This window comes from Chryseobacterium salviniae (assembly GCF_035819015.1).
GTDB lineage: Bacteria > Bacteroidota > Bacteroidia > Flavobacteriales > Weeksellaceae > Chryseobacterium > Chryseobacterium salviniae.
In genome coordinates, this window is the sequence record NZ_JAYLAA010000020.1 from 1 (window position 1) to 57,671 (window position 57,671).

Annotated in this window: 51 protein-coding genes (1 of these 51 running past the window's edge); 19 read left to right on the plus strand and 32 right to left on the minus strand. The window is 39.1% G+C overall.

Annotated features, from left to right (window positions below; all coding sequences use genetic code 11):
* Window positions 1-196 precede the first annotated feature (196 nt).
* The 5 genes from SOP96_RS05525 to SOP96_RS05545 form a co-directional block, all read right to left on the minus strand.
* Window positions 197-784 (minus strand): glycoside hydrolase family 19 protein, encoded by a 588-nt coding sequence (locus SOP96_RS05525; protein ID WP_326320048.1) that lies wholly within the window; start codon window positions 782-784, stop codon window positions 197-199.
* Between the two features lie 97 nt (window positions 785-881).
* Complete coding sequence (locus tag SOP96_RS05530) at window positions 882-1,559, minus strand: RluA family pseudouridine synthase (RefSeq protein ID WP_326320049.1); 678 nt, start codon at window positions 1,557-1,559, stop codon at window positions 882-884.
* 3 nt (window positions 1,560-1,562) lie between these two features.
* Window positions 1,563-1,886 carry a hypothetical protein gene (locus SOP96_RS05535; RefSeq protein WP_326320050.1) on the minus strand — a complete coding sequence of 108 codons (324 nt, stop codon included), beginning with the start codon at window positions 1,884-1,886 and terminating at the stop codon, window positions 1,563-1,565.
* Between the two features lie 3 nt (window positions 1,887-1,889).
* A complete protein-coding gene (panB, locus tag SOP96_RS05540; protein ID WP_326320051.1) occupies window positions 1,890-2,705 on the minus strand; it encodes a 3-methyl-2-oxobutanoate hydroxymethyltransferase in 816 nt (271 codons plus the stop codon).
* Window positions 2,706-2,764: 59 nt separating this feature from the next.
* The gene (locus SOP96_RS05545; protein WP_326320052.1) at window positions 2,765-3,478 is read right to left on the minus strand and encodes a Crp/Fnr family transcriptional regulator; all 714 of its coding nucleotides are present in this window, start codon (window positions 3,476-3,478) and stop codon (window positions 2,765-2,767) included.
* Between the two features lie 89 nt (window positions 3,479-3,567).
* Between SOP96_RS05545 and SOP96_RS05550 the strand changes: the two genes are divergently transcribed.
* The 9 genes from SOP96_RS05550 to SOP96_RS05590 all read left to right on the plus strand — a co-directional run bounded on the left by SOP96_RS05550 (window position 3,568) and on the right by SOP96_RS05590 (window position 13,595).
* The gene (locus SOP96_RS05550) at window positions 3,568-5,946 is read left to right on the plus strand and encodes a heavy metal translocating P-type ATPase (RefSeq protein ID WP_326320053.1); all 2,379 of its coding nucleotides are present in this window, start codon (window positions 3,568-3,570) and stop codon (window positions 5,944-5,946) included.
* Between the two features lie 109 nt (window positions 5,947-6,055).
* Entirely contained in the window at window positions 6,056-6,280 is a 225-nt protein-coding gene (gene ccoS / locus SOP96_RS05555) for a cbb3-type cytochrome oxidase assembly protein CcoS (protein ID WP_326320054.1), read from the plus strand.
* 5 nt (window positions 6,281-6,285) lie between these two features.
* A complete protein-coding gene (gene ccoN, locus SOP96_RS05560; RefSeq protein ID WP_326320055.1) occupies window positions 6,286-8,544 on the plus strand; it encodes a cytochrome-c oxidase, cbb3-type subunit I in 2,259 nt (752 codons plus the stop codon).
* 17 nt (window positions 8,545-8,561) lie between these two features.
* Window positions 8,562-8,762, plus strand: coding sequence for a cbb3-type cytochrome oxidase subunit 3 (locus SOP96_RS05565; protein WP_326320056.1), 201 nt, complete (start codon window positions 8,562-8,564; stop codon window positions 8,760-8,762).
* 9 nt (window positions 8,763-8,771) lie between these two features.
* The gene (locus tag SOP96_RS05570; RefSeq protein ID WP_326320057.1) at window positions 8,772-9,653 is read left to right on the plus strand and encodes a cbb3-type cytochrome c oxidase N-terminal domain-containing protein; all 882 of its coding nucleotides are present in this window, start codon (window positions 8,772-8,774) and stop codon (window positions 9,651-9,653) included.
* Between the two features lie 96 nt (window positions 9,654-9,749).
* A complete protein-coding gene (gene ccoG, locus SOP96_RS05575) occupies window positions 9,750-11,204 on the plus strand; it encodes a cytochrome c oxidase accessory protein CcoG (RefSeq protein ID WP_326320058.1) in 1,455 nt (484 codons plus the stop codon).
* A gap of 69 nt (window positions 11,205-11,273) precedes the next feature.
* Window positions 11,274-11,726 (plus strand): FixH family protein, encoded by a 453-nt coding sequence (locus SOP96_RS05580; protein WP_326320059.1) that lies wholly within the window; start codon window positions 11,274-11,276, stop codon window positions 11,724-11,726.
* Window positions 11,717-12,484: a sulfite exporter TauE/SafE family protein gene (locus SOP96_RS05585; RefSeq protein WP_326320060.1), complete on the plus strand. Its 768-nt coding sequence runs from the start codon at window positions 11,717-11,719 to the stop codon at window positions 12,482-12,484. The genes SOP96_RS05580 and SOP96_RS05585 overlap by 10 nt, the downstream gene beginning before the upstream one ends.
* 175 nt (window positions 12,485-12,659) lie before the next feature.
* Complete coding sequence (locus tag SOP96_RS05590) at window positions 12,660-13,595, plus strand: T9SS type A sorting domain-containing protein (RefSeq protein WP_326320061.1); 936 nt, start codon at window positions 12,660-12,662, stop codon at window positions 13,593-13,595.
* Between the two features lie 79 nt (window positions 13,596-13,674).
* On the opposite strand, the gene serS is transcribed toward SOP96_RS05590, so the two are convergent.
* From serS to SOP96_RS05640, 10 genes are all read right to left on the minus strand, one after another.
* A complete protein-coding gene (serS, locus tag SOP96_RS05595; protein ID WP_326320062.1) occupies window positions 13,675-14,943 on the minus strand; it encodes a serine--tRNA ligase in 1,269 nt (422 codons plus the stop codon).
* Window positions 14,944-15,010: 67 nt separating this feature from the next.
* Window positions 15,011-15,514: a hypothetical protein gene (locus SOP96_RS05600; protein WP_326320063.1), complete on the minus strand. Its 504-nt coding sequence runs from the start codon at window positions 15,512-15,514 to the stop codon at window positions 15,011-15,013.
* Window positions 15,515-15,637: 123 nt separating this feature from the next.
* The gene (locus SOP96_RS05605) at window positions 15,638-16,894 is read right to left on the minus strand and encodes a lipopolysaccharide biosynthesis protein (protein WP_326320064.1); all 1,257 of its coding nucleotides are present in this window, start codon (window positions 16,892-16,894) and stop codon (window positions 15,638-15,640) included.
* A 1-nt stretch (window position 16,895) separates the two neighbouring features.
* Window positions 16,896-18,032 (minus strand): glycosyltransferase, encoded by a 1,137-nt coding sequence (locus tag SOP96_RS05610; protein ID WP_326320065.1) that lies wholly within the window; start codon window positions 18,030-18,032, stop codon window positions 16,896-16,898.
* 104 nt (window positions 18,033-18,136) lie between these two features.
* The gene (locus SOP96_RS05615; RefSeq protein ID WP_326320066.1) at window positions 18,137-18,625 is read right to left on the minus strand and encodes a hypothetical protein; all 489 of its coding nucleotides are present in this window, start codon (window positions 18,623-18,625) and stop codon (window positions 18,137-18,139) included.
* Window positions 18,626-18,650: 25 nt separating this feature from the next.
* The gene (locus tag SOP96_RS05620; protein ID WP_326320067.1) at window positions 18,651-19,787 is read right to left on the minus strand and encodes a hypothetical protein; all 1,137 of its coding nucleotides are present in this window, start codon (window positions 19,785-19,787) and stop codon (window positions 18,651-18,653) included.
* 24 nt (window positions 19,788-19,811) lie between these two features.
* The gene (locus SOP96_RS05625; RefSeq protein ID WP_326320068.1) at window positions 19,812-20,597 is read right to left on the minus strand and encodes a (Fe-S)-binding protein; all 786 of its coding nucleotides are present in this window, start codon (window positions 20,595-20,597) and stop codon (window positions 19,812-19,814) included.
* 90 nt (window positions 20,598-20,687) lie between these two features.
* Window positions 20,688-22,025, minus strand: coding sequence for a 4Fe-4S dicluster domain-containing protein (locus SOP96_RS05630; RefSeq protein ID WP_326320069.1), 1,338 nt, complete (start codon window positions 22,023-22,025; stop codon window positions 20,688-20,690).
* Window positions 22,026-22,035: 10 nt separating this feature from the next.
* Window positions 22,036-22,986 (minus strand): MlaD family protein, encoded by a 951-nt coding sequence (locus SOP96_RS05635; protein WP_326320070.1) that lies wholly within the window; start codon window positions 22,984-22,986, stop codon window positions 22,036-22,038.
* Window positions 22,987-23,109: 123 nt separating this feature from the next.
* Window positions 23,110-25,257, minus strand: a complete 2,148-nt coding sequence (locus tag SOP96_RS05640; RefSeq protein WP_326320071.1) for a peptidylprolyl isomerase — start codon at window positions 25,255-25,257, stop codon at window positions 23,110-23,112.
* Window positions 25,258-25,515: 258 nt separating this feature from the next.
* Between SOP96_RS05640 and lon the strand changes: the two genes are divergently transcribed.
* The 8 genes from lon (at window position 25,516) to SOP96_RS05680 (ending at window position 35,245) form a co-directional block, all read left to right on the plus strand.
* Complete coding sequence (gene lon, locus SOP96_RS05645; RefSeq protein WP_326320072.1) at window positions 25,516-27,921, plus strand: endopeptidase La; 2,406 nt, start codon at window positions 25,516-25,518, stop codon at window positions 27,919-27,921.
* Window positions 27,922-28,086: 165 nt separating this feature from the next.
* On the plus strand, window positions 28,087-28,644 hold the full coding sequence (locus SOP96_RS05650; protein WP_326320073.1) for an AI-2E family transporter: 558 nt from the start codon (window positions 28,087-28,089) through the stop codon (window positions 28,642-28,644).
* Window positions 28,645-28,970: 326 nt separating this feature from the next.
* Window positions 28,971-29,816 carry an RteC domain-containing protein gene (locus SOP96_RS05655; protein ID WP_066434899.1) on the plus strand — a complete coding sequence of 282 codons (846 nt, stop codon included), beginning with the start codon at window positions 28,971-28,973 and terminating at the stop codon, window positions 29,814-29,816.
* A 249-nt stretch (window positions 29,817-30,065) separates the two neighbouring features.
* A complete protein-coding gene (locus tag SOP96_RS05660; RefSeq protein ID WP_024566644.1) occupies window positions 30,066-30,419 on the plus strand; it encodes a helix-turn-helix domain-containing protein in 354 nt (117 codons plus the stop codon).
* Between the two features lie 12 nt (window positions 30,420-30,431).
* Window positions 30,432-30,740, plus strand: a complete 309-nt coding sequence (locus tag SOP96_RS05665) for a helix-turn-helix domain-containing protein (RefSeq protein WP_002978404.1) — start codon at window positions 30,432-30,434, stop codon at window positions 30,738-30,740.
* Between the two features lie 85 nt (window positions 30,741-30,825).
* Window positions 30,826-32,277: a DUF3945 domain-containing protein gene (locus SOP96_RS05670; protein ID WP_276285187.1), complete on the plus strand. Its 1,452-nt coding sequence runs from the start codon at window positions 30,826-30,828 to the stop codon at window positions 32,275-32,277.
* Between the two features lie 6 nt (window positions 32,278-32,283).
* On the plus strand, window positions 32,284-34,377 hold the full coding sequence (locus tag SOP96_RS05675; protein ID WP_326320074.1) for a type IA DNA topoisomerase: 2,094 nt from the start codon (window positions 32,284-32,286) through the stop codon (window positions 34,375-34,377).
* Window positions 34,367-35,245 carry an ORF6N domain-containing protein gene (locus tag SOP96_RS05680; RefSeq protein WP_326320075.1) on the plus strand — a complete coding sequence of 293 codons (879 nt, stop codon included), beginning with the start codon at window positions 34,367-34,369 and terminating at the stop codon, window positions 35,243-35,245. The genes SOP96_RS05675 and SOP96_RS05680 overlap by 11 nt, the downstream gene beginning before the upstream one ends.
* Window positions 35,246-35,288: 43 nt before the next feature.
* Here SOP96_RS05680 and SOP96_RS05685 read toward each other — a convergent pair whose 3' ends face one another.
* From SOP96_RS05685 to SOP96_RS05725, 9 genes are all read right to left on the minus strand, one after another.
* A complete protein-coding gene (locus SOP96_RS05685) occupies window positions 35,289-37,559 on the minus strand; it encodes a multicopper oxidase family protein (RefSeq protein WP_013632652.1) in 2,271 nt (756 codons plus the stop codon).
* A 21-nt stretch (window positions 37,560-37,580) separates the two neighbouring features.
* Window positions 37,581-38,030, minus strand: a complete 450-nt coding sequence (locus SOP96_RS05690) for a heme-binding domain-containing protein (protein WP_013632651.1) — start codon at window positions 38,028-38,030, stop codon at window positions 37,581-37,583.
* 1 nt (window position 38,031) lies between these two features.
* Entirely contained in the window at window positions 38,032-38,694 is a 663-nt protein-coding gene (locus tag SOP96_RS05695) for a DUF3347 domain-containing protein (protein WP_100075714.1), read from the minus strand.
* A gap of 39 nt (window positions 38,695-38,733) precedes the next feature.
* Window positions 38,734-39,255: a DUF305 domain-containing protein gene (locus tag SOP96_RS05700; protein ID WP_100075713.1), complete on the minus strand. Its 522-nt coding sequence runs from the start codon at window positions 39,253-39,255 to the stop codon at window positions 38,734-38,736.
* Between the two features lie 8 nt (window positions 39,256-39,263).
* Complete coding sequence (locus SOP96_RS05705) at window positions 39,264-40,148, minus strand: DUF3347 domain-containing protein (RefSeq protein ID WP_100077568.1); 885 nt, start codon at window positions 40,146-40,148, stop codon at window positions 39,264-39,266.
* 94 nt (window positions 40,149-40,242) lie between these two features.
* A complete protein-coding gene (locus tag SOP96_RS05710) occupies window positions 40,243-40,713 on the minus strand; it encodes a hypothetical protein (RefSeq protein WP_326320076.1) in 471 nt (156 codons plus the stop codon).
* A gap of 100 nt (window positions 40,714-40,813) precedes the next feature.
* Window positions 40,814-41,035: a heavy-metal-associated domain-containing protein gene (locus tag SOP96_RS05715; protein ID WP_100075711.1), complete on the minus strand. Its 222-nt coding sequence runs from the start codon at window positions 41,033-41,035 to the stop codon at window positions 40,814-40,816.
* Between the two features lie 100 nt (window positions 41,036-41,135).
* Window positions 41,136-43,550: a heavy metal translocating P-type ATPase gene (locus SOP96_RS05720; RefSeq protein ID WP_326320077.1), complete on the minus strand. Its 2,415-nt coding sequence runs from the start codon at window positions 43,548-43,550 to the stop codon at window positions 41,136-41,138.
* Window positions 43,551-43,634: 84 nt separating this feature from the next.
* Entirely contained in the window at window positions 43,635-44,198 is a 564-nt protein-coding gene (locus tag SOP96_RS05725) for a helix-turn-helix domain-containing protein (protein WP_002978432.1), read from the minus strand.
* Window positions 44,199-44,360: 162 nt separating this feature from the next.
* Here SOP96_RS05725 and SOP96_RS05730 point away from each other — a divergent pair, with 162 nt between their 5' ends.
* The gene (locus SOP96_RS05730; protein WP_002978435.1) at window positions 44,361-44,798 is read left to right on the plus strand and encodes a DUF1896 domain-containing protein; all 438 of its coding nucleotides are present in this window, start codon (window positions 44,361-44,363) and stop codon (window positions 44,796-44,798) included.
* Window positions 44,785-50,226 carry an N-6 DNA methylase gene (locus SOP96_RS05735; RefSeq protein ID WP_326320078.1) on the plus strand — a complete coding sequence of 1,814 codons (5,442 nt, stop codon included), beginning with the start codon at window positions 44,785-44,787 and terminating at the stop codon, window positions 50,224-50,226. The genes SOP96_RS05730 and SOP96_RS05735 overlap by 14 nt, the downstream gene beginning before the upstream one ends.
* A 7-nt stretch (window positions 50,227-50,233) precedes the next feature.
* Here the strand turns inward: SOP96_RS05735 and SOP96_RS05740 are convergent, their stop codons facing one another.
* From SOP96_RS05740 to SOP96_RS05775, 8 genes are all read right to left on the minus strand, one after another.
* Window positions 50,234-51,055, minus strand: a complete 822-nt coding sequence (locus SOP96_RS05740) for an RteC domain-containing protein (RefSeq protein WP_002978441.1) — start codon at window positions 51,053-51,055, stop codon at window positions 50,234-50,236.
* 99 nt (window positions 51,056-51,154) lie between these two features.
* Window positions 51,155-52,276: an ABC transporter permease gene (locus SOP96_RS05745; RefSeq protein WP_326320079.1), complete on the minus strand. Its 1,122-nt coding sequence runs from the start codon at window positions 52,274-52,276 to the stop codon at window positions 51,155-51,157.
* Complete coding sequence (locus SOP96_RS05750) at window positions 52,273-53,379, minus strand: ABC transporter permease (protein ID WP_326320080.1); 1,107 nt, start codon at window positions 53,377-53,379, stop codon at window positions 52,273-52,275. Before SOP96_RS05750 ends, SOP96_RS05745 begins: the two co-directional genes overlap by 4 nt.
* Window positions 53,380-53,381: 2 nt before the next feature.
* Entirely contained in the window at window positions 53,382-54,128 is a 747-nt protein-coding gene (locus SOP96_RS05755; protein ID WP_326320081.1) for an ABC transporter ATP-binding protein, read from the minus strand.
* A 1-nt stretch (window position 54,129) separates the two neighbouring features.
* On the minus strand, window positions 54,130-55,044 hold the full coding sequence (locus SOP96_RS05760) for an ABC transporter ATP-binding protein (protein WP_002978450.1): 915 nt from the start codon (window positions 55,042-55,044) through the stop codon (window positions 54,130-54,132).
* Window positions 55,045-55,046: 2 nt separating this feature from the next.
* Window positions 55,047-55,949: an HlyD family secretion protein gene (locus tag SOP96_RS05765; RefSeq protein WP_002978452.1), complete on the minus strand. Its 903-nt coding sequence runs from the start codon at window positions 55,947-55,949 to the stop codon at window positions 55,047-55,049.
* A gap of 22 nt (window positions 55,950-55,971) precedes the next feature.
* The gene (locus tag SOP96_RS05770; RefSeq protein WP_002978454.1) at window positions 55,972-57,255 is read right to left on the minus strand and encodes a TolC family protein; all 1,284 of its coding nucleotides are present in this window, start codon (window positions 57,253-57,255) and stop codon (window positions 55,972-55,974) included.
* 51 nt (window positions 57,256-57,306) lie between these two features.
* Window positions 57,307-57,671: the 3' portion of a TetR/AcrR family transcriptional regulator gene (locus SOP96_RS05775; protein WP_002978457.1), read on the minus strand. The gene runs 268 nt beyond the window's last position; only the last 365 of its 633 coding nucleotides appear in the window; its start codon lies beyond the right edge, outside the window; it ends in the stop codon at window positions 57,307-57,309.

Here is a 57,671-nt window from a genome sequence, read left to right on the forward strand (position 1 = left end):
CCCCCCCCCCCCCCCCCCCCCCCCCCCGAAACTACAAAAAAGCGAGTAGCGAAAGCGGGAAAAAGCTTCAAATAAAAATAAAATATTACTTTTCAATGTAATCAAACTGTTTCTTAAAATTATAAATGCATTTTGACGCAGTCAAAATTCCTAAAAAATGAAGACTATCTCCGGTCTGAAAAATAGTCTCATACAATTAAAGAAAATACTGCAATCCGGATTTGTACCGGTTCAGCCTGTCCGGCAAACCGTTGTAGCCGCCGTTGATTGTTTTCGTGATTTTTTTGAAAACGACCAGATTGGTTCCGGAATCTATATTTTTGGTAATGTCTATCTGATCTGCCAAAGCATTCAGGTTTCTGCTGCTCCAGAACCAACCGGCACTTTCCGCAGCATTTTTTAACTGGATATCATTACATTTTGTAACATTTTTCCCGCCTAACAATATAGGATTTGTAATAAAATCGGTTCCCAAAGCAAGTGATACGGATTTATAGTTGGCTCTTCCTGTAATCTGGATCAAGCCTCTTCCTTTAAATCTTACACCATCTCCTTTTTGGGTATTTCCCAGGTCTTTTCTGCCTTCGTAAGCACTGCCGCTCGCAAGCTCTTCCGTGTAGAAAAGACCTCCGCTTTCGTGGCCTACCTGTGCCAGAAAGTTGAGCATTCTAGAAGGCGTATTGATGGAAAACCTGTCGAAAGTTGCTATTACATACGGTAAGAATTTGGAGGCATAGGCAGATTTGGCGCAGGTTGCTTCTTTGAGTTGTCCAAGTGTAAGCATGATTATTGTTCTTTAGTTGATGGTGTAAAACTATCTCTAAAAAACAAAACAAATAACAGGGGTTTTACGATTTTTCAGTACGTATTTTTACGGGATTTTATTCTTCACATGCCTTCCACACTGCATCATTTTGAGGTACTGGTGCGGTAATTTCAACTTTTTCTTTGGTTACGGGATGAATGAATTCCAGTTTTCGGGCATGAAGGTTTATTCCGCCGTCCGGATTTGAACGTGCTGCCCCATATTTGAGATCGCCCTTAATCGGAACACCGATTTTAGAAAGCTGGGCTCTGATCTGATGGTGGCGTCCTGTTTCAAGATCTATTTCCAGAAGGAGATAATTATCAAGGCTTTTGATAACGTGATAAGTAAGAATCGCTTCTTTTGCGCCGTCTGTTGCTTTCGGGAAGACAATCGCTTTATTATTTTTTTCGTTTTTTTTTAAAAAATGAATTAATCGCTGGGTTTCTGGAATCATTTCCTTAGCTACAACTGCCCAATACGTTTTTTTGATTTCACGGTTTTTCACCATTTGCGTGAGCCTGGACAACGCTTTGGAAGTTTTAGCATAAATTACCAGTCCGGAAGTTGGCCTGTCTATACGATGAACCAAACCAAGAAATACATTTCCCGGCTTGTCATCTCTTTTTTTGATAAAATTTTTTATTAATTCAAGCAAAGACTCATCTCCGGTTTTGTCACCCTGTACCAATTGGCCGACCTTTTTGTTAATCACCAGAAGATGGTTGTCTTCATACACAATTTGTTCCTGCATTTTTTACTGACGATAATTGGGCCTGTTTGCAAATGAAAGGATAATTCCACCGAGAAGACCTAACGTTTTAATTCCTGATATTTTCCAGTCTAAAGGGAAAAGTGCTCCCACGATACATAATCCTGCTGCAGCATACATGCCGTACATGAAATTCTTTGTCGTCATCATCGGGGCCTGAAGAAAAAAGCTTATTCCGATAAGCACATAGAAGACTTTTCTGGAAAGCAATACATTGATTTCCGGAGAAAACAGATTAAACCAGCCTGCTAAAAGACATAATACTGCTGCAATTGAAAGTATTCCCTGAGTTGTTTGTTGGTTATTCATAAATTAATAGCTTTCATTTTCGTTAGGGAAATTCTGATTTTTAACATCTTTCACGTATTGTTCTACAGCGCCGGTAATTTCTGTGTAAAGATCAAGATATCTTCTTAAAAATTTCGGGCTGAAACCTTTGTTCATCCCAACCATATCATGATACACAAGGACCTGCCCATCGCAATGCGCTCCTGCCCCGATTCCGATGGTCGGAATGGAGATTGATTCCGTTACTTTTTGGGCTAAATCTGCAGGAATTTTTTCTAAAACCACTGCGAAACATCCTAATTCTTCGAGCAACTGTGCATCTGCAATTAATTTTTCGGCTTCAGCTTCTTCTTTAGCCCTTACTTTATAGGTTCCGAATTTATAAATGGATTGTGGCGTTAAACCTAAATGTCCCATTACAGGAATTCCTGCATTGATAATTTTCTTGATGGATTTTGAGATTTCTTTTCCTCCTTCAATTTTCACGGCATGCGCTCCGCCTTCTTTCATCATTCTCACGGCAGACTCCAAAGCTTTTTCCGGATTGCTCTGATACGTTCCGAAAGGCAGATCGGCAACCACCAATGCCCTGTCTGTTCCTCTTACTACACTTTGAGAGTGATAAATCATCTGATCCAGCGTTATGGGAAGCGTGGTTTCAAATCCCGCCATTACATTGGCTGCAGAATCTCCTATCAGCACTGCATCAATTCCTCCGGCATCCACCATTTTTGCGGTAGTATAATCGTATGCGGTAAGCATGGTTATTTTTTCCTTGTCAAATTTCATTTTGCGCAAGGTTTCCGTCGTAACTTTCTTAATTTCAGAATGAACAGACATATTGTATCTATTTAAAAGTTAAAAAGTCGGCCCTGAGCCGACTTAAAGTTTGTATGATTTTATAAAACTACGTGACCGAGTTTCATTAATTTGTCGTGATTGAGAATTTTTATATTTCGCCCGTCTACTTCAATGAGATTGTCTCCTTTAAATTCGGAGATAAGACGAATGGCACTTTCGGTAGCCGTCCCTATGATGTTGGCAATTTCTTCTCTTGTTAACGATATTTTGATAAAGCCTTCCGGGTCTACCCCAAGCTTTTGTTCCAGAAGAAGCAGTATTTCTGCGAGTCTTTCCCTAACGGTTTTCTGCGCGAGGAAAGTAATGGTATTGGAAGATTCTCCCAACTCATAGGAAATCTTCTGAAGCATAACGAAAGACAACTGAGGATCTATTTCAAGAAGATACATAAACACATCTGCAGGCAGAAAAGTAGCTTCAATATCGGTCATGGCTTCCGCTTTTGCCTGGAAATTTTCTCCACACAGCAAAGAACGATAACCGATGATATCACCTTCTTTAATAAATCTTAAGATCTGGTCTTTTCCGAATGCTCCTGATTTTGATAATTTCGCTGCTCCTTTTTCTAAAACGAATACTCCTTTAGGAGTTTCTCCATCCTCAAAAATCGTTTCATGTTTCTGGAAAGTAAACTTCTTCTTGGCGTTGACATATTTTTCAAAATCAGCGCTGGAAAGTCTCTCTTTAAATGATTTATCATTAAAAACTCTGGCGAACCTTTCTTCGATGGCAATCTGTTGTTCCTGCGACATTTTATATGACATTTATCACAAAAATAGAACTTTTTAACACGATAAACAAAAAAAATTGTTATAATTTTGTAGTTCAATAATTTATGAAGGTGAGCGAGAACTGTTTTCATTGTGGCCAAGGTATCGAAAAGGAAAGAATTTTATTTGATGAGAAGGCTTTCTGCTGTAACGGTTGTAAATCGGTCTATGAAATTCTAAATGCTAATAATTTAAATAATTTTTACGAGCTTAATAAAAGAGCGGGAATTCGTCCCGGTGATGAAAATTCCGGGCAATTTGACTATCTGGATACACCGGAAATATTTGAAAAAGTTACCGATTTTTCGGAAGGAAATACCAGTCTCGTCACTTTCAAGATTCCCGTGATCCACTGTTCTTCATGCATATGGCTATTGGAAAGCCTTCATACATTGAACAAAAACATTAAATATTCACAGGTTAATTTCACGAGAAAGACACTACAGATTTCATTTAACCATAACGAATTAAAACTAAGTGAATTAGCCAACTTCCTTACCAACTTGGGCTATAAGCCCGTCATCAGTCTTGAAACCGCGGATAAAAATGTTGAGCACCTCGATAAATCGCTTCTGGTGAAGTTTGTGATTGCTGCTTTTGCTTTTGGAAACGGAATGTTTCTGGCCTTCCCCGAATATATCGGCGGTGAAGATTACTGGATGGAGCATTACAAAGGACTTTTCCGTGCGCTGATGTGTTTGCTGGCAATTCCCGTAGTAGTTTACTCAGCTTCAGATTATTACAAATCAGCCTGGTACGGTTTGAAAAATAAAATTGTAAACATAGACGTTCCCATCGTCTTGGGAATTATCGTACTCTTCGGAAGAAGCCTCTATGAAGTAGCCACCGATTACGGTCCGGGATATTTTGACACGTTGTGCGGATTACTGTTTTTCATGCTTTTAGGGAAAATTTTCCAGAAACGGACTTACAATGCGCTTTCTTACGACCGGGATTATAAATCATTTTACCCTATCGCCGTTACAAAAGTAGATTTTGAAGGAAAACAGGATAATATTCTTCTTTCGGAAATTAAAATAGGAGACAGAATTTTAGTAAGAAACCAGGAAATTATTCCGGTTGACGCAATTCTGATTAACGGTGAAGGGAATATAGACAACAGTTTTATCACAGGTGAAAGTGCCACTATCAGCAAACAGCCCGGAGATAAAATTTATGCCGGCGGAAAACAGATCGGATCTTCACTCGAACTGGAGGTAATCAAAAATGTAGACCAGAGCTACCTTACCCAGCTTTGGAATAAAGAAGCTTTCAAAAAACATGAAACCGGACTTGATACACTGACGAATAACGTCAGCAAATATTTCACATTCATTATTTTAGGTATTGCTTTAATCTCAGGAGTTTACTGGTATTTTATTGATCTTGATAAAATGTTCCAAGTGATTTCCGCCATCCTGATTATCGCCTGCCCTTGTGCTCTTGCATTGTCTGCACCCTTTACTTTCGGACACATTATGAGGATTTTAGGCCGAAATAAGTTTTATGTAAAAGACACTATCACCATTGAAAAAATTGCTAAACTCGATACGATTGTTTTTGATAAAACAGGAACCATTACCCACAGAAAAAAATCCAATATCACCTACGAAGGAGCAGAGATTAAAGAATTTGACCTCCTGAATATCAAAACGCTTCTAAAGAACTCCAATCATCCATTATCAAAATCCTTATATGATTTTATTGAAGTGAATGATGATTACTACCAGGTAGAACATTTCAGGGAAATTTCAGGGAAAGGCTATGAAGCAATGGTGAGAGGAAATCTATATAAAATTGGCTCGGCAAAATATAATAACCAGGATTCAAAAAATCTTGAAACTGCTGTTTATATCAGCAAAAATAATGAGTTTATCGGTAAATTCATTTTTAAAAATGAGTACCGCGAAAATCTGAAAAATCTATTTAAAAAACTTACAGGCTACCACATTTTCATTCTTAGCGGTGACAATTCTTCGGAAGAAAACCAGCTTAAAGAACTGATTCCTTCATACAAAGGAATGGCATTTAACCAAAGCCCTGAAGACAAGCTGAATTATATTAAAAACCTTCAGGATCAAAACTTTAAAGTAGCCATGCTGGGTGACGGATTAAATGATGCCGGAGCTTTAAAGCAAAGTAATGTAGGAATAGCAATTGCGGACGATACCAATAGTTTCACCCCGTCTTCCGATGTTATTATGAATGGTGAGAAAGTGGTACATCTCGACAAATACCTGAATGTATGCAAAGGATCCATGACAATTGTGAAGATGACATTCATAATCAGTTTTCTTTATAATGTTGTTGGTTTAAGTTACGCAGTTACAGGACATATGCATCCTCTTTTTGCCGCTTTGATTATGCCGGCAAGTTCCATAACGGTTGTTTCTTTCACTACACTTTCCACCTGGATACTGGGCAGGAAATATTTTAAAAACCCCGCTTAAACGCCCTTATTTAGACTGGTTTTAAATTAGCCAAAACCCATATTTCGTGACGAATATCATTATTTTTCACTAAATTTGAACCCCGAAAATAGGTTAATTTTGTTGTCTAATGGATATTCTATATTTAATGATCCTATGCAGTGTTTCTTTGGCTGCAGTTTTCCTGGTCGTGTTTATAGTATACGCCAGAAAAGGACAGTTTGAGGATGATGAATCCCCGGCTGTTAGAATTCTTTTCGACTCTGATGAAATCAGGGAAAAACAAGAAACTGGCAACAAAGAAAACGATGATGAAAAGGGAGAAAGTAAAAAAATTGAAGAAAAAAGTGAATAGTTGATATGGAAACACAAAAGTTTAGTTATGACAACAGTATTGTCCGGGCATTCCTTTATGCGACCGTCGTTTTCGGGATCATAGGGTTTTTGTTTGGGCTTACGGCTGCATTAATGCTTTTCTACCCAGAGCTTCCGGAGTTTTTATTTGGAACAGATGATACAACCATTAAGAGTTTAGGTGGCGGCATCGATGGGTTGATAAACACGAATGGCGCTTTCGGATTCGGAAGAATCAGAATGCTGCACACGACTACTGTTATTTTTGCATTCGTAATGAATGTCGTTTATGTAGGAGTATATTATTCTTTACAGCGATTATTGAAAACAAGAATGTACAGTGATACGCTGTCATGGATCCACTTCTGGACATGGCAGATCATGATCCTTGTAACGTATGTTACTTTCTTTATGGGGATCAACACCTCTAAGGAATATGCAGAACACGAATGGCCGATCGATATTTTAATTACCATTTCATGGTTGATTTTCGGGGCTAATATGTTCTTAACGATAGCTAAAAGAAGGGTAAGACATTTATACGTTGCTATCTGGTTCTACATCGGAACATGGATTGCCGTAGCGATGCTTCACATCTTTAATAACCTTGAGGTTCCGTTATCTTTCACAGGATGGAAATCTTATTCAGCTTATGCCGGGGTAAAAGATGCTATCGTACAATGGTGGTATGGTCACAACGCGGTTGCGTTCGTACTGACCACTCCTGTTTTAGGTTTGATGTATTATTTCCTGCCTAAAGCTGCAGACAGACCGGTATTCTCTTATAAATTATCGATTATTCACTTTTGGTCTTTAATCTTCGTTTATATCTGGGCCGGGCCTCACCACCTTCAGTATACAGCTCTGCCGGCTTGGGCACAAGCGGTGGGAACAGGTTTCTCAATTATGCTTATTGCTCCGTCATGGGGAGGTATGCTTAACGGGCTTCTTACTTTAAGAGGAGCGTGGGATAAAGTAAGAGAGAATCCTATTCTTAAATTCTTCGTTGTAGCGGTAACGTGTTACGGTATGGCAACGTTTGAAGGGCCATTATTGGCAACTAAAAATATTAACAAAATCGGGCACTTTACAGACTGGGTAATCGGGCACGTACACTTAGGTGCATTGGGATGGAATGGTTTCATGGCATTCGGTGTAATCTATTACCTGATCCCAATCTTATGGAGAACGAAATTATATTCAACAAGACTTGCTAACTGGCATTTCTGGTTGGGAACTTTAGGGATTATTTTCTACGCAGTTCCAATGTATATCTCTGGTTTCACACAAGGATTAATGTGGAAGCAGTTCAACCCGGACGGAACCTTAGTTTGGAAAAACTGGCTGGATACGGTAACTGCGGTTATCCCATATTTTAAAATGAGATTCTTTGGAGGGTTCTTATATCTTTCAGGAGCTGTCTTAATGGTAGTAAACCTTATTGCTACGGTAAGAAAAGGATCTTTCCAGAAAGATGTACCTGCTGAAGCCCCTGCATTGGCAAACATCAGCGGAAAGCGTAAAGAAGGAGAAGGAACTCACCTTTGGCTGGAAAGAACTCCTGTACTTATGGGTATCCTTTCTTTACTGACGATTTCTATCGGTAGTATGGTTGAAATTATCCCAACCCTATCCCTTAAGAAAAGTGTACCTACGATTTCTGCAGTGAAGCCTTATTCACCGCTTGAATTAGAAGGTAGAGATATTTATATCAGAGAAGGATGTAATGCATGTCACTCTCAGATGGTAAGACCATTCAGAGATGAAATCGTAAGATTCAACGGTAAAAACGGACAGTATTCCAAAGCCGGAGAATTCGTTTATGACAGACCGTTCCTTTGGGGATCTAAGAGAACCGGGCCTGATTTACACAGAGAGGGTGGTAAAAACCCAAGTTCGTGGCATTACAAGCACATGTATAACCCAAGATCAACCTCAGCGGGTTCTATCATGCCTCGTTATCCTTGGTTAATTGCTAACGACCTGGACAGATCTAAAATGGTTGACAAAATGAAGCTTATGAAGAGCGCATTTGAAGTGCCTTATACAAAAGCTGAAATTGATTCTGCAAACTCTTGGGCAAACAACCAGGCTACGAAGATTGTAAGAGATATATTCTCTGAAGCATCCGACCTCAAAGATGCGTATGCAAAAAGACCAAAAGGTGAATTGGAGAAAAAAGAGATTGTGGCTCTTATTTCTTACCTTCAGAGATTAGGAACCGATATCAAAACAACGGAAATTAAAACAGCAAGTAATAACTAACATTAAAAAGTTCCATCATGATACCTCAGAACTTTAAAGATATATTATCCAATACCGACAATGCTGGCTTTTACCAGACCTTGGCTCTGATTTTCTTTATGCTGTTCTTCATAGCGCTGGTAGTATATGTTTTTAGCAGACCTAAAAAATATTATAAAGAAGAAGAAGAAGCTCCTCTGAGTGACGATCAGGATGATGATTTTAATTTAAAAAATTAACAACTTATTATGAAACAAAGAACACCGGTTTTTGTAAACATCTTAATAATAATCGGACTTTTAATAGTTTTTTATTATCTGTTTGTACAGAGTTATGAGTTTCTGGGCTCGCCTTACTTCTGGGGAACTGTAGTAATTGCCGGTATATTGGCATACATCCACAGTGCTATCGGAGACCTTATTGAGAACAATAAATTTAAAAAATTATCTCCTGAAGAAAAGGCAGCTTATCTTGCAGAAAAGAAAGTGCCTTATTTCACAAGATTATATAATGCGGCATTTAAAAAGCAATCTGCTGCTGAAGAAAAAGACATACTTATCGACCACGGTTTCGACGGAATTATGGAGCTTGACAACCAGTTGCCGAAATGGTGGGTAGGTTTGTTCTACTTTGGGACCGCTTTTTGTATTGTTTATGTTGCAGCATACTCTTTTACAGATTTTGCGCATCCTTTAACGGAATATGAACAAGAATATAAAGAGCAGCTTGCAAGTATTGAAGAATACCAGAAATCTCAGCCTCCTGTAACTATTGAAACTGCTAAATATTCGGCGGATAATATTGCAGAAGGTAAAGAGCTCTTTAAGACAAACTGCGCATCTTGTCACAAGGAAGACGGTAGTGGAGGTATTGGCCCGAACCTTACGGATAACTATTGGATCAACCAACCGGAGAAAACGTTATTTAAAAACGTATTCCATATGGACTGGAACGGATCTCCTACCAATCCTTCGATGAGAGCGTTCGGTAAAAACGGAGAAGTTTCCGGTGCTGAAATTGAAAAGATTGCAGCGTATGTATATCACATCAACCAGGAATTGCCTCCGGTAACACCAGCTCAGGGCGGTGCTGCTCCGCAGGGAACTGAAGCACATTGGGAGAAAGAATAATTTTAACAAAAAATTAAAACATATGAAAAACATAATTTGTTATTACCTTAAAAATAGTAACGAATTATGTTTTTTCTTTTTTAAATACCAGTACATATGTCAGACATAGAAGAAATAGAAGTACGCGGCGGACAGGGACAGGTTCTGGACCCTGAGACTTACAGAGATTCTATAGGCACCATGGATCAGTCCGGGAAAAGGAAATGGGTGTATCCCAGGAAGCCTAAAGGGAAATATACCAATTACAGGTATCTTGTAAGCTTTATTTTATTATTGATTTATTTCTCGGTACCATTCATTAAAATCAATGGGAACCCGATGCTCTTATTTAATGTGATTGACAGGGAGTTCTTCATTTTCGGACAACCTTTCTATCCTCAGGATTTTTTCATTCTTACGCTTGGTGCAATTGCATCTCTTATTTTTATTATTGTATTTACGATTGCTTTCGGTAGAATTTTCTGCGGGTGGATATGTCCTCAGACAATTTTCCTAGAAATGATTTTCCGTAAAATAGAATATGCTATTGAAGGAGACAGAAACAAACAGATGAAACTCGACAGGCAAGAATGGAACAGCGAGAAGATATGGAAAAGAGGACTGAAATGGACCATTTACCTTATTATCTCATTAATTATCACCCATTTTATGTTCATGTATATCGTTGGATATAAAGAAGTTTTCAGGATTGTTTCGGAAGGCCCGTTTGCCAACCCTACCAATTTCATAGTGATGATTTTGCTTACGGCTGCGTTTTACTTTGTATTTGCGTGGTTCAGGGAGCAGGTTTGTACATTGGTTTGTCCTTATGGAAGATTACAGGGTGTACTGATCGATAAAGATACCGTAAATGTTTTCTATGATTTTAAAAGAGGTGAAAACAGAGCGAAATGGAGAAAAGGTGAAGACCGGAGGGCTGCCGGAAAAGGAGATTGTATCGACTGCCATCAGTGTGTGGTAGTGTGCCCTACCGGAATTGATATCAGAGACGGACAGCAGCTGGAATGTGTAAACTGTACAGCATGTATCGATGCCTGTGATGAGGTAATGGAAAAAGTAGGACTTCCTAAAGGACTTATCCGTTATGCAACAGAAAACGAGATTGAAAAAGAAACCAAATTCAAATTTACAGGGAGAATGAAAGGCTTTGCCTTAATTCTTGTATTGCTGACCGGCTTCCTTGGATATCTTCTTTATAACCGTGGCGAGATGGAAGCTAAGTTCATCAAGCCTGCAGGAAGTACATTTTTCGTAAGGGATGGAAAAATTACCAATACCTACAATTATACTTTCCTCAATAAAACGAATGAGAAGAAAATCGTAACCATCAAGGTTATTGAGCCGAAACACGGAGAGGTTATCTACAGTGCATCCAGCAAGATTATTGTTGAACGTGACAAGATTGCCAAAGGAACCGTAAATATCAGCTTCCCGGAAAATGAAATGAACCTTTCCAAACAGAATATCACCATTGGTGTTTATGATATGAAAGGAAATCTGGTAGATTCTTACGAAACGTATTTTGAGGGACCTTTTAAATTACAATTCTAATATCAGAAAACCTCAATAGTGTCCATTGATTCGGGAATATTGAGGTTTTAAAAAATATCAATTTCAAAAATGAAAAAATTCACTTGGGGGCACGGTGTAGTAATCGCATTATTGTCATTCATGGCATTCATACTATCCATGTTATTTCTTTTTCCTAACGGGCAGAAAAATTCTGAAATGGTAACCGATAACTATTATGAAGAAGAACTGAAATACCAGGATGTTATCGATGCTAAAAACAGAGCCGATAATTTACAGGAAAAACCGGTTTACAGACAGGATAAAACAGGTATAACCATTACCTTTCCACAAGATTATAACAACTCCAACACAACGGTAAAATTTGTTTTAAACAGAACCGACGATCAGAATTTAGATATACACAAATCTGTACAGCTTGACGCCAACAAATCATTTTTAATTCCTGCTCAAGTACTAAAACTGGGGAATTATACTTTAAGATTGAACTGGACTAAAGATAAAACAGACTACAGAATGGATTATGATGTGATATGGAAATAGCACTTTTTATATCGGCTATAGCATTGGGATTCGCTTCCGGCTTTCACTGTATCGGAATGTGCGGACCTATTGCCTTGTCGATGGGATTAACAAAAAAACAGGCGACCAACTATTATCTCCAGAATCTTACCTATCAGTTCGGAAGAATTTTTACCTATTCTCTGTTGGGAGCAATTCTGGGAATTATCGGCGAAGGTTTTGAAATGGCAGGAATCCAGAAATATCTTACCATTGCAGTGGGAATATTATTAATTGTAATGGCGGTATTTTCTTTTGGAGGTAAAGATTTTGCTTCAAAAATTCCATTTTTTTCTAAATTTTTATTTAAAGTAAAATCGAATTTGGGAAGGTTGCTTCAAAAGGCAGATTACCGCTCAAGATTTACGACAGGTATTCTGAATGGCTTCCTACCCTGCGGAATGGTTTATATGGCCTTAACGGCAAGTCTTGCAGGCGGAGGAATATGGCAGGGCGCTTTATATATGGCTCTATTTGGTCTGGGCACTCTTCCGTTCATGTTTGCAGTAGTTCTTGCCGGAAATCTCATGAATCAGGCATTCCGGTTAAAAGTACTGAAAGCAATTCCGGTGGTGATGATTATTTTGGGAGGATTATTTATTGTAAGAGGGCTTGAACTTGGAATTCCTTACCTATCACCAAGAGCTGAAGCAATGACTATTTCGAAAGACAATCAGGGTGACTGTCATTTGCCGGGAGATCACAGTACACACAACCATACCGGTACAAATTGTCATTAATTTTTTTTAATATATTAATTGAAACCTCCGGCAAACCGGAGGTTTTTTTACTTTATGAATTCACTGCTATCATTGAATAATATTTAAAAACGATATATATTCATTATTAAATTCAAATAATTACTCGATAAATAATAATATTTTCATATTTTTATAAGTATCTAAAATTTATAATATGCTTATAAAACTACATTTTTCAAAATCCAGAAACTATCTGGTATCAGATTATTTTCGTAAAGTTGCGTTTAAAGGTTTTACGTTGTGCATGTTTTTGCTCCTTTTTATTGCAAAAGCACAAACTACAGTAACAGTCCCCAATCTAACAACAGCAGTTACATTTACAGGACCTTTCGCCAACAGTACCAGAACATACCAGATGATTATTGATGATTCACAACTTACAGCTCTCAACGGCCAGTATCTGACATCAATATCTTTCAGGCTTCCATCTACAGCCTCTAATCCATGGCCTGCTGCAAATACCACCTATCCTGATTATCAGATTTATCTTAGTGATGGTGTAGAGCCTGCAAACCGACAGCTTAATTTTGCAGCAAATATAGTCGGAACACAAACACAGGTTCGCTCGGGTAGTCTTTTAATCCCTGCCGGTTCAGTAAGTAATAACGGTAACTTCACCTTTGAAATTACCTTTACCACTCCATATCTGTATACAGGCACCAATCTTGTGATAGAAGTTCGCCATACCGGAAGCGATGGTACTTCTACGTCGATTGCTGCTGTAGGAACAAGCGCTTCAGGATATGGTACCCTTTTTACTGGATGTTGGGCCAGCACAGGTAGCGTTATGCAGGGAAATTTCACTTATGTAAAAATAAATTCTACCAGTTCACTTTCTGTAAAATCAGTGGAAATAAATGGCGGAGCATCTGTTTATCCTAATCCTGCAAAAGATCAACTTAATGTAAAATCTCCTAACGAGATTATAGAACTTCATATTTACAACATGGCTGGTCAAAAAGTACTTTCTCAAAAAAATTCAGTTAAAAATCCGCAGATAAATATCTCAGTTTTAACTACAGGAAATTACATTCTTCAGACCATTGATAAAAACGGAAATTCAACATCAACCCGATTCATTAAAGAATAAAATGACTTAACTGAATAGCTGTAAAGCAAAATAAAAACCACTGTCGCCAGTGGTTTTTTGCAATATGTTTTATTTAATTTTAATTAATCACATCAAATCGCGCATATTCCGCAACTTTCTTCGGAAGCTTAATTCCTTCTTCCGTCTGATTATTTTCCAGCAAAGCAGCCATGATTCTCGGTAATGCCATTGCCGATCCGTTTAAGGTATGTACCAGCTGAGACTTGCCTTCTGTTTTGTAGCGGCACTTCAATCTGTTTGCCTGGAATGTTTCAAAATTAGAAACAGAACTTACCTCAAGCCATTTTTCCTGTGCCGCACTCCAAACCTCGAAATCATAAGTCATGGCAGAAGCAAAACCAGTGTCTCCGCCACAAAGTCTTAACACTCTGTAAGGAAGTTCAAGATCACTCAGAATTTCTTTAATATGTTCCACCATTTCTTCTAAAACGGCATAAGAATTTTCAGGTTTTTCAATTCTTACTATTTCTACTTTTTCAAACTGGTGGAGACGGTTTAAACCTCTCACATGGGCACCGTAACTTCCCGCTTCTCTTCTGTAACACTGAGAAAAAGCCGTATTTTTTACCGGTAGATCCTTTTCTTCGAATAATACATCCCTGTACAAATTGGTTACGGGAACTTCTGCGGTTGGAATTAAATACAGATTATCCTCATTAATGAAATACATCTGCCCTTCTTTATCCGGAAGCTGCCCTGTCCCATATCCCGAAGCTTCGTTTACTACATGAGGCGGATTAACCTCCATATATCCTTTTTCAATATTTTTATCTAAAAAATACTGAACCAAAGCTCTTTGTAAACGCGCACCTTTTCCCAGATACACCGGAAATCCTGCACCGGCAATCTTCACACCCAGCTCAAAATCGATCAGGTTGTATTTTTTTGCGAGTTCCCAGTGAGGAATTGCCCCTTCACCAAGACCCTCTACATCATGAGACTGGTAAATAATCTCATTGTCATCTGCGGAAGCTCCGCTTTTCACTTTTTCATGGGGAATATTAGGAAGCTGGTATAAAATATTGATGAGTTCCTTTTCTTTGACATCTAATTGCGATTTCAATTCGGCCGTCGACTCTTTAAGCTGTGCTGTTTTAGATTTTGCAGATTCGGCTTCTTGTTTTTTCCCTTCTTTCATTAAAAGCCCGATCTCTTTGGAGATTTTGTTGCTTTCAGCAAGCTGGGAATCCAGTTCAAACTGAATTTTTCTTCTTTCATCATCGGTAGCAATAGCTTCATCTACCAACTCAAGATTCCTGAATTGTCTTTTTTTGAGACCTTCTAAAACGCGCTCTTTGCTGTCGCGCAAAAAATTGACTTGTAACATTTTATTTAGATGTTAGTTATTAGAATGTTGAACACAACAATGCCAACAGTTTTGCAAATGTATAAAATTATTTTACGATTGTAACAACATTCGGGGAACCCTGCTGTTTTGTAAATCTTAAGGTATCGTTATAATAGACTTTCGAGACCTCAAACACGGAGGGTCTCATACTGTATTCGATTCTGAGCTCATCTTCAATAGTATCTAAAACTGTGTTGTTAAGTCTTTTTATAAGCGAAACAGTAATCCTGGACTGATAGATTTTGTTATCAGGATTCAGCGTATCTATCCCAATTCTTCTTGCTCCCGCAATATATTCAATAAAAAGCGTGGAGTCTGCTGTTGCCCGAAGACTGCTGCTCACAGGAGCAATATCTGCACCGCCGTCAATATCATTAAGAGAATAGGTGAAATAAGTAGAATCTTTCTTATTATTAAAAAGATCTCTTCCTGATTTATTTTTCATATAAATATTCAGGATCTGGTCGATATTCTGCAATTCGTCATCATCTGTCCTGCAGCTGAGGAAAGCAAAAAAAATAACCAGAATTCCGAAAAAAATATTCTTCATGTACAGCAAAGATAAAAACTTATTTTCAATTATTATCCTGATTTTATTTGGGGTTTCAGGATATTTAACAGCAATACAATATAAGAATTCACTTTTCAAAGTTTAAATTTTTGACAAAGTTTTTTATTCCTTATTTTTAAGCATTTTCCTTATCAGAATATCCATCTCTTTTTTAGAAAGAATAAAATCCCGAATACGGAATTCAGTGATCTGGTAAAACCTCCAGAATAGCACTCCGGACGAAAGACAATAGGAGGCAGAATTTATCAAACATGCTCCCTTCATTCCCCATTCAGGAACGATATAAAAAGATGAGACGAGGGTAAATATAAGTCCGGCGAGTGATTTTACATTCAAAATTCTTAATTTGTTGACTCCTGCAAAATAATATCCTATAACATTGCTTACGGCTATGGCTAAAATACCGGGTGAAAGCAACAATACAATTTCTTTAGTCTGTCTGAAATCTTTACCGAAAACCATGGCGTACCATTCTGCCGGAATCATCAGCATGATAAAAATAAAAAAAAGCGTGACGAGAAAGCTTATACGCACAGAAATTTTTGTTTTTTCAATTGCATCCTTTGAATCCGTACTGTTTACAACATCTGAATAGAGCACTACCGAAAGACTCCGGCTTACCGTCCAGACGGCCTCGGAAAAGGCAATTCCCACGGAAAATATACCTACGCTTACAATTCCTTTAAAATATTCAAGAAAATAAAATGACAGCCTGTTATTTAAAAATTGGAGAAAAGCGCTAGACTGGGTTTTCCATCCATAGTTTAACAGCTTTGATCCTGTTCCTTTGGTAAAAGATATTTTCTTAAAATCTGCAGATTTTGTTATCTGGAAAGCACTTGTGATGAATAAAATTGTAAAACAGCTTATCTGTGCGGCAAAATAGGCCTTAACTGAAGTGAATTTTATTACATAAATAATAATGATAATAAATAGAATATGAACAACCTGCTGCAGAACCGTATATAGATTGAACAGTTTAATATTCTGCTGCCCTACGAAAAGGTTGATATTGGCCGTTAGTAGAGAAGACGTTACAGAAAGCCCAACAAGAAAGTAGAAATACTCAGCAGCACGGCTAAAACTGAATATTAGCGGAATAAGAATACCTATCAGAATGGCCCAGACGTAAGCGAATGGCAGTATTTCCTCCGTCCTGAATTTCCTTGCAAAATAGCTCATGCTGCTGCCTACAAAAATATTGGCAAAAAAACTGATGATCGTAAGATCTGCAATGACTATGGATATCACTCCTTTTCCGCTGCTGCCCCACATGTTTGTGGAATAAATTACCAATCCGAAATTCAGGAGCAGAATCAAAAACCGGGAAACAAAAGTTTTAAAAAGAGCCTCCTTCATTTTATGCTAATGATTTTTTGATGAAGGTGATAAAATTATCTTTAATGCCATTCCAGCTATACTTTTTCTCATACTCATTCCTGGCGTTTCGGGCATGTTCCGAATAGAACTGTGGATTATTCACATATTTTAAAATACATTCTGAAATTACATCCGGATTTTCAGGATCAACCAAAAAACCAAATTTTGAAACATCAACATGCTGCCGTGTAGCTTTTAAATTGGTGTAAATGACAGGTTTTCCGGAGGCTGCATAATAAAAAATCTTAATCGGCAGGCAATGATGGTTTTCGTAATTCAGCGTTCTTAGATCAAAACAGATATCGGCTTCGGCATACGCTTGCGTAAAGGTTTCAAAAGAAGTCGGTTTTTCGATTTTGATATTTTCAAATTGATATTTTTTTATCTGTTCGGAAAAATATTTTCCGTCTCTTTCTTTTCTTGAACCACCAATTAGAAGAATTGAGATTGTAAGGTGTGGTGCTTTTTTTCTTAAACGGTCTGCTGCTGCAAAAAAATTACCGATCCCTTTTTCTTCAGAAAACTGTCCGGTGTAGCAGAGTGTTATTTTATTTTGATGTAATTTATTAATTCTCTGGCTGATATAAACATCATCAGGATAGTACGGCAAAACGATCGATTTTTTTAAAGGGAAGAAATACGCTAGCGGAAATTTTTTGGTGTCTTCTCCAAAAATATATTGTGTACTGATGAATCCTGCATATAATTGAATGAGAAAAAACTTTATCGCATGAAGAATATTCAACGGAAAAGAAAATTGTTCGACCATTCTCATTGACGGATACCATTCCGTGATATCGTAAATAATACTCAATTTTTTATTTTTTCTGATACTTTTTGCTGCTATAACCGCTAAAGGTTCCGAGCAGATGACAGCATCCGGCTGATATTCGCTGGTTATCTTTTCCAGAATTTTCTTCTTTTCAGAAAAGCTCCTTTCCAGAACGGCATAAGATTCTATCTGAATCCCGTCAATAGTTCCCTGAAACTCTGATGAAAGACTACAGATTTTCAATTTATATCCTTCTTCCAGCAATGCTTTTGCCTGATGATAGAATATCCTGTCATCATCATGTCGGTGGGCGGTCGTTAAAAAAAGGATTTTAGGTATTTTCATCCGGGTTATGTAATCTGAATTAAATTTTCAGAATTTTTACAAATATAAATAAAGCAAAAAAAGTGGAGAGCTCCACTTTTTAAATTATTTAACTGACAGAGTATTTATTTAACAGATGCTGCCCAGCTTCTTTCAAAAGGTAAAAGGAAGTTTCCTAAAAATTCCAGATACGTATTTTTTGAAAAGTCAAAAACCTGAATATCTTTAGAGATTTCTCCGCTTCTAATTTTCGATTTGAAATCAATTAGCTTTAAGGTTTTCACTTCACCATTTTCGATGAAGCTTGCTTTCATCCTGTCAAAAAGGCCCAGCTGATATTCTTCATCAATCTCCCTCATTATTTTACCCAGCGCATCGATGCTGCAACCGGAAGCCATCTCTTTCTCTTCGTCTACACAAATGATAATGAACTGATTTTTTTCAATCTTAAAAGAAGATGAAAGCGGTTTCCCATGTGCTGCCCAGCTTGCCAGAAAGTCAAAAAGCTTTTCTGTAATGGCCTTTGCTTCTTTTGTTTCAAAAGGTCTTGAGGCGGGATATATAATTACTCTGTAGTCGTTGGTTTCTACTATATTAGATTCTTCAATTTTCATGTCAGATACATTTTAAAGTTCAAAATTACGCAATTTTCCTGAGTTTAAAACCATTATACTTTTTACCTAATACATACAGAAAAAGGATAATCAGTAAAACAATATACCCAAAGAAAAACCTTAATCCCGATGAGTGTGGAAAAAAGATAAACTTGATGTAAATGTTAGCCAGCACAAAAACAGCAAGTGTTCTGATCCATCCATCTTTTGAAAGATAAAATGTAAGTATAACAAGAGCTACCGAGGTTAAAGTAACTTTTTTGAAATAAATAATTTTTTCATAAATGATGGAAAGATATTCATTAAAGCTGAAATTCGGCGGAGAACCTGAAATAAATTCACGCCTGTGGATAAAAGTATCATAGAAAAGATGCTTCCAGCCAGGGTAACCGAACATTTTCATGATGGCAAAATATAAACTGAAAAGAATGATTGCCTGAATGATAAAATTTAAATTTATTTTTTTATTTCTCAAATATTCATATCCTGCTGCTACAGCCAGATAGCTCAGAGTAAAAGGCGCATAATCCGGTCTGGTAAAGGTAATCGCAAAAAGAACCAGAAACATTATCCATGTTTTCCATTTCTTAATTAAACCGATCATAAAAACCAGCAGAAACTGCATGATAAACATATCAGGTGTTGCCACTCTGGACATATAAGTCATTGGAGGCAAAAGCATTATTCCGATTGTTAAAATAACAGCCAGAATATAATTTTCAGGAAATATTATCTTTAAAATAGAGAAAAGAAGCAACCCGGAAATAAAATAGGAAATGATGCTTAAAAAAGTCACTGCATCCGGTGAAGATAAGCCTGATTCATACAAAATAAGAATTCCGAGGTTATATCCAACTTTAATCTGAAAATAAGGCAGTTGCTCATTAAAAGCCTTTGTATGATGAGCAAAAGCCTGTCGGGCTTTGTCGGCAGGCTTTATTCCTAAAATGTCCCGGAACTGATTTTCGGGAGATCTTTTTTGTATTTCCTGGTAAGTAAGTGTACGAATTGTATCCGGAGCATCCGGAAATTTAAGGGCATAAAGACATCCTATATAACCCGGCATATCCCAATCGTAAACCCTGTTTTCATAATTCCAGAAGCTCAGTGCAGCAATAATAATCACTATGAAAAAAAAGGAAATTCTCCATCCTGATTTCATGGAATACTTTTCGTTTAAATTGATTTATAAATCTTCCGCTTCGGCTAAAAGTTCTACAATATCTTTTACGGCAACTTCGTGATTTTTATTAAAATGCTTCACTCCATCCGTCATCATGGTATTGCAGAAAGGACAGCCTGTCGCAATAACTTTAGGCTCGAAAGATAAAGCTTCTTCGGTACGTTCAATATTAATATCTTTATTTCCTTTCTCCGGCTCTTTGAACATTTGTGCACCTCCTGCTCCGCAGCATAGCCCGTTTGTTTTGCAGCGCTTCATTTCTACAAGCTCGGCATCCAGCTTTTCCAGCAAGGCTCTTGGTGCTTCATATTCGTTATTGGCCCTTCCGAGATAGCACGGATCATGGAAGGTAATTTTTTTCCCTCTGAAAGCGCCTCCTTCAATTTTAAGCCTGCCTTCTTCCATCAGGTTTCTAAGGAATTGGGTATGATGAATAACTTCATACTTACCTCCTAATCCCGGATATTCATTTTTAAGGGTATTAAAGCAGTGCGGGCAAGCCGTCACAATTTTCTTTATTTCATAGGCATTCAGCACTTCAATATTCGTTAATGCCATCATCTGGAAAACGAATTCGTTTCCCGCACGTTTTGCGGGATCTCCGGTACAGCTTTCTTCCTGCCCTAAAACAGCGAATTCTACCCCGATTTTATTTAAAATTTTACAAAATGCTTTCGTGATTTTTTTGGCACGGTCGTCAAAACTTCCGGCACAGCCCACCCAGAACAGAACTTCCGGTGATTTTCCTTCGGCAGCGTATTCTGCCATTGTTTTTATGTTGAAATCCATCTCTTTCAATTTGAAAATGTAAGAATTCGGAAATTTGAAAATGTAATATGATATTTGATTTTCAAATTTTCAAATTGTATAATTGATTAATTAATCTTTTGCCCAATTCAGACGGTCAGCCTGGTTGTATTGCCAAGGAGCGGCATTGTTTTCTATGTTGGCCATCATCAGGTTCAGTTCCTGAGGTGCAGCAGACTGTTCCATCACCAGGAATCTTCTCATATCAAAAATAATGGAAAGCGGATCAAGCAATACCGGACAGGCTTCTGTACAGGCATTGCATGTTGTACATGCCCAAAGCTCTTCTTTGGTAATATAGTCGTTCAGTAATTTTTTCCCGTCATCTTCAAACTTTCCGTTTTTATCGATGTTTCTTCCCACTTCTTCAAGACGGTCGCGGGTTTTCATTAAAATCAATCTCGGAGAAAGTTTTTTGCCCGTAATATTTGCCGGACAAACAGCGGTACAACGGCCGCATTCTGTACAGGAATAGGCATTTAACAACTGTACCTGGTTCAGATCAAAAACATCTTCTGCCCCAAATTTTGAAGGAGCTTCTGCGTTACCTCCTGCCGGAGCAGCATACGGGTCTGCATTAGGATCCATCATCAGTTTAATTTCCTGGGTAACGGAATCCAGATTGTTGAATTTCCCTTTCTTTTCCAGGTTGGCGTACCAGGTACTTGGAAAAGCCAGGATAATATGTAAATGTTTTGAATAATAAAGGTAATTCATGAAGAACAGAATTCCTACAAAGTGAAACCACCAGGCGGCTCTTTCAATTCCGAATAAAAATCCGTTATCAAAGCTGAAAACTTCGAAAAACGGAACAAAAGTAATTTCACTGATCGGGAAAGACCCGACACGCGAAAAATGATCGAAGCCTCTTGTCTGAAGGATAAAGTCTGATGCATTCATGGTAAAGAATGCCATCATGAGTGCAAATTCAATGATAAGAATCCAGTTGGCATCTTCTTTGGGCCACCCAAAAAGCTCTTTCATGGTAAGCCTTTTAACTCCGTAAAAGTTTCTTCGTATGAAAAAGAGTACTACTCCAATAACAACCAATAATGCCAATACTTCCAAAGTAGCTGTGAAATATCCGTATAAAGTATTTCCTAGTATTGTTGCCAGAAATCTATGCGTTCCGAAAATTCCGTCTACAATGATTTCTATCAGTTCAATATTAATGATGATAAAACCAACATAAACAAAAAGGTGTAAAATTCCTGCCACAGGACGTTTGGTCATTTTACTTTGCCCCATCGCCACTCTTGCCATGGTTTCCCAGCGCTCTCCTATCCTGTCGTTACGGTTGATCTCGCGTCCTAATCTGATATTTCTATATATCTTTTGCAGGCTTTTTGCAAACAGCCAAAAACCCATAACTAATAAAATCAGAAAAATAATATTATCGATATATGCCATGGATTAAATATTAGTCTTTACTATTTTTTCCGAATACTGAGAAATTAACATATTTCTTAGGATTAGCCTTTACATCTTCAATTAAGGAATTCAGGTTATTGGATGCAGAATTCAGGTTGTTATACAATTCCTCATCTTTCATCAGTTTTCCTAAACTTCCCTGTCCGTTATTTATGCCGGCAACCACTTCATTAAGTTTTCCTACGGTAGCATCAAGATTAGCTATTGTTGCATTCAGTTTTTTTGTATCAATGCTTTCAGCAAGATTTCCGTATTTATCCAAAGTAACTTTACCGCTTTGCATCGTAAGGCTTGCATCATCCAAAACTTTTTGAAGCTTAGGATCATTGTTCCCAACAAGACTATTCACACTTCCGGCCGTAGTTTGCAGAGCAGCAACTGTTTTGTTAAGATTACTAAGCAATGCTCTGATTTCTTCCCTGTTTTGGGCATTTACTACCTGGTTTGCATTCGCCATTAAAGAATCTACTCTATATAAAACCGTTTGCAATTGATCTTTTACCGGACCCACCTGAGAAGAAAGGCTTCCTAAAGTACCTAATTTAAATGCACCTTTCAAAGTATCTCCATCTTTAGCTGTTGGGCCTCCGTACATCAGATTGATTCTCATTTCTTTACCGGACATCAATCCCGGTTCAAAAATCTCAAGCGTTGAGTTTTTTGAAAATTCAAAATTATTATCAACTGTAATTTTAACAAGGAAGTCAATTTTCCCGTCTTTGGCAGTGTTGGGAATAATCTTATCTACCTGCCCTACTTTCAGTCCGTTTATGGAAACAGGTGCAGACTGGGCGAGCCCTTCCACGTTGTCATATTTTGCGTAAAATATATTATCGGTAGTAAAAAGGCTTCTGCCTTTCATAAATTGGAAAAGCACCACAAAACCAATAATGGCTACCAGTGCGATAATTCCAGCTTTTAATTCTTTACTGAACTTCACTTGCTAAATTTTTTCTATGAGCAAATATAATACATTTAAATGAATATTTTTCTTTAATGCTCCTCGTTAGACACAAAAGAAGCGGCAAAAACTTTGCCGCTTTTTATCTTTATGAAAATAATTCTATTGCTGCTGAGAACCTAATTTATTCCAGATCTCAATTCTGTAGTCTTCGATATCAGCATTATCCTGTAAGCTTTTTAACCAAGCTTGTCCGAACATTCCTGAATTTCTCTGTGTAACAGATTCTGTAAATTGCTTAAGGTCTCCGGGTTGTTTGTTTACTGTTTCGCTCTTTTTCACTAAAACATAAACTCCTGTTCCTCCTTCAACCGGACTAGAAATTTTACCTTTTACTACTCCGAACGCTGCTCCTGCAACTTTAGGCTCCATAGAACCTCCTACTGAAGGATTTAACAGATTAACCTGTGCAGATTGTTTTGTAGTTCCGAATTGCTTGGCAATCTGGTCAAGGCTTCCTGCTTTTCCGATTTTCTCAGAAATCTGTTTTGCAGCAAGTTTGTTTTTCACTACTACTTCAATCTGATCTCTTACAGATTCAGGATCTGCGGTACCTTTTTCCTGCTTGCCATTAAGGTATACTACGATTTTATCTCCTGTTCCGTCTACGGTAAATAACTCGGTATCTCCTTTTTCTCTCTTTTTATCAAATGCCCATGCAAGGATTTCAGGATCCTTTTCTGTTCCTAAGCCCTGTAGCTGACCGTCAAATCTTTTAGCCTGTTTTGGATTTGAGAATTGATAATTTGCCTTTTTAGCAATGTTTACGAAATCATTGAAAGATTTCCCCTGAACCTGCTGAACGAATCGGCTGGCTTTTTTGTTTACTTCAGCTTCCGTAGCATCAGAAGGCTTCACTGCTTTTACAAGATTGGCAACCTTGTAGCTCATTGCTCCCGGTTTTTTATCTTCAATATTGATGATATGATATCCGAACTGAGTTTCTACCACACCTGTTGCCCCTTTCGGATTATTGGCAAGATAGGTAAGAAATTCAGGAACGAAAGGAGTTTCCGGAGTTGTCCATCCAAGGCTTCCTCCCTGGGCGGCAGAATTCGGGTCATTTGATAATTTCAGGAACTCTGTAAATTTACCCGGATTCGCTTTTACAATGCCACCAATAGAATCTGCGAGTTTTTTAGCCTGCTCTTTTGATCTGGTAACACCTTCTCCTGCAGGGCTTCCTTTAAAAGCAATGAGGATATGTCTTGATAAGGTAGAGTCTGAAGTCTTTTTATCTAAAAGTTTAGACACTACATAAAAATTCTGTTCTTTATAAGGACCGAAAGTCTGCCCGATAGCTGCCGATGGAATCTGGGACTGAATGGTCTGTGGCAACTGATCTGGTTTTACATACTGAGGATTGAAAGGCATATCAGAATTCGCCATAATGAACATAGAGTCGTTCTTTGTATTCTGGAAATTTTCGGTACCGCCGCTTGCATCAGTTCCCGCAGAGAACAATTTGTTGATTTCTTTCTGTGTGGCTGCATCATCCGAGGCACTTGGCTGGGAAGGGAAATAAACGATTCCGATATTTCTGCTTTCTTCAGCTTTAAACATCACAGGATGTTGCTTGATATAGTTGGCAAGATCTTCAGTAGTAACTTTAATATTGTTTTTCTGAAGGTAAGTTGCATAATCAATTTTAACGAAATCAATATCAGCCAGCTGATCTCTCTGCTTCATTAATGTTTCAGCTTCTTTTTTACCGGTTGTAATTCCCTGAGAAATATTAGCAAAAACCTGTCTTGCCATCAATCTGTATTCGATTGACTTTCTGGTTTTCATCCACTGGTTGTATCCTTCCGGAGAACCGGCCTTCATATCTTCGATCTGTTTTTTAAGTTCCTGAGTCTTGAAGTTTCCTTTTTCATCGAAAAACTGTTTCTGCTGAGCAAACATTTGATCATACTGAAGCTGATTCCAGAAATAATCTTCCGTCATTTCGAAGCCCATTTTTTCGAATTGTTGTTTGATAAGCTTAGACTGTACCAGCAGCTGCCAAGCCTGCTCTTCAAGACCGTTCTTTGGCTGTCTCTGCTGATCTGCCTGCTGCTGCAGTACGAAAAGCTGGTCGTTAAACTCTTCACGGGTAATCTTCTCACCATTTACTTTTCCTAAAACATCAGGATTTCTACCGAAAACCTTCTCAATACTCTCCGGGTTTACAAGGAACGCCAAAAGCGCCAGTGCAATCATTCCCATCAATAGCCAAGGTCTACTCCTAATTTGTCCTAAAATTGCCATTATATATATTATAGTTTTTTATCAGGTTGCGAAAATACACATTTTTAAGAAATTACGGAAATCCAAGTCCTTTATTTTAATTTTTAAAATTAATTTTTCTAAAAAAGGAAATTTTGACCGTATTTTTTAGCAAAAAACAAATGGCATAGCTCTTGTGTCATTAACCAGCACTTTATATGCAATACTATTTTCAGCATATATTATAAAGTTTTACGCTAACGAATTAAAACGACAATGACAATTTGTCATTCGATTACTATGACAGAGTTTGAAGATATAAGTTTAGAAGAAATGATAAGCGACGGATTTGATATTGTAGCCGAAGAGATCAACCTTTCTGATCTTTCCGAAACAGAGAAAAATTCCGAACAGAAGATCTTTCCCATTCTTCCCGTAAGAAATATGGTGATGTTCCCGAATGTGGTCATCCCTATTACAGCCGGAAGAAAAACATCCATACAGCTTCTTGAGGAGGCACAAAAAAACGGCGATTTTATAGGAATCGTAAGCCAGAAAAATTCTGATCTTGAACAGCCTTCTGAGAAAGACATTTTTCAGGTAGGCACCCTGGCGAAAATTATTAAAATCATAAAACTCCCGGAAGGTAACATCACTGCTATTACCAAAGGTTTTCATCGATTTAAGATAAAAAAAATCGTCGAAACACAGCCTTATTTTAAAGCTGAAATTTCAAAACTGAAAGATGCAAAGCCAAAAAACAAAGAAGAATATGAAGCATTGCTTGAAAATGTGAAAGATCTTGCTTTAAAGATTATCGAACTCGATCCGAATATTCCGAATGCTGCCAATTTTGCTATAAAAAACATTAACAATAATGATGATCTGCTGAATTTCATCTGCACCAATGCCAACTTTCCTTCCACTGAAAAGCAAAAACTGCTTGAAGAGAAAAACCTTATGGAAAGGGCTAATAAATGCTATGAAATGATGCACGAAGATTTCAGGAAACTGGAACTGAGAAATCAGATTCACCAGAAAACTTCAAAAGATCTTGATAAGCAGCAGCGGGAATATTTCCTGAATCAACAGATCAGAACCATCCAGGAGGAACTTGGGGGCGGACCCGAAAGTGATGTGGAAGAACTTATTGCCAAAGCAAAAAAGAAAACATGGAGCCAGGAGGTTGAAGAGCATTTTCAAAAAGAAATCAACAGGCTACAGCGTCAGAATCCTAATTCTCCGGATTATAACGTACAGAGAAATTATCTTGACTTTTTCACGGATCTTCCGTGGGATATCTATACAAAAGATACTTTTGACATAGAAAAAGCCCAGAAAATTTTAGAAAAAGCCCATTTCGGACTGGAAGACATCAAAAAAAGAATCCTGGAACACATGGCTGTTTTAAAGCTTAAAAACAACATGAAATCTCCTATCCTTCTTTTGGTAGGCCCTCCGGGCGTTGGTAAAACCTCTCTTGGAAAATCCGTTGCCGATGCGTTGGGAAGAAAATACGTACGGGTTTCCCTGGGTGGATTGCACGATGAAAGTGAAATCCGTGGTCACAGAAAAACCTATATCGGAGCAATGGCAGGAAGAATTCTTCAGTCTATTAAAAAGTCAGGGACATCCAATCCCGTGATAGTTCTGGATGAGATCGACAAAGTAGGAAAAGGAATGCACGGAGATCCAAGCTCCGCACTTTTGGAAGTTCTTGATCCTGAACAGAATAAATCATTTTACGACAATTTCCTGGAGATGGGTTACGACTTGTCCAAAGTAATGTTTATTGCGACAGCAAACTCTCTTTCCACCATTCAGACGCCTTTGCTCGACAGAATGGAAATTATTCAGATCGCAGGATACACTCTGGAAGAAAAGATTGAGATTGCCAAAAGACATTTAATCAAGAAACAGCAGGAAGAAAACGGATTGGACTTCAAATCATTCAGGCTTGGAAATAACGAATTGAAGCATATTATTGAGGCGCATACTTCCGAAAGCGGCGTAAGAAGCCTTGAAAAAAGGCTTGCCGCCATTGCACGTTGGGCAGCTCTGCAAACAGCTCTGGTGAAAGAATATGATCCTAAAATTTCCATCGAAAAAATTGATGAAATTCTGGGCGTTCCAAGACCAAAAAACCTATCTGAACTTACTGATGTTCCCGGCGTTGTAACCGGACTTGCCTGGACAAGCGTAGGCGGAGATATTCTTTTCATTGAAAGCATTATCAGCAACGGAAAGGGTTCGCTTACCATGACGGGAAACCTGGGAACGGTAATGAAAGAATCTGCAACAATTGCTTTAGAATATATCAAGGCTAAACATGATGATCTGGGGATTTCGCAGGATGATATTGAAAAAAGGAATATTCACGTTCACGTTCCCGAAGGAGCAACTCCCAAAGATGGCCCATCTGCCGGTATTGCCATGCTGACTTCAATGGTTTCTTCATTCAAAAATAAAAAAGTGAAACCTCATCTTGCCATGACCGGCGAGATTACGTTGAGAGGAAAAGTGCTTCCCGTAGGCGGAATCAAAGAGAAACTGCTTGCGGCAACAAGAGCAGGAATTAAGGAGGTGATCCTCTGTGAGGCCAACAGAAAAGATGTAGAAGAAATCAAAAAAGATTATCTGAGAAACCTTAATGTTCATTATGTAAGCTGGATGAATGAAGTGCTTGAACTGGCTATTGAAAAGTAAATAATGGTTTACATATTTATATCAACACATCTCAAAGGGGATGTGTTTTTTATTGAATACAAAAATGGGCATGGAATTTTCTTATCCTAAAACCATTAAAATAAATTACTTATTAAAACGCTTCAATTCAGAGTGTTTTATTATTTTTATACAACAGAAAAAATTATGAATTTACTCCGGCTTCCTTTTCTTGTAAAGCTTACCCTTATTGTGGTTTCCATTATTGGTCTCGGATACCTTCTGGATTTGGGCGAAAGTATTCTTGCCCCGTTTTTTTTAGCATTCCTCATGTCCATGATTTTTTTGCCGTTTGCCAATTTCCTGGAGCAGAAATTAAAATTTCCAAGATCATTCTCTACCATTTTTTCCGTGATGATTTTGCTGATTGTTGTTACCAGCCTCATCTTCTTCTTTGGTTCCCAGATTTCAAGTTTCAGCAAAGACATTCCCCAGCTTACCGAGCAGGCGACGCATGTTTTTAATGATCTGCAAAGATGGGTTTCCAGGACATTTAATGTAAATATTGATGAGCAGTTTGCCTATTTGGATGAAGGTGTGAAAAAACTATTATCTTCTACAGGCATTATTTTAGGATTTACACTCGGAATTTTTTCTACCGGTTTAGGATTTTTAGCATTCTTTATTCTCTTTTTTATTTTTATTTTAAATTACAGAAGAATTCTGAACAACTTCATTGTTAATGTTTTTATTGAAAAAGATTAATATAGCCCAAAGTGGCTAATAAAGAGTAGTTTACAAGAACCGGAAGTGCTATCGGTAACGATTTAGTAATGGTGCTTACTGCACTCGTTTTCATCTGATTACCTTGTAAATCATTGAAGCAAATTTAATAAATAAAGGGTATAGTCTTATTGTACTTATCCCTTTTTTTTTGTTTTTACCTTTTCAATTTATATACTTCCTTAAAAAAATCTTTCCCAATATGGGGGAAACTGTGAGATTGGTTTCAATATTAATTCCAAATTTTGGCATAACAACAACAGTCGCAACTCCGAAACAAGTAGTGATGCCCTCTAAAAGACTATGCTATGGAAATCGTGTTGAGTAAAATATTATCAGAAATTAGACATCAAGAAGACAAGTTATCTTCTCAAATGATGCAAACTGCGGATGAGGCTTACCAAATGACTTTATTCCTAAAGGAGATGTTGTGTACCATAAAGACCAACGTCTTACAAGATGGGTTTAAAGACGAACACCGTGAGATTGACTTTTTCAAGAATATTAAACCGCAAATATTAGGGAAGCTCATTTACTATAACAAAGTATTCCGTATAGAAACTACCTGCCCTGTCAGCAATGGCAAAATACATCAAAGCTATTATGAGAACCAATTAAAAGCCCTCAAATCAGAATATAAAGAAAGCATTTGCAATGAGGATTTTTACAGATACTACCGTGCTGACAGAACAGACCGTGACCATATTTATTTCAGGCTCGGACAAATCAATTACCACGATGGGTTAAAGAGTGGCGTGTTTGAAATCGACCTAAGTTTCTCCACATACTTTGATAACAAAATAGCCCACATTATAGCGAATGAATTACTTTACACCTATATGCTTACTAAAATTAACCCCGAAAAAAATCCCGATACCATTTTAATGAACGGAGATACACACAAAGACATTTCGTGGACTAATTCACAAAATGCGCTTATTGAATTGATTTACGCCCTGTATGCTTCCAAATCTATTGCATACGGTAAAATAGGTATCAGAAAATTAGCATTGATTTTTCAAATCTTATTCCGAACTCCCTTAAACGATATACATCATTCTTTCCACCGAATGAAAACAAGGGCAGGCTCCCGGACAGCGTTTTTAGACCAACTCAAAATTTCCCTCGAAGAATATATGGATAAAGACCTTTAGCTGTATCAGCATAGGTGTTTTAAAGCAGTACATTTTGTGTACTGCTTTTTGTTTGCCCATATATGCCAATTGGCAAATGTTGGCAAAAGGCTACCGTAAAATATCCCAACCCCGCTAAAACCCTTATTAAACAAGGGTTTTTCTCATTGTAAAAATTTTCAAAAAAGTGCCAAACCAATGGGTAAGCATTGGCAGACAAACACTGCCACACTTCTGAATTTTGTCCTGTGAACATTAAACAGCAGTGCAATGAATATTATAACAGTTGACGAAGAAGTGTGGAAGCACCTCAATGAACGGTTGAAAGCCATTAGCGAATATATCCTCAAACTGGAAGATACAAGCTACGATAGTTTGTGGCTCAACAATCACGAAGTCTGCCAGTATCTCCACATCAGCGAAAAAACATTGTGGCGTATGCGTACCAACGGGCAGATAGCCTTTTCAAAAATGTACGGGCAGTATTACTATACGATTGGTGCGATTAAGGAAATGCTTAACGCTAACGCCGTGCAGACCACCGATGAATATGTGGAGCAGCTTATGGCGAAAGGCAAAAGCTATATCGAGAAAGGCAGAAAACTGAAATCAGGTAATAATTAAAAGCGTACCCGTATGAATATCGACAAAATGGAATTTGTGGCGTGGATGGAACGCATAATGGACAGGCTTGACATTCTCGGCAACCACATAGACGATTTACAAAAGAAGCGCAACAGCATAGACGGCGAAGAATTACTGGATAATCAGGACTTATTGCAAATGCTGAAAATAAGTAACCGTTCCCTGCAACGGTATCGCTCCATAGGCAAGCTCCCATATTATACCATTAGCGGAAAACTGTATTACAAACTGTCCGATGTGCATCAGTTCATCAGGGAAAGTTTTAACCCGCCCTTGCCCAAACTGGATGCCAATAAGTGACAAACACTGCCTTTGAGTGCCACATAGAGCAAATCAGTGAAGGCTTCCTTTACATTCGAGCGTGAAATTTTAAAATTTTCAGACTATGAGCGAAGAAACAACAAATAAACAGGAAATGCCCGAACAGTTTTCGGACATATTACTCGTACTGGATAAAGAGAAAATGAAAATCCAGGCGGTAAAAAGTATCGACGAAAACGGAAAAATGGAGACCGTTGACCCCACCAAAAAGAACCAAAACCAGTTTATGCGTGTGGATAAGGGGGGCGATTTCTTTTCCAACTTCTTTTCCAATTTTTTGAGCCAGTTAAAGAACCCTACAAACTTTACTTTCTTCAAAGTGCCTGCCCCTGTTGCTGCTGAAAAAGCACAGGAATTGCAAAAGCACTTAAATAAGCCCACTCCACAGGGCGAAAAAGTACTGAAAGAACACGAAGTGAAAGCAGAACCCCAGCCGGATAAAAAACAAGAAAATCAAAATAATATGGCAACAGCACAAACAACAACGGAAGCAAGCGAATACCGCTACAAGCCGGAGCAGGTTGATTGGGACACAATGAAAAACCTCGGATTAAGCAAAGAGTATCTTGAAAAAAGAAATCTGCTCGACCCTTTGTTACGTGGTTACAAAACCAATGAACTTTTACCGATAGGAATTAACCTCGGTGGTTCTATCCTCCGCACGGATGCCCGCCTGTCTTTGCAGCAAGCGGAAGACGGCAATGTTATCGTGGCAATACACGGTATCAAAAGAGAACCTAACCTGCATTTTGAGTTTTTCGGTCACAAGTTTACGGACGAAGACAAGAAAAACCTGCTCGAAACGGGCAATATGGGGCGTGTCGTCAATTTGGTAAATTCCAAAACGGGCGAACTGATGCCGTCCATTATCAGCATTGACAGGCTGACCAATGATGTGATTGCATTGCGCACGGAGTTTATCAAAATTCCCGATGAAATTAAGGGCGTAAAGCTGAATGACGAACAAAAGCAAACGCTGATGGAGGGAAAACCACTCTATTTAGAGGGTATGACTTCCACTAAGGGAACGGAGTTTTCGGCAACGGTACAATTCAATGCTGACAAAAGATACGTTGAGTTCCTGTTTGACAGAAGCAATAACAATCAGCAAGCGCAAACGAACCAACAGAACACCCAACAAAGCCAACCACAGGAAGCCCCGAAAACATTCCGTGGTAAAGAACTAACCGATGAGCAACATAAGGATTTCAAAGCAGGTCAAACTATCTACATTGATGGATTAAAAGATAAAAAAGGGCAACCTTATCAGGGCTATATCACTTTCAATAAGGATACAGGAAAGACCAATTTTGAGTTTCCTAACCACTATAAGGAAAGGGTAAAACCCACCGAAGCCCATAAAACACAGACTGCTGTCAATTCAGAGGGCAAAACCAACGAAGCAACCAAGAACGTCCAAGAGCCTTTAAAGTCCGGGCAGCAAAGACCGAAAAATGAAAAGCAGCAGGAACAACAGGACAATAAGCCTGCAAAATCCAAAGGCAGAAAAATGTAATACAGTATGAAAACAATTATTGCAGAAAAACCAAGCGTAGCAAGGGAAATAGCCGGCTTGTTGGGAGCATCCGATAAAAAGTACGGCTACCTGACAGGTAACGGCTATTTTGTTACGTGGGCATTCGGTCATTTAATAGGACTGGGAATGCCCGAAGACTACGGCATTTCGGGATTTGATAAAGCATCCCTGCCGATATTGCCCAACCCTTTTTTATTGACCGTCCGCAAGGTCAAAAAAGACAAAGAGTACACTGCCGATACTGGCGCATTAAAGCAACTGAAAGTTATCGAACAGCTTTTTAGCCGTAGCAACAGCATTATTGTTGCTACCGATGCAGGACGTGAGGGCGAATTGATATTTCGCTATATCTACGAATACCTTAAATGCAACAAACCCTTTGAACGCCTTTGGATAAGTTCGCTTACCGAAAAAGCCATAAAACAAGGCTTTGATAATCTAAAAGACGGGGCAGCATTTGACGGATTGCATCAGGCGGCACAAGGCAGAAGCCGAGCCGATTGGCTTGTGGGCATCAATGCTACACAGGCATTGAGCATAGCCGCAGGCAATGGTATCTATTCGCTCGGAAGAGTACAAACGCCCACACTGGCTTTGATATGTAAACGCTACCTCGACAATAAGAATTTCACGGTAAAGAAATACTGGCAGATACAATTATCGCACAATAAAGCGCAGGTTGATTTCAAAAGCATTTCCGTAACCAAATGGGAAGAAAAGCAGCTTGCCGATGATACCCTTAAAGCTATTCAGCGTGGTACAAAGGCAACAGTTACATCAGCAGCAACCAAAAGCGTTACAGAACAACCGCCCTTGCTTTTCGACCTGACAGGCTTACAAAAGGAAGCCAATAAAAGGCTGAAATTATCTGCTGAAGCAACGCTCAATATCGCACAAAGCCTGTACGAAAAGAAGTTTATCACTTACCCACGTACCGGAAGCAAATACATCCCTGAAGATATGTGGGCAGAAATTCCAAACCTTGTGCGGGCTTTGCAGAACCGGGAAGATTGCAAGCAAGCTCTAACCAAAATCAAATGGGGACGGTTCAACAAACGTATCGTGAATGACCTCCGTGTAACGGACCATCACGGTTTGTTGATTACGGACAAAGTGCCGTCGGTACTTAATGCAGACGAAAACAAGATTTACAATATGATTGCGCTTCGATTGCTCGAAGCCATATCACAAGCCTGTGTCAAAGAAATAACCGATGTATCATTACAGGTATTGCATTACGACTTTATGGCAAAAGGCTGTAAAATTCAGGAAGCAGGTTGGCGTTCCATCAAAGGGAGTTTTACAGACGATGGCGAAGAACCAGTGCAGGAATTACCTGAACTGCATAAAGGCGACGAACTTGCCATAAAGGAAGCCGCCGTTTTGGAAAAGCAGACCAAACCGCCAGTGCTTTACAGCGAAGCCGGGCTTTTGTCGGCTATGGAAACCGCAGGGAAAGAAATCGAGAACGAGGAAGAACGAAAAGCCCTCAAAAATATCGGTATCGGTACTCCTGCAACAAGAGCCGCCATTATCGAAACCCTGTTTACCCGCAATTATATCCAACGGGATAAACGTTCTTTAATCCCTACTGAAAAAGGATTACAGGTGTACGGGCTTGTTAAAGACCGGAAAATTGCGGATGTGGCAATGACCGCCGAATGGGAACTGGCATTGCAGAAAATCGAGAACAACGAAGCGGATGCCGGAACATTCCAAAAGGAAATGGAAACCTATGCGAAATCCATTACCGATGAACTGCTGCAAACCTCTATTGCAAGCACCAATCAGCCGAAACTGACCTGCCCGAAATGTAAAAGTCAGCAACTCATTATCCGTGACAAAATTGTGAAATGCCCTGATGAGGCTTGTAACTGGGTACAGTTCCGCACCGTCTGCGGTGTACAAATCAGTATCGAAAACATAACAAGCCTTGTCAATAAAGGCAAAACCTCTCTTATCAAAGGAATGACAAGCAAAGCCGGAAAGAAATTCGATGCGTACATCATCCTGAAAGAAAATGCGGAAAGCTCCTTTGAGTTTGAGAAAAACAAAAGCAGTAAACGTAATGGAAAATAAGCCTGCCGTTAACCCAATGGAAATCAGAAACCTGATTTATACCATACGTGATAAGCAAGTGATGCTGGATAGCGACCTTGCCGCTTTATATCAGGTAGAAACAAAGAACCTGAACAAAGCCGTAAAAAGAAATATCGAAAGGTTTCCTGCTTCGTTTTGCTTTCAACTGACCGAAGCGGAAGTTGAAAACTTGAGGTTCCAATTTGGAACCTCAAGTTTAAGCTACGGTGGCAGGCGTTATTTGCCCTATGCTTTTACTGAACAGGGGGTTGCAATGGCTTCTGCGATACTCCGTTCTGATATAGCCGTTAAAATGAGTGTGGAAATAATGAATGCTTTTGTTGAAATGCGAAAAATGCTCATTAGCAACGCTTCTTTGTTCCATCGTTTGGATAATATCGAATTAAAGCAACTGGAAGCCGACCAAAAATTTGAAGAGATTTTTAAGGCTTTGGAAAGCGACAAGCTGTACAGCGAGAAAGGTATTTTCTACAATGGGCAGGTATTTGATGCCTACGCCTTTGTTTCCGATATTATCCGAAGTGCCAAAAGCTCAATTATCTTGCTTGATAATTATGTGGATGATACGGTGCTTACTTTGTTGGGTAAGCGTAAGACTACTGTAACCGCTACAATCCTTACCAAAAGCATCAGTAATCAGCTACGATTAGATTTACAACGCTACAATAGCCAATATCCTCCGATAGACATTGAAGTGTTTTCTGATGCCCACGACCGTTTTTTGATTATTGACCATTCAGAACTCTACCATATCGGGGCATCGCTCAAAGACCTGGGCAAAAATTGGTTTGCCTTTTCAAGAATGGATATTGAACTTGGTAGAGTTTTGCAGATTTTAAACAAGTAAAAAAATCCCCTCCGATATTTCGGAGGGGAATGGTGCATAATCCTTAATAATTTAGTGACAGCCCTATACCCAAGCCCATATCACTATCATAGTGTGTACGAATACCTATATTCTTATTGATGATATACTTCAAGTCTGCCATATATTCCATATCGGTATTGACCATAAAACCAGCTCTTAATCTTTTTGAAATTGGTATATCTTCTCGCATTAAAGACAGGCGAACGATACCATCGTGATATACTTCTGCCTGAAAATTGACTAACATTGGCAAGGTGTACATAAAACCTAAACTAAAGGCTCTACGTGTATCTTTTTCGTTTTTCTGCCCGAATAAATTGGTTTCGTGTTCATCTATTCCCATTTTACGGTAACGCCAGTCAAAGCCTATAAATGGCATAAACCACTGCATTTTTCCGATGTATCTTCCTAAATGTGTTTCTACTTCGTAACCGTGCATATCATTGTAACCTAAACGCCATTCTGTGCCTAAACTCCATCTTGCATTTTGAAACATTGCCTCGCCATCATTACCATTGGTTGCAAAATCGTTCTGTGCCATAAAATGTGGCATATTGCTCTCTCTCTGTAATTTATTGTATGCTTGTTTCTTGTTGGGTAAGTTTGGATTTTTATAGTCATCCACAGCAAAAACCCTGTTCATCCCCGACATCATATGATATAGGATATGGCAATGGAAAAACCAATCTCCTTCTTCGTTTGCCAAAAATTCAATGGTATCTGTTTCCATTGGCATTATATCTAACACATTTTTCAGTGGTGATTTTTCGCCTTTTCTATTAATTACTCTAAAGTCGAAACCGTGCAGGTGCATTGGGTGTCGCATCATTGAGTTATTGTAAATGGTGATGCGTAAAATTTCTCCTTTCTTTACAGGAATTTTATCAACTTCTGAAAGAATTTTGTTATCCATACTCCACACATAGCGGTTCATATTTCCGGTAAGTGTAAATTTTAGTTCTTTTACGGGTGCATCTTTGGGAAGTGAAGTATTGTAGGGCGATTGCAACATTGCATAGTTTAGGGTTTTAATTTCTCCTAAAGCATTTGCATTGTAACGATTGGGGTCGTTATCCATATTCATATTGTGTTGGCTATGGTCTTGCTTTTGATTGGCTTCTCCTGTAATTTCGGGATACATTACCACGTTCATATCCATTTGGTTCAGGCTCATTTTCATTCCCATATCGTCCAAATCACCATTCATCTTCATCATATCGTTCATCATCTTCATCCCTTCAAAATATTTTAATTTGGGCAGTGGGGAAATTAATTGTTTGATACCATTACCTAAAAAATAACTGGCTGATTGTGTTCGGTCTTCAGTAGTGGCTAAAAATTCATAAGAAACACCTTCTTCGGGGATTGTTACAACGACATCGTATGTTTCAGAAACTCCTATAATTAACCTATCTACTTCAACAGGTTCTACATCGTTACCATCATTGGCTACTACGGTAATTTTACCTCCGGCATACCGTAACCAAAAGTAAGAGGATGCGCCACCATTTGAAACTCTTAACCTTACTTTATCACCTGCTTTTAGTATTTTGCCGTCAACGGTTTTTAAATCGGTAGTATGATTTCCGTTAATTAATATTTTGTCATAATACACATCGCTTACGTCCATTGCCAACATACGTTTCCATTCGTTGGTTAATTTGGTTTTGAAATGCCCTTCTCTAATAGCTTCTGCATAAGATTGTGTTGCACCTTTTTTGATAGCTGCCCAATCATTGGCGTTGTGCAACATTCGGTTAATGTTGTTGGGGTTATAATTTGTCCATTCGCTTAAAATAATGGGTACGGTAGGCAAATCATCAATGCCCTTTCTAAAGGTTTTGTCGTCATCCCGCTTTTTCATTACAAAACTGCCATACATTCCAATCTGTTCCTGCAAACCTGAATGGGAATGATACCAGTGCGTTCCGTGTTGGATAATTGGAAAACGATAGGTGTATGTTGCTCCGGCTTCAATAGGCTTTTGTGTAAGCCAGGGCACACCGTCCTCTTTGTTGGGCAAAAATACGCCGTGCCAATGCAGTGATGTACTTTCTTTTAACTGGTTATGCACTACAATCTCGGCAGTGTCGCCCTCTGTAAATGTGAGCGTGGGCATAGGTATTTGCCCATTTACGGCAATGGCTCTTTTTGTTTTTCCTGCATAGTTGACAAGCGTATCTTTTACATACAAGTCGTAATGCACTACTTTCTGTGCAAATAGGGATTGCGAACATAACAGTATAAATACTGCTTGCAGCAACCTTATTTTACTATTTATGGGTATATTCATTTTGATATTTTTTTTTGAAACTCATTCCTGTTCTTTTAGCCAATTGATTAATGTTTTGATTTGCTCATTATTCAATTTTGCATTTTTGTGCATCAGTGTATATGAGGACAGAGGCATTTGCTTCGTTTCTATTTGTTCTTTAATTGAGTTTAGTAATCTTTCCTGCTTTCTATTTGAGTATGTACCCCATTCATTGAAATTCAAATCTTCTTTTGCATTTTTGATATGGGTTCCTACCAATGTTCTTGCAGGCTGTACATAGTCGTACCAAACATAATTGGTATTGTTGCTATGACAATCGTAGCAAGACGTTTGAAACATCGCTTTTATTTCAATAGGCATTTTATAGACTTGTGTAAAATCGGTTGTGTAAACCTGCCCTTTATCTACATTAAGGGCAGGCTGATAAAATTGGATTGCAATAAAAATAAACAGCACTGTTGCTAAAATTATCTTTAATACTTTCTTCATTCTAAAATTCTTTTTTTACAGAACCGCAGGTAAGCATCTTACTACCATAGTAAGGATTTTTGATTGTCTTTGCTTCACTAATCCAAATAGCACCTTTGCCATCATTGTACATCGGGCAATAATCTTGATACAATTTTTGGGTAGTTCCGAACAATGCTATAAGGTCGGAAACATCTTTGCTTAATGATGCTAAATGCTCTCTTTGGTGGTCTATCTTTCCGGCATTGTCGCCAATATGCTCTGCGTTTTCTTTTGCATTTTCTGCAATATCCATATACTCCTTATGTTTGTTTGCAGGTATGGTTTTCATATCTACATTTTTCAAGGTAATGAACAACTGTTTGCCTGCATTGGCAGCAGCTTTGTCATTGTCTGAAGCAAGGGCGTTTTTTAATGACAGATAATCGGTAATTATGGGTGCAATAGAGAAGTTTTGCGCCTGCTTTTTTACATCTGATTTTTCTGCAGCTTTAGCTAATGTATCAACTGGAGCAGTAGAAGTTGCCGTATCATTTTGTGTTGATGATGGCACATTTTGAGCGTCAGACACCACTGTACTATCATTGGCTGTTTTGTCGCTGTTTTTACTGGAAGACTGATTGCAGGAAACTGTTATTGTTGCAACCGTTGCCAGTGCGATGATGAAGAAAAATATATTTTTCATTTTAATTCTATTTAATGTTATTAAAGAAATTTTTGTGGTTTACTTGTTTTCAAATTCTTTCAGCTTTCGCTTCATAAATTCGATTTCCTTTGCCTGTGTTTCAAGTATGTTCTTTTGCAATGCTATCAGTTCGGGGTCGGTTAGCGTTGCTTTTTCAGACATCAGTACTGCTGCTGCGTGGTGCGGTATCATTCCTTTTACAAATTCTTTGTCGCCCACATTTATCTGCTCCCTGATGCCAAACCAGGAGAAGATGCCAATTGCAAGGGAAAATGCAATGATTGACCAGTTTATTTTTTTGTTTTGGTACATTCCTTTCATTATCCATAATTCAATGACCAACATTGCCGAAACCATCAGCAGGGTCATATACAAATTATTGATGTTCGGGATAAGATTATCCAATCTGTCAATCATAGCATACATCAGGAAATACATTGCTGCGAACATCGCAACAGCCATTATGGCAAACCGTTTGTACATTGCCAAAGAATGTTTGGCATTATGCGCTTCATTTGCCGTATGGTGCTGCATATCGTGTTTGTTCTCTATATTTTCCATAACCTGATTTATTTATTATTAATGGTTTGCTGTACACTACCGCAGGTAAGCATTTGAGAACCGTAATATGGATTTTTGACCGCTTCTTCCTTGCTTAACCAATTTGCACCTTTGCCATTATTGTACATTGGGCAGTGTTGATAGTAAACAGGTGTTTCCTGTTTCGATACCTTAGCTAATTCATACATATTCTTAGAAAGCAAAGCGAATGTTTCCCTTTGTTTTGCAACATCTTTGGAGGCGGCAATCTTTTCGGCATTTGCTGTCAGGTCTTTCATTACCTTCATCCAAACTGTATGTTCGTCAGTAGAAAGTTTTGTCATTTCTACCGCTTTGATGGCTTTTACCAATTCAGTAGCTTTTGCGGATGACGTACCTGCATCGGTTTTTACCAAAGCATCTTTCACTGAAAAATAAGTATCGAAAACGGCTTTCAGTTGTGGTGCATTTTGTGCATCGGCAGTATTCGTTGCAGCCATTTCGTTATGGTTATGGTTGGCGTGTCCGTTTTTCATATCCATACCCGCATCATTAGGTTTTGCGACTGGCTTTAATTCCCTACTGTACTGGCAACATCCGGGCAGCTTTGCATATACGTCGTCCGGTGCTAAGAATTTTTCGCTGTCGTAACCTGCCAAAGCGATACGTTTCAGTATTTCATCCTGATTGGTCTTACTGCTGTCATAAGTGAGCGTAGCCATTTTAGTGTCTTTATTCCATTCCACATTGGCTACCTTATTCACGTTGCCCGCTTTTTCGATGGTAGCTTCGCACATACCGCAATTGCCGTAAATTTTTACGGTTTCTGTTTTCGCATTCTTGATTTGTGCGAAACTGTTTATTGATGATAGTAATACGGCGATTACCATCATTATTTTTGATAATGATTTCATTTTGAAAATTTTTAATTTAATTAGATATACGAGGGGTTGCGAAAACTGCATTTAGTTTTCGACAAGACATACCTGTGGCTGTCAAGCAATAGCTTTAGCTTATTTTAGGCGGTAGCCAAATGGAGAAAAAGCCCGAAGAATAATAGGCTTGTTTGAAACCGAATTTTTGCTTTTTGGCTGCTGCAAATAGATTTTTTGCTTTTAATTCGATTACGATTGGTAAATTTAGAGAAGTGGTTGAAGCACCGCATCTGCAAGAGCTGTGCTTACAATTGCCCCCGCAGTCGTGACCATCCTTGCATTTTTTGCAGGACTTATCCTTGCAACTGCTTTTATGCTCTGATTTTTTGGAATGCTCTTTTTCGCAGGAAGCCTGCTCTGTCCTTGTTGATTTTTTTGAACAAGCATAGCTCTGAGTGGGGATTAAAAAGAACCCCAAACAGATTAATGTTATAATGCCAATATGTATTCTCAAATTTTTCAACACAGCAAAGTTACAAATAAGATTATTTTTTTTTGATGGATTTCTCCGATTTTTTGATATTTTACTAAGAATACCTGTCAAAACTGTATTCTTTTTGCTATTTTATAGAGGTAGAATGCCCTTTTCAAAAACCTCATCAGATGAAAGACCAGGTTTGAAAAGGGCATTTAAATTCATTGCTTTAAACGTTCAAAGGTTCTATTTTAAATCCTGCCTTTTGCACTGTTTCAATTACCTGTTCTTCGGTAATTCCTTTGGATTTTACGGTCAGCACTTTGTCATTGTTCGTAGTGTCCACCTCCCAATGGCAAACGCCTTCGGCTTCATTCAGGAACGGGGTTACTTTTGCCACACATCCCCCGCAATTAATGTTCGTCTTAAATTGATATTCTTTATTTTCCATCGTCTTAAAATTTTGATTGTTGTTTGATACCACAAATTTCAGCACTATACCGTTCTGTATTATTGTGGAATTTCTTATTTGATTTGTGATATTTAATGTTTTACTTTTTCCACTTCAACCGCAGGCTGTTAGTTACCACGCTCACGCTGCTCAATGCCATTGCCGCACCTGCAATCATCGGGTTTAGCAGGAAACCGTTTATCGGATATAAAATACCTGCGGCAATGGGAATACCGATTAGATTATAGATAAACGCCCAGAACAAGTTTTGCTTGATGGTGTCTACGGTCTGTTTTGAAAGTTTTATTGCCTGTGGTATTTTGGTAAGGTCCGATGAAATGATGGTCATTTTGGCAACGTCCATTGCAATGTCCGAACCTTTGCCCATTGCAATGCTCACGTCGGCTGTTGCCAAAGCCGTACTGTCATTGATGCCGTCCCCAACCATTGCTACAACTTTGCCTTTGCTTTGCAACTCTTTTACAAAATCGGCCTTGTGCTGTGGCAATACTTCTGCCTTGTAATGCCCAATTCCGGTTTGCTGTGCAATGGCTTTTGCAGTGGCTTCATTATCGCCGGTGAGCATATACAATTCTATACCCATATCCTGCATTTGCCGGATGGCTTCTACGGATGTTTCTTTGATTTTATCGGAAATGGCGATAACGGAAAGTGCCTGTTTGCTGTCGGCAAACCAAATAACTGTTTTGGATTGTTTTCCCCATTCATCCGCTTGCTTTTGCAGTTGCTCCGCAATGGTAATGTTGTTTTCTGCCAATAGCTTTTTATTGCCTACAAAATAGGTTTCGTTGTTGTGATTGGCTTTTGCACCTTTTCCTGTAATACTATCGAACAGTGATAAAGTAGTGGTTTGTACACCGTCTAAATGTTTCACTACCGCTTCTGCCAATGGGTGTTCGGATTGCTTTTCGATGCTTAATAAAATATCTTTCGTTGCATCATCATTGTTTAGCCATTCGATACCTGTTACCTCTGGTCTACCCTCTGTTATCGTTCCTGTTTTATCTAAAATAATGGCATCAACTTTTTTGGCTAATTCCAAACTTTCGGCATCCTTTATCAGAATACCGTTTTCAGCACCTTTGCCAACGCCAACCATTATAGCGGTAGGCGTAGCCAATCCCAAAGCACAAGGGCAGGCAATAACCAATACCGTAACAGCCGCTAACAATCCCTGAACTATGCCATTGTTGCCGCCTAAAATAAACCATAGGATAAATGTGAGAATAGCAATCCCTATCACAACGGGAACAAAAATTCCTGCAATCTTATCTACCAACTTTTGTACTGGTGCTTTACTGCCTTGCGCATCCTGAACCATTTTGATGAAATGGGCAAGCATTGTTTCCCTTCCGACTTTAACCGCTTTGAATTGGAAACTTCCTTTTTGGTTAATCGTTCCCGCAAATACTTTTTCGTTTTCTTTTTTCTGTACAGGTACAGGCTCGCCACTCAACATACTTTCATCAACGTAGGAACTGCCCGAAGTAACCATACCGTCCACCGCAATCTTTTCGCCCGGCTTTACAAGAATAACATCGCCTGCGTTTACCTCTTCAATAGCGGTTTGTTTTTCGGTTCCATTCGCTTGTATAACAATAACGGTCTTGGGTTGTAAGCCCATCAGTTTTTTAATGGCTGAAGAGGTATTGCCTTTGGCTTTTTCTTCCAATAGTTTCCCTAACAGGATAAATGCGACAATTACGGCTGCTGCTTCAAAATATACGTGGGCGTGTAGTCCTCTCTGATGCCAAAAATCTGCAAACAACATATTGAATACGCTGAACAGATAAGCGATACCTGTACTCAATGCTACCAGTGTATCCATATTGGCTGAACGATGTTTTGTCTGCTTCCAGGCATTGATGAAAAAATCCCTGCCTAACCACAATACAACAGGAGTAGAGAACAGCCACATTATAGGGGTTGCATAGGGCATATCCATAAAGAACATTGCTATCAATACAACAGGCAATGACAGCGCAATAGCCCATACGGTTTTAGTCTTTAGCTTTTGGAACTTTTCAGCGTGGATAGCTTCTAATGTTTCCTGCTGCTTATTTTCTTCTTCTACCAGTAAATCGTAACCTATGGACTGTATCGCCTTTTGCAGTTTGGTGGCATCGGTCATATTGAGTAGGTATTCCACGGTAAGATTTCCCGTAGCAAAGTTTACGGATGCTTCTATAACGCCCTCCTGATGCTTTACAATACTTTCTACACTGCCTGCACAGGATGCGCAGGTCATTCCCAATACAGGGAATGTATGTTTTACAGTAGAAACGCCGTAACCTAAATCTTTGATTGCTTTTACCGCTGCGCCTATCGCTGCGCTGTTATCTACCGTGATAGCTGCCCTGCGGTTGTTTAGCTCTACTTTGTGGGTTTCGATGCCTTTGACCTGTGCCAATCCTTTTTCAACGATTAACGCACAATGTTCGCTTTCTACATCTTCTAAGGGAAGATAAATAGTTTCTTTATTATTCGTTGCCATATTTGCCTGATTTAATTAACAGTACAAAATTGGCTATTATATGGGTGGGTGCTATTGTGAAATTTTGGAATTTATGTGTAAGATTTACAAACTATCCAATGGCTTCCTTTTATCTTCTTTTATCTGTTTGAAATAGCTCGGTGTCAGCCCTGTAACTTTTTTGAACTGGTTGCTTAGGTAGGACACACTCGAATAGTTTAAACGAAAGGCAATTTCACTCAAAGAAAGCTCATCATATACCAATAGCTCTTTTACCTTTTCTACTTTTTGGGCAATAAAGTATTTTTCAATGGTAGTACCCTCTACCTCCGAAAAGAGATTAGATAAATAATTATAATCGTGGTGCAGTTGACTACTTAGCACATCCGAAAGATTGGTTTTGGCGTGGTTGTCCTGATGATGCACAAGGTCAATAATTATATTTTTTATCTTTTCAATTATGCGGCTTTTTTTATCGTCAATAAGTTCAAAGCCTAATGGAATTAAAACCTTATCTACATTATTTTTTTCTTCGGATGTAATCTCTTTATCCAATACTACCTCTCCAAGTTTGATTTTTTTTACGTTCAGACCTAACTTATCCAATTCATTTTGCACCACCATAATACAGCGGTTGCAAACCATATTTTTAATAAAGAGTGTACTCATATATACCTTTTTACGACCTTAACAAAGGTACAAATTAATCTTTGGCATCATACCATTCTACGCCAAATCCCGCCTTTCAAAGCCAAACCCTGCCACTTCTGCAAAGGGGCTTATGTACTGCTATAATTTTAGGATTTAAGTAAAATTCTAAACAAAATAAGTATGGATGTACAGCAAAAAGACCTGTCGTATTTCAGATTACGACTGCAAGAATTATTAAACAGCAGCTTTCCTGAAAAGGCGCACGACCAAAAATTTATTGACCAACGGTCTTCGTGGGCTGCCAATGCTTATGAGGGTGCTTTCCGTTCGGGAAACGCCATTGAGCAATGCGACGAAATAGCCAACTACATACTTTTTGAGGGCTTGCACTTCTCCAAGTTCAACACGGTTTTCAAAGTGGTATGCAATGAGTTTGATGCCATAATGGCAGACGAGGAGCTGCGACCGTTCGCCCTTAAAATGTTCCCCGTTTGTGAGCCTGTTTTCGCAGGATATGAATTAACCGATGATTTCGCCAACGGAAATGAGTTTGATGTACTCTATACCGAACTGACCGGAACCATCTCAATATGGATTGAGGAAAATGGGCTTCAGTAAGCGGTTCCATATCCAACAGAATATTGATGCCCTGCGAATTGTTTTTAAACTGGAAAAGGAGAAACGGCAAGCCACCGTAGGCGAAAGACTGCTAATGATGCGATACAGCGGATTTGGCGGTCTTAAATTCGTTCTGAACCCCGTAGAAAACGAAATAGACATCAATCATTGGAGAAAAACAGAACACGACCTTTTTCCACTCACGCAGGAACTCCACCAACTACTCAAAGAAAATTCCGAAGACGATAAGCAATACCGCAAGTATGTGGATAGTATGAAAAGTTCCGTACTGACGGCTTTTTATACCCCACCAAAAGTTATAGATGCCATTTCATCTGCCTTGCGGGATAATGGTCTGCACATTGATAAATTCCTCGAACCCTCCGCAGGTATCGGTTCATTCATCCAATCCTTTTCGGAAAATCAGAAAGCCAGTGTTACCGCTTATGAAAAGGACTTGCTTACAGGCAAGATTTTAAAGCAGCTTTACCCCGAAATCAATATCCGTATAAACGGCTTTGAGGAAATCCCCGAAAGGGAACAAAACACCTATGATGTAATCGCCAGTAATATCCCTTTTGGCGATACTTCCGTATTTGACCTTTCTTATTCACGCAGTAGAAACAGCGCAAAGGAACAAGCTGCCCGAAGCATACACAATTACTTTTTTCTGAAAGGTGCTGATATGCTCCGTGAGGGCGGTTTGTTGGCTTACATCACTTCACAGGGCATTCTGAACAGCCCTAAGAACGAACCCATACGCAGGGCGTTGATGCAGGATAATAATTTGGTTTCGGTTGTAAGATTGCCTAACAACCTGTTTACCGAATATGCAGGTACGGAAGTCGGCAGCGACCTGATTATCCTGCAAAAAAATACGGCAAAAGAAAATCTGACCGACAGGGAAGATCTGTTTTGCCAAAGCAAGCCATCTGAATACAATACGCCTGGCAATGCGCTCTTTCAGGACAGTACAAGAATTATCCATACCGACCAAAAATTAGATACCGACCCATACGGGCAACCTGCCTTAATCTATACGCATAAAGACGGTGTTGAGGGCATTGCCAAAGATTTGAAGCAAATGCTTTCCGAAGATTTTGGAAAGCATCTGAATTTGAGTTTATACAAAGGCGAACAGAACGACGAGCCTGTTATACAAATTCCTATTGAACCAAAAGTTACACCTCCGGTCATAGACCCTGTAATCATTCAGCAAAAGCCGCAACCTGTACCTACTCCGGTAGTCCGTCAGGAAAGCCCGCAGGAATTAAAGCAACTAAGCATTTTTGACTTGTTTGAAAGTGCGGGAGAACCTGTAATGGTTCTTGCTCCACCTAAAAGAACTACCCAAGCCAAAAGGCAAAGCACTAAAAAAAGAAGAGGTACAATAGGTCGTCAGCCCGACCTGTTCAGCAGTGCAAGGCAGCAGCCCTATACACCGCTAAAATCCAATGGTGATATTAACGGAACCGACCAGGTTAACGGCAAAAAACAGGAAGCTATCAGCGACCTGTTTTCACAAATAAACGGAAATGGCCAGTCTGATAAGACAGCCATTACCGCTATCAATATTAATGCTATTCCTGAACCTGCCCCGTATAGTGGCGAACTGCAATCATTCCATCGTAACGATTGTCTTGTGGTGGATAACGGTTGGGTAGGTTATCTGCAAGAAGTAGAAAAGGAAGATGCAAAAGCAATCTTTCATCCATTGCAATTACCATCGGCACAGAAAGCAAGAGCCGAAGCCTACATAGCTGTAAGGGACAGTTATATCAACCTGTACCAAAAAGAAGCTGAAAAGCAGACCGAACACAAGGCAGAACGGGAAACCCTGAACCTCCTGTACGATGGCTTTGTCAAAAAATACGGTAATCTCAATGCTGCCGACAATGCCAAGCTGATAAAGACAGACAGCGCAGGTAAAGAAATTCCTTATCTGGAGCGTATCATTGGCGGCATAATCCATAAAGCGGATATATTCAGCCGTCCTGTTAGTTTCTCTACGACCACGTTAGCAACCGATAATCCCGAAGAGGCATTAGCCGCCTCGCTGAATAAATACGGCAACGTGGATTTGGACTTTATGTCCGAAATCAGCAGCCTGCCTGCCGATACCCTGAAAGAAGCCTTACACGGGCGGTTGTTCTACAATCCGCTACAACAGGAATACGAAATAGCCGAACGGTGGATTGCAGGCAACGTAGTTGAGAAAGCCGATGAAGTAAGAGCCTATCTTGAAAACAATCCTGATGATACCGAAGCCAAAGAAAGCCTTACCGCTTTAGAGGAAGCCCGACCAAAACGGATTGAATTTGAGGAGTTGGATTTTAATCTCGGCGAACGGTGGATACCTACCGGAATTTATGCCCGTTTCGCTTCGCACCTGTTCGATGCGGATGTATTGGTTCATTATTCCGAAAGCTCCGACGACTTTTCTGTGAAATGTCATCGGGGCAATATGCACATTTGGGAAAAATATGCTGTCAAAGCGGAAAGCCGAACATTTGACGGTATTGCCCTGCTCAAACACGCCCTTGTCAATACTACGCCTGATATAACCAAAAAAGTGATGGTTGGCGACCAAGAGGTCAAAGTACGGGATATGGAAGCCATACAAATGGCGAACACCAAGATTGATGAAATCCGTACCGCTTTTACCGACTGGCTACACGCACAGAACGATGAGTTTAAAAACAGGCTGACCGACCAGTACAACGACACCTTTAACTGTTTCGTTCGCCCGAACTATGACGGAAGCCATCAGGAATTTCCGGGATTAGACCGCAAGGGTGCAGGCATTGAAGACCTGTATTCAAGCCAAAAGGACACGGTTTGGATGATAAAACTGAACAACGGTGCTATCTGCGACCACGAAGTAGGCGCAGGAAAAACGCTGATAATGTGTACCGCAGCGCAGGAAATGAAGCGTTTGGGATTAGCCCATAAACCGATGATAATCGGACTGAAAGCCAATATACCTGCTATTGCTGAAGACTACCGAAAAGCCTATCCACACGCAAAAATCCTTTATCCAGGTATTGATGATTTTACGCCTAAAAAACGCCTGCGCATTTTCGGGGATATTAAAAACAACGATTGGGATTGTGTGATACTCACGCACGACCAGTTCGGAATGATACCTCAATCGCCCGAAATACAAAAGGAAATCCTCGAAATAGAATTAGACAGCGTAGAGCGCAACCTCGATGCCCTGAAATCGCAAGGCAAGGAAGTGACAAGGGGAATGCTCGCCGGGGTAATCAAACGAAAAGAAAATCTTGAAGTAAAGCTGAAAACGCTGCAACACGATATTGAAAACCGCAAAGATGATATTGTGGACTTTAAGATGATGGGCATAGACCATTTGTTTGTGGACGAAAGCCACCAATTCAAAAACCTGATGTTCAACACCCGTCATACACGGGTTGCCGGATTGGGTAACGTGGACGGCAGCCAAAAGGCACTGAACCTGCTTTTTGCAATCCGCACCATTCAGGAGCGTACCAATGCGGATATGGGCGCAACCTTTCTTTCGGGTACGACCATCAGCAATTCATTAACGGAGCTGTACCTACTGTTCAAATATCTGCGTCCCCGTGCATTGGAAAAACAGGGCATTCATTCTTTTGATGCGTGGGCAGCTATCTATGCAAGGAAAACGACCGATTATGAATTTTCGGTAGCTAACAATATTGTCGCAAAAGAGCGTTTCCGCTACTTTATCAAAGTGCCGGAACTGGCGCAGTTCTATTCTGAAATCACGGATTACAGAACGGCAAAGGATATTGGTATTGACCGACCGAACAAAAACGAAATCCTTTATAACATACCGCCAACGCCCGACCAAGAAGCCTTTATTCAAAGCCTGATGCAATTTGCCAAAACAGGCGATGCAACATTGCTCGGAAGATTACCACTATCGCAAAGCGAAGAAAAAGCAAAGATGCTCATTGCTACGGACTATGCCCGTAAAATGTCGCTCGATATGCGTATGGTAAGCGGTATTTACGACGACCACCCCGACAACAAGGCTTCGCATTGTGCGGCAAATATCGCCAAGTATTACAACCAGTTCAACGCACAGAAAGGAACGCAGTTCGTTTTCTCTGATTTGGGAACTTATAAGCCGGGCGAATGGAATGTGTACTCCGAAATCAAACGCAAGCTCGTGGAAGACCACGGCATACCTGCGCACGAAGTAAGGTTTATTCAGGAAGCAAAAAATGATAAGCAACGTAGGGAACTTATCAACGGGATGAACGAGGGCAAAATCCGTGTGCTGTTCGGTTCTACGAGTATGCTCGGAACTGGCGTTAACGCACAGAAAAGAGCCGTTGCCGTTCATCATTTAGATACGCCGTGGCGACCGTCTGACCTTGCCCAAAGGGACGGGCGGGCAATTCGGAAAGGCAACGAGATTGCCAAATTCTTCGCCGATAATAAAGTGGATGTGATTATCTATGCCGTTGAAAAATCGTTGGATAGTTACAAGTTCAACCTGCTGTACAACAAGCAGCTTTTCATCGACCAGTTAAAGACCAACAATCTGACCAAAAGAACGATTGACGAGGGAAGTATGGACGAAAAATCGGGAATGAACTTTTCAGAATACGTGGCAATCCTGTCAGGAAATACAGACCTGTTGGATAAAGCCAAACTGGAAAAACAAATTGCCGGACTGGAAAGCGAAAAGCAGGCTTTCAACCGTTCAAAATCCAGTGCTAAGTTTAAGGTGCAGGATTATACGGAAATGCTGCAAAGCACTCAATCCCGTTTGAACCGGATGAGTACAGACTGGGAAAACTTACAGCAACGCCTCCAAAAGCGTTCGGACGGTACAATCGAAAACCCTGTGCTGTTGGATGGTTTGCCGCCCAATGCAAATCCGAAACAAATCGGTGCGAAGCTGAACGAGATTGCGGACAAAGCCCGCACCGCAGGTCAGTATGAAGAGATAGGCAGCTTGTATGGTTTTACGCTGTTGGTCAAAACAGAAATGTCGGAAAAAGAGGGTTCGGATATTCGGGTAAACCGCTTTTTGGTACAGGGCGAGGGAAATATCAAATACACCTACAATAACGGTCTGATGGCAAAGGACCCTGAAACTGCCACAATGAATTTTTTAAGGGCTTTGGAAAAGCTGCCGGGCTTTGTAAAACAGGAACAGGAAAAAATCGCTGAAATACAGAAAGACCTACCTATACTTCAGGAAGTGGTTAACGGTACGTGGTCTAAAGAAAGTCGATTGAGTGAACTTAAAACGGAACTGGCAGCCGTAGAAAGGAAGATACAGCTTTCAATAGAACCTGTTAAGCAAGGGGAAGCAGTCCCGGAGCAGGTAGAAAAGCAGAAAGAAGCTCCAAAGGTTCAGGAAAGTATTATACGGACGAAAGGTGTTCATCTGTCGCGTGGCGTATTGTAATGGTCGTTTACTTTTCGTCCTGTTCGTCCATTTTCTTTATCAGTGCTTCACACAGGCTGTCAAGGAATTTCGTCCGGTTTATCTTACGGGCTTTCAGTTCCATAAATGTGTGGTAAAAATCGCCTAATTCAATATTGAAGGCATCTTCAAAAGTTTTAGCTATCAATTTTATGTCTGCATTCCCATTGTTAAATACACCGTGGGAGTACAGTGCATAAATCAATTCTGTAAGTGCTGTTTTGCTTGCTGTCCATTTCAATGAATTGTCCGAACCCTTTTTCACATTGATGTTATTCAGCCTGTCTTCCAAATAAACTTGTATCAGGTCATTGGCAATTATCTTGGCAACCTTATAATCGTGCGAAGTAGAAAAGCGGTGGTCTGCCTCGAAATAAAAAGTGTCCAACCATAACCTTATATCGTGCTTCCCACGTACAAAAAACTTCTCGTCAACGAAAGAATTGTTACTGCGGTAATACTTGTAAAAATCAAGGTTATTCTCAAAGAACCTTTTTAGCTTTTTTAGTTCTTTGGTAAAATATTTCTTGGTGCGCTTGTTTCCATACGGTCTTCTCGTTTCTATTTTATAGATGGAATTGTAGTAAATGAGCTTTGAAACAATAACAGGTTTCTGATACTTGAAAAAATGGATTTCCTCTTCCATATTTTTAAAGTCGTGCTTCAATACAAATTCCTTTAAATCGGCAAGGCTTTGAATGATAAGCTCTATAACCGCTTCTATTCTTTTTATCGGGCAGTCGGTTTCAATCTCCAGTTCCTGAATTGCAGTTTCTAATTTATGTAATATTTCATTATAGAATTTGTCCATTTAATTTACATTGGATGATGTTCCGGTTATTAAAAAAATGCCTAAATCATAATATTTAGGCATTTTCCTATTTGTTGAATAGGAAAATCAGCATTACATCTAACTTGTTTTCTTGTAATTCATAATCGCAAAGCCATTCAGGAACAAGGCAAAGCCAATCATAATAACAAAGTGATATTTGATGTCGGCAAAACCGCTTCCTTTCAACACAATCATTCTCACTACATCAATAAAGTATGTTACAGGGCTGCACTTTGCTATGATGTAAGCCCATTGCGGCATTCCGTCAAGTGGGGTGAATAACCCACTCATCAGCATAAAAATCATAATGAAGAAAAAGGCTACCGACATTGCTTGTTGCTGCGTATCGGCAAATGTGGAAATGAGCAAGCCTAAGCCTAATAAAGCCACTAAATAAATTGCCAAGTAGCTGTACAACAAAAGCAAACTTCCGACAGGAACAATGCCGTAAACAAAACGTGCTACAATGAGCAAGCCGATACTGAAAATAAACATACCGATTACCCAAAACGGAATGAGCTTGCCTAATACAAACTGATATTTCTTAATGGGTGTTACGTTGATTTGTTCTATCGTTCCGACTTCTTTTTCTTTTACAATGTTCAATGCACACATATAAGCCCCTACCATTGTTACCAACACAACCAAAATACCCGGAACCATAAAAAACCGATAGTTCATAAACGGATTGAACCAATTTGATGAAGCAACGGTAATAATAGGTGCAGTATTAAACTTATCGGGTTGCACCCATTGCAAGCGAATATCATTATTGTATGCCGAAATAATCTGTGCGAGATAAGCTCCGCCTAAACCCGCTTTTACGCCATTGATTGCATTAACGGCAATAAATAATTTTTGCTCATTTTCACGAACTAAGTTTTTTTCAAACCCCTGCGGTATTTCCAAAATCAAATCGGATTTATCTTTTTCAATCTGATTAAATGCACTTTGAAATGAATTTCCGTAATCTGCCAATTGGAAATATCCCGAAGCGGTAATTTTTGAAATCAGCTTTTGTGAGTAGGTAGAATGGTCGTGGTCAACGATTGAAATGTTAATGTTCTTCACTTCGTAATCTGCTGCCAAAGGAAGTATCAATAACTGAATTATCGGTGCTGCCAAAATCAACGGCAACAACGACTTGTTTCGGAATATTTGCTTAAATTCCTTTTGTAGCAAAAACTTTAATGTTCTCATACCAATCTTATTTTAAATTTTCTGATACTCACTATCAGCAAAAAGCAAGTCATTCCAAACAGGATAAGCGTTTCTTTCCAAATGGCAGAAAAGCCCAAACCTTTTATCATTATTGATTTTACGATGATGTAATACCATTTTGAGGGTACTGCATTGGCAATTATCTGAAGCGGATAAGGCATATTTTCCAATGGAAACATAAAACCTGTGAACAGCATTGTAGGCAACATCATACCCATCATAGAAATAAGCATTGCCGTTTGTTGCGACTGTGTTACGTTTGAAATCAATAAGCCTAATGAAAGTGCTGTAATAATCAGTAAAGTACTTGCTCCGAACAGTAACAGAATGCTACCATTTATAGGCATATCCAAAAGTGTAACGCTTAATACAAGAATTATCGTAAGATTGATTAACGACAAAAACAAATACGGAATGGCTTTTGAAATAATAACTAAAAATGGATTGAAAGGCGAAACCAATAGCACTTCCATTGTACCTGTTTCTTTTTCCTTGACAACGGAAACTGCGGTCATCATTACACAAATCAGCATTAGCACCAATGCCATTACGCCCGGTACAAAGTTGGTTGCTCCTTTCAATTCGGGATTGTACAACATTCGCAGTTCGGGAACTATACGGAATGGCATTGCTTTGTTTTTCATCAACTCCTGCTGATAATCCATAATGATATTGGTTGCGTAATTGGTTAATGTGTTGGCAGTGTTGGGGTCGGAAGCATCGGCAATAATCTGTACCTGTGCTTTGTTCAGGTGCAATAAGTCTTTGTTGAAATTGGCAGGGAAAATGATTGCCAATTTTATGTTTCCCTCTTTAAATGCTTCTTCAATTTGTTTGTGGCTTATTAATGTTTTCTGAATTTCAAAATTCCTGCTTGCTTCTATCTTGCTGATGATTTGTTGCGTGGCTTCATCTTTAGCATAATCGCAAATAACGATTTTGGAATTTTTGATTTCGTTTGTGAGGGCAAAACCAAATAAAACAATCTGCACAATGGGCAAGCCGAATAGCATTAACAGCGTTTTGCTATCACGGAATACGTGATAAAATTCTTTTCTTACAAATGATAAAAACTGTTTCATCTTTAATCTGATTTTCGTTTTGCTCCTCTTGCCAATTCATAAAATACATCGTCCATTGAAGCGGCTGAATATTGTTGTTTTAAATTGGCAGGTGTGTCCAATGCTTTTATTACTCCGTCCACCATCATAGAAATACGGTTGCAGTATTCGGCTTCGTCCATATAGTGGGTAGTTACGAAAATGGTAATACCTCTATCGGCTGCCGAATAAATCAAATCCCAAAACTGCCGTCTTGTTACAGGGTCAACGCCTCCTGTGGGTTCATCTAAAAACACAATTTTAGGTTCGTGTATTACGGCAACTGAAAACGCTAATTTCTGTTTCCAACCCAAAGGCAAAGAAGCCACTAATTTTTTTGCTTCGCTCTGCAATCCCAATGTTTCAATCAGTTCATTGCTTTTTGCGTTTAGTTGCTTATCGGATAAACCATAAATACCGCCAAAGAATTGAATATTTTCTATTACCGTTAAATCTTCGTACAATGAAAATTTTTGGCTCATATAACCGATGTTCTTTTTAATTTCTTCGGTCTGCTTGTAAATGTCAAAACCTGCAATGGTAGCATTGCCCGATGAGGGTTTGGAAAGCCCGCAAAGCATTTTCATTGCGGTTGTTTTTCCTGCACCGTTTGCACCTAAGAAACCGAAAATTTCCCCTTCGTACACTTCAAACGTAACTTCGTTTGTAGCGATGAAATCGCCAAAACGCTTGGTTAATTTCTCTGTTTTTATTACTACTTCGTTTGTCATATCAGTTCATCAGATTTATAAAGCAATCTTCAATGCTTGGTGTGATGTGTTTGAGTTCAATGTCTTGAAAATCGGCTTCCTGCAAGGTTTGTATCAGTTCATTTTGTGAACGCTCATTATCATTTTGAAACGTGATGTGATGAAAGTCGCCAAATGAAAAACAACTTTTTATCTGTGTGTTGTTTCGCAAAGCATTCAAGAGTTTACCCATATCGTTTGCCTTTACTGCAAACAACTTGTCGGGAAACTGTTTGATGATAGTATCGGGCGTATCAATAGACATTATGCTGCCGTTTTGTATCAATGCGATGCGTTCGCAAAGCGTGGCTTCGTCCATATAAGGGGTTGAAACCAAAATGGTAATGCCCTGCTGTTTTAAGCCTTTCAGCATTTCCCAAAATTCTTTTCTTGAAACTACATCTACGCCTGTGGTCGGCTCGTCTAAAAACAATACTGTTGGGCGATGAATTAAAGCACAACACAAAGCCAGTTTCTGCTTCATACCACCAGACAATTTTCCTGCTCTTCGATTTTTAAACGGCTCTAACTGTACATAAATATCCTTTACCAAATCGTAATTTTCCGCAACGGTGGTATTGAATACGGTTGCAAAAAAGTTGAGGTTTTCCTCTACTGATAAATCTTGATACAATGAAAATTTGCCGGGCATATAACCTACATTTTTGCGAATGGCTTTATAGTCTTTTACTACGTCAAAACCATTTACGGAAGCCGTACCGCTATCGGGAAGCAATAGCGTAGTAAGTATGCGGAAAATGCTTGTTTTTCCTGCTCCGTCTGCTCCAATCAAGCCAAACAATTCGCCCTTGTTTACCTCAAAAGAAACATCGTTTACTGCCTTTACTTCGCCTTTATTGTAGGTCTTTACAATGTTATTTAATACAACGTCTGCCATTGCTATTGGAATTTTATTTCGCCATACATACCTACTTTGTATAAACCGTCATTTTTAACTTTTATCTTCACGGCATATACCATATTTGCCCTTTCGTCTTTGGTCTGAATGGTTTTGGGTGTAAACTCCGCTTTGTCGTTTATCCAAATGATTGTACCTGCGGTTTCTTTGTAACCGCCTTTGCCGTCATCGGTAAGCACTTTTACTGTTTGGTTCAATTTTGCCTGTGGTAGTTGGTCGCCTGTGATGTAAACCCTCAAAATAATGTTGGATAAATTGGCGATTTTGTAAAGCGGTTTTCCCGCTGACGTCATTTCGTTGGCTTCGGCATATTTGGAAAGTACCGTTCCACTTGCGGGATTTATGATATAGCATTTTGCAAGCTGGTCGTTCAGTTGCTCAATCTGCACCTGCAATGGCACAACGTCTTTGCCTAAGCCCTCGCTTGAAATGCTCAACGTTGATTTTTGTGCTTCGATTTGTTTTTTCAATACTTCAATCTGTGCGTTGATGTCATCTAACTGTTTGGGTGTGGCTGCATCGCCTTTTACCAAATTAGCAACTCTTGTCCTTTCTCTTTCAGCCGTTCTAAGCTGTTCCTGCAAGGCAGATAGCTGAACAGGTATATTGGGCTTTTTCCCCAAAATGGCTGTAACCTGTGCTTCCAACTGCTTTTTCTTCAGATACAACTGCAAGCTGTCTATGTAGCCAATGGTTTGTCCTGCTTCCAATGTTTGCCCCTCTTCGATGCTGAACTGCTTGATTGTGCCTGTGGCTTCCGATGAAATAATGGTTTCTTCTGCCTCAAAACTTCCCGAAGCATCAAATGAAACTTTGTTATTGTTGCAAGCAGTAAGCACTGTTGCGATGCTTGCTATCAATGCGATTGTTTTTATTTTATACATTGTTCTACTTTTTTTATTGTTACTAATTTCCTGCTGTTGTTTGAGCGTTGTACTCTGTCATTAAAAGCTGTATTTCGTGTAAAATCAAACTTTGCTTCGCCTGGTCTTCGGCATTTACCGCAATGAGGTAATCGTTTGTGGTTGCCGTACCATAAGTAAGTTGATTTTGTGTGGTGTTCTTTACGCTTTCACGAAGTATAACAATGCTCTTATCGGTTTCAATCAAATCCTGCATTTTGGTTATATCAGCGTTTTGCTGTTTCAATGTGAGGTTGGTATTGAACAAAAAAGTTTCTCGTTGTATGTCTATCAAACTTTGATTGTTAGCAAGCATTTTCTTTTCGTTCTTATAAGTATAGAAACCTGTAATGTTCCAACTCAACCGTAAACCACCGATATAGTAACCTTGAAAATCATTATCCAGCATATTCAAACCAGGTCTGCCAAAACCGCCTTGAAAAAATGCACTCAAACGAGGCAGGTTTTTAGCGGTAATCAGCTTTTCCTGTACGTCAAAGGATTTTTTCTGTAAGTCGTAAAGTTTCAGTTCGGGGCGGTTGATTGTGGGTGTAAGCATTTGCCTATGTGGTTTTTCAAGAACGGTATTTTCATCAATCGACTTGCCGATGAACAAAGCCAGCATATCGGCATAGCCTTTGCGTGTGGCTTTCAGTTCAATGGTGCGCTGGTCTGCTTTCAGCAACTCGGCTTTCAGGTTGTCGGCTGTGCTTTTCAATGCTACGCCGTTGGCAATGGCTACATTGGTTTTTTCGATGCCGCTTTTAATATCCTTTTTAAGTAGTTCGGTCTGCTGGATTTGGGCATCAATCAATAATATTCCGAAATAAAGGTTGTTGATGCGTTCCCTTAGCTTGTATAGTTCCACTTCTGTTTTTTGTGTTTCTATTTCCGAATTGGCATTGATATATTCCTTTTGGTCTTTAACGGTAAACAGGTCGGTAATGGACTGCGATACCTCGCCATATAACCTGTATTGGTCTTTGCTCATTGTAGGAATATCCACATTGGGCAATGAAATCGGGACTTGGGTAACAGCCGATTGATAGGTTGCCTGTCCTGCTATATTGAATTGAGGTAAAACCCCTTTTTGAGCGTTGGCAATAGAATATTCCTTTGTCTTTTCTATCAGCGTGTACTGCTTTATCAAAGGATAATTCTGTTTTGCCATTTCAAGGCAGTGGTCAAGGGTCAATGAATTGTTTTGTTGTGCCATTGCCCAATGGCTGCACATCAGCAATAAGCCTATCAGCCATTTTGATTTTTGTTTATGAATTACTTTAATCATTTTATTTAATTTTTAGTTTCAATCATTTGATTAACTTATGGACAAAAAAATTTATTTCGCTTTCATCATCGCTTTTATCCAAACAGGTATCAATCTTTTACGCTCCTGCATCAGCTTGTTAAACTGTGTTTCATCCAACCCGCTTATTCCCTGTAACAATGGTTGTCCGATAAAAGGAAAAACAACCAAGCTCAATAAATTCATCAAAAAATGCAATGGGTTTGGTTCGGTAATTTTTCCTTTTGCAACAGCTTCCTGATGTTGTTTGACAAATGCAGAACTCATTACTATTTGTTTGATTGGTAATTTTTCTAACAGACCGCCCGAATTGTTACGGATTTCGTTCAACATAAAAATGGGGATATTCGGCTCTTGGGTAATAAAGTCTATATAATGGGAAGCAACCAATTCTACTT

What these genes read in the sequence shown, in the direction of transcription:
- SOP96_RS05750 (WP_326320080.1), bottom strand. Translation starts at nt 53,379, where the DNA reads ATGAAACAGTTTTTATCATTTGTAAGAAAAGAATTTTATCACGTATTC.
- ccoG (WP_326320058.1), top strand. Translation starts at nt 9,750, where the DNA reads ATGTCAGACATAGAAGAAATAGAAGTACGCGGCGGACAGGGACAGGTT.
- SOP96_RS05725 (WP_002978432.1), bottom strand. Translation starts at nt 44,198, where the DNA reads ATGAGTACACTCTTTATTAAAAATATGGTTTGCAACCGCTGTATTATG.
- SOP96_RS05680 (WP_326320075.1), top strand. Translation starts at nt 34,367, where the DNA reads ATGGAAAATAAGCCTGCCGTTAACCCAATGGAAATCAGAAACCTGATT.
- SOP96_RS05580 (WP_326320059.1), top strand. Translation starts at nt 11,274, where the DNA reads ATGAAAAAATTCACTTGGGGGCACGGTGTAGTAATCGCATTATTGTCA.
- SOP96_RS05665 (WP_002978404.1), top strand. Translation starts at nt 30,432, where the DNA reads ATGAATATCGACAAAATGGAATTTGTGGCGTGGATGGAACGCATAATG.
- SOP96_RS05655 (WP_066434899.1), top strand. Translation starts at nt 28,971, where the DNA reads ATGGAAATCGTGTTGAGTAAAATATTATCAGAAATTAGACATCAAGAA.
- SOP96_RS05670 (WP_276285187.1), top strand. Translation starts at nt 30,826, where the DNA reads ATGAGCGAAGAAACAACAAATAAACAGGAAATGCCCGAACAGTTTTCG.
- SOP96_RS05605 (WP_326320064.1), bottom strand. Translation starts at nt 16,894, where the DNA reads ATGAAGGAGGCTCTTTTTAAAACTTTTGTTTCCCGGTTTTTGATTCTG.
- SOP96_RS05685 (WP_013632652.1), bottom strand. Translation starts at nt 37,559, where the DNA reads ATGAATATACCCATAAATAGTAAAATAAGGTTGCTGCAAGCAGTATTT.
- SOP96_RS05530 (WP_326320049.1), bottom strand. Translation starts at nt 1,559, where the DNA reads ATGCAGGAACAAATTGTGTATGAAGACAACCATCTTCTGGTGATTAAC.
- SOP96_RS05565 (WP_326320056.1), top strand. Translation starts at nt 8,562, where the DNA reads ATGATACCTCAGAACTTTAAAGATATATTATCCAATACCGACAATGCT.
- SOP96_RS05535 (WP_326320050.1), bottom strand. Translation starts at nt 1,886, where the DNA reads ATGAATAACCAACAAACAACTCAGGGAATACTTTCAATTGCAGCAGTA.
- ccoN (WP_326320055.1), top strand. Translation starts at nt 6,286, where the DNA reads ATGGAAACACAAAAGTTTAGTTATGACAACAGTATTGTCCGGGCATTC.
- SOP96_RS05730 (WP_002978435.1), top strand. Translation starts at nt 44,361, where the DNA reads ATGGATGTACAGCAAAAAGACCTGTCGTATTTCAGATTACGACTGCAA.
- SOP96_RS05755 (WP_326320081.1), bottom strand. Translation starts at nt 54,128, where the DNA reads ATGACAAACGAAGTAGTAATAAAAACAGAGAAATTAACCAAGCGTTTT.
- panB (WP_326320051.1), bottom strand. Translation starts at nt 2,705, where the DNA reads ATGTCTGTTCATTCTGAAATTAAGAAAGTTACGACGGAAACCTTGCGC.
- SOP96_RS05770 (WP_002978454.1), bottom strand. Translation starts at nt 57,255, where the DNA reads ATGATTAAAGTAATTCATAAACAAAAATCAAAATGGCTGATAGGCTTA.
- SOP96_RS05590 (WP_326320061.1), top strand. Translation starts at nt 12,660, where the DNA reads ATGCTTATAAAACTACATTTTTCAAAATCCAGAAACTATCTGGTATCA.
- SOP96_RS05690 (WP_013632651.1), bottom strand. Translation starts at nt 38,030, where the DNA reads ATGAAGAAAGTATTAAAGATAATTTTAGCAACAGTGCTGTTTATTTTT.
- SOP96_RS05695 (WP_100075714.1), bottom strand. Translation starts at nt 38,694, where the DNA reads ATGAAAAATATATTTTTCTTCATCATCGCACTGGCAACGGTTGCAACA.
- SOP96_RS05740 (WP_002978441.1), bottom strand. Translation starts at nt 51,055, where the DNA reads ATGGACAAATTCTATAATGAAATATTACATAAATTAGAAACTGCAATT.
- SOP96_RS05525 (WP_326320048.1), bottom strand. Translation starts at nt 784, where the DNA reads ATGCTTACACTTGGACAACTCAAAGAAGCAACCTGCGCCAAATCTGCC.
- SOP96_RS05545 (WP_326320052.1), bottom strand. Translation starts at nt 3,478, where the DNA reads ATGTCGCAGGAACAACAGATTGCCATCGAAGAAAGGTTCGCCAGAGTT.
- SOP96_RS05700 (WP_100075713.1), bottom strand. Translation starts at nt 39,255, where the DNA reads ATGGAAAATATAGAGAACAAACACGATATGCAGCACCATACGGCAAAT.
- SOP96_RS05620 (WP_326320067.1), bottom strand. Translation starts at nt 19,787, where the DNA reads ATGAAATCAGGATGGAGAATTTCCTTTTTTTTCATAGTGATTATTATT.
- SOP96_RS05615 (WP_326320066.1), bottom strand. Translation starts at nt 18,625, where the DNA reads ATGAAAATTGAAGAATCTAATATAGTAGAAACCAACGACTACAGAGTA.
- SOP96_RS05610 (WP_326320065.1), bottom strand. Translation starts at nt 18,032, where the DNA reads ATGAAAATACCTAAAATCCTTTTTTTAACGACCGCCCACCGACATGAT.
- SOP96_RS05650 (WP_326320073.1), top strand. Translation starts at nt 28,087, where the DNA reads ATGAATTTACTCCGGCTTCCTTTTCTTGTAAAGCTTACCCTTATTGTG.
- SOP96_RS05600 (WP_326320063.1), bottom strand. Translation starts at nt 15,514, where the DNA reads ATGAAGAATATTTTTTTCGGAATTCTGGTTATTTTTTTTGCTTTCCTC.
- serS (WP_326320062.1), bottom strand. Translation starts at nt 14,943, where the DNA reads ATGTTACAAGTCAATTTTTTGCGCGACAGCAAAGAGCGCGTTTTAGAA.
- SOP96_RS05675 (WP_326320074.1), top strand. Translation starts at nt 32,284, where the DNA reads ATGAAAACAATTATTGCAGAAAAACCAAGCGTAGCAAGGGAAATAGCC.
- ccoS (WP_326320054.1), top strand. Translation starts at nt 6,056, where the DNA reads ATGGATATTCTATATTTAATGATCCTATGCAGTGTTTCTTTGGCTGCA.
- SOP96_RS05765 (WP_002978452.1), bottom strand. Translation starts at nt 55,949, where the DNA reads ATGTATAAAATAAAAACAATCGCATTGATAGCAAGCATCGCAACAGTG.
- SOP96_RS05640 (WP_326320071.1), bottom strand. Translation starts at nt 25,257, where the DNA reads ATGGCAATTTTAGGACAAATTAGGAGTAGACCTTGGCTATTGATGGGA.
- SOP96_RS05720 (WP_326320077.1), bottom strand. Translation starts at nt 43,550, where the DNA reads ATGGCAACGAATAATAAAGAAACTATTTATCTTCCCTTAGAAGATGTA.
- lon (WP_326320072.1), top strand. Translation starts at nt 25,516, where the DNA reads ATGACAGAGTTTGAAGATATAAGTTTAGAAGAAATGATAAGCGACGGA.
- SOP96_RS05735 (WP_326320078.1), top strand. Translation starts at nt 44,785, where the DNA reads ATGGGCTTCAGTAAGCGGTTCCATATCCAACAGAATATTGATGCCCTG.
- SOP96_RS05745 (WP_326320079.1), bottom strand. Translation starts at nt 52,276, where the DNA reads ATGAGAACATTAAAGTTTTTGCTACAAAAGGAATTTAAGCAAATATTC.
- SOP96_RS05570 (WP_326320057.1), top strand. Translation starts at nt 8,772, where the DNA reads ATGAAACAAAGAACACCGGTTTTTGTAAACATCTTAATAATAATCGGA.
- SOP96_RS05705 (WP_100077568.1), bottom strand. Translation starts at nt 40,148, where the DNA reads ATGAAATCATTATCAAAAATAATGATGGTAATCGCCGTATTACTATCA.
- SOP96_RS05760 (WP_002978450.1), bottom strand. Translation starts at nt 55,044, where the DNA reads ATGGCAGACGTTGTATTAAATAACATTGTAAAGACCTACAATAAAGGC.
- SOP96_RS05630 (WP_326320069.1), bottom strand. Translation starts at nt 22,025, where the DNA reads ATGGCATATATCGATAATATTATTTTTCTGATTTTATTAGTTATGGGT.
- SOP96_RS05625 (WP_326320068.1), bottom strand. Translation starts at nt 20,597, where the DNA reads ATGGATTTCAACATAAAAACAATGGCAGAATACGCTGCCGAAGGAAAA.
- SOP96_RS05585 (WP_326320060.1), top strand. Translation starts at nt 11,717, where the DNA reads ATGGAAATAGCACTTTTTATATCGGCTATAGCATTGGGATTCGCTTCC.
- SOP96_RS05660 (WP_024566644.1), top strand. Translation starts at nt 30,066, where the DNA reads ATGAATATTATAACAGTTGACGAAGAAGTGTGGAAGCACCTCAATGAA.
- SOP96_RS05715 (WP_100075711.1), bottom strand. Translation starts at nt 41,035, where the DNA reads ATGGAAAATAAAGAATATCAATTTAAGACGAACATTAATTGCGGGGGA.